The organism is Pseudomonas corni (genome assembly GCF_057128765.1).
On the sequence record NZ_JBSKHW010000016.1, the window covers coordinates 1 to 57,213 of the forward strand.

Consider the following 57,213-nt stretch of genomic DNA (forward strand, 5'->3'; position numbering starts at 1 on the left):
CGTGACTACCTCTCTACGTTTTTGAAAATCGGCACCATTGTGGCCCTGGCGATCGGCATCCTGATCCTCGCGCCTGAGCTGAGAATGCCTGCACTGACCCAATTCACCGACGGCACTGGCCCGGTGTGGAAGGGCGCGCTGTTCCCGTTCCTGTTCATCACCATCGCTTGCGGCGCAGTCTCCGGTTTCCACGCGCTGATTTCTTCGGGTACCACGCCCAAGTTGCTGGACAACGAAAAGAACGCCCGTTACATCGGTTACGGCGGCATGTTGATGGAGTCGTTCGTTGCCATCATGGCCATGGTCGCGGCTTCGGTGATCGATCCGGGCGTGTACTTCGCCATGAACAGCCCGGCCGCCGTGGTTGGCGGTGACGTGGTGACAGTGGCGCAAACCATTAGCAGTTGGGGTTTCGCCATCACGCCGGAAACCCTGACCGCTGTGGCCAAAGACATCGGCGAGAACACCGTACTGGCTCGCGCCGGCGGTGCGCCGACCCTGGCCGTCGGTATCGCGCAGATCCTGCATCAGGTGCTGCCGGGCCAGAACACCATGGCGTTCTGGTACCACTTCGCAATCCTGTTCGAAGCGCTGTTCATCCTGACAGCCGTCGATGCGGGCACCCGTGCCGGGCGTTTCATGCTGCAGGACTTGCTCGGCAGCTTCGTACCAGCCCTCAAGCGCACCGAATCCTGGACCGCCAACATCATCGGCACCGGCGGCTGCGTCGCGCTGTGGGGTTACTTGCTGTATCAGGGCGTGATCGATCCACTCGGCGGCATCAACACGCTGTGGCCGTTGTTCGGTATCTCCAACCAGATGTTGGCAGGTATTGCGCTGATGCTGGCAACCGTCGTGTTGATCAAAATGAAGCGCCAACAATACGTGTGGGTCACCATCCTGCCCGCTTCGTGGCTGCTGATCTGCACCGTGACCGCAGGCTTCATCAAGCTGTTCGACCCAAGCCCGGCCGTTGGCTTCCTGGCGCTGGCGAAAAAATACAGCACTGCCGCCGACGCCGGCCAGATCATCGCCCCGGCCAAGACGGTGGAGCAGATGCAGCACGTGATCTTCAACGCGTACACCAACGCCACGTTGACCATCCTGTTCCTGTTCGTGGTGCTGAGCATTCTGTTCTACGCGGTCAAAGTCGGTCGCGCCGCGTGGGTCAAGAAAGAACGCTCGGACAAGGAATCGCCGTTCCAGCCATTCCCCGAAACCCATTGATCGACCGGAGCGCTGCATATGTTCAATGACCTGAGCAAGCTGGGCAAATACCTCGGTCAGGCCGCGCGCCTGATGGTGGGGATGCCCGACTATGACAACTACGTTGAGCACATGCAGAAAACCCATCCGGACAAGCCGGTAATGAGCTACGAGATGTTCTTTCGGGAGCGTCAGGACGCGCGTTATGGCGGGAAGGCTGGGCCTAAATGCTGTTGACCGATAGATCGGTCTGAACGAAAACGCCACGCTGAGTCGTGGCGTTTTTGTTTCAGCTTTATTTAGGATAGTAATACGTCGGTCTTGCCAGTTGCCTGTTTCGATTACCGACTGCACGGTTAAACGCGCGAACAAATGGGTTGGTTCTAGCTGTAGTGAGTCTGTTGCCGAAACGATCCACTTTGGTCGATATTTGCAATGTCTTCATTGCTTGGGGATGGGCAGTTTCAACCACATGGTCGAACCCTGCAACGGGTCGCCGTATCGCATTGGCGACCTTTTGTGCGGCACCTGATCTACCACCCCAGCAGGCTGCAAGAATGATCGGCTGATTAGGTGATGGTGGGATCTGCATAGCTTCGATCCTCGGTCCTATTTCTCGAAGCGCAACTGTAGTTGCATCCTCCATTTTTCCTTCAAGGTTCATCAAGCGCCCAAAAAGGTCGCCATGCGTTTCGTAAGCCACCCGACCCTCACCTAGTAGGTTCTCATGAAATACAACGTCATGATCACCGGCGCTTTTCTCGAATAGTGTTTGGCCTTTCCTTTGTTTGCCAGGCTGCTGAATTTTTTTCGACCATCGCCCCCCGGACCTGGAAGCTCGTGCCCCTGCCTTGGTAGCGATCCCGGAGGCCAACCCCGTCACCGCCGACGCTACCCCCGTCCCCAACGAAACCCACCCCAGAATACCGGCCGCTTTTTCATCTCCTCCCGTTGCTTCCAGGGTCATCGCCGCCACGCCGGTAGCCAATGACACCGCCGCAAACCCTGCTGAGGTAATTGCCATTGCACCGCCAAGCGTCAAGGCGCCCATGCCCCCGGCCCATAACGCAGCGAGGGCAGGTGCAGCAGTGCCGAAAGAGGCGATCGTACCGGCGATCGCCAACGCGGTACCGACACCCGCCACCAGCCATTTCCACCACGCGTGACCATCCGGGTCGATATTGTTGATCGGGTCGCCCGCGCAATAGGCATAAGCGTTCAAACCACCCGCGCCAAAAGGGCTTTCACTGTCGGGGCTCAAGAAACTCATTAGCACCGGGTCATAGGGACGGTAACTGCCCGGCATGTACCAGCCGGTCAATTCGTCTTGCCGTTCTCCCGCAAAACCGGGCTGGCCCTGCATCGCATCGCCGCTTCTGAAGCCATGGGGCGAGTAAGTAGCCATGCGCGCAGAATCGTCGACCTCAAGGCGCACCGACCCTTGCGCGTCCGCACCCAGGAGCATGACGCTGGTGGTGGCCTTTACCGTTTCTGCGCGGTTGACAACGCCCTGATGTACCGCCTCGGAAAGCTTACTGATGGCCAACACCGTACGCCCCGCGCTCAGGTAACTGCGCCATCCCTCGGCGTCTCGCTCATTGGCAACCGTATCGGCCTGATAAAAAAGCCGCCGCTTTTTACTATCTAGAACGACTTCACCCAGTTGGCCGAGCGGGTCGTACCGATATTCAGCGGTACGAACACCTTCAGTCACACTCACCAGACGATCTTGTGCATCCCATGTCAGCTCCCGACCAAGGCCGTCGCGGGTCACATTCCCATGGGCGTCGTAGGAGGGCTCGATCAGTTTTGGCCAACTGGTATGGGTATGGGTGACTTGTTTTATCTGAGTGGGATCGGCATCGCTGTAGGTGAATACGGCGTCGTCTTGCGTCCCGTCGGTATAAACGCTGACGACCTTCTGGTAGCCGTCCAGGGCATTCAGCGTAAACGCCTGACTGCGCAGCACATTGCCGAAAGGGTCGGCACTCGAATTGGGTCCTTCAGTGGTGTATTCCAGCAGCCGGCGTCGGGTGTCGTAGGCGTAGGTTTCATGGCTGAGCAGCAGCGCCCCCACTCGCCATCTCCGAGATTGCACCTGATTGCGCGCCGTGTAGGTGAGTTCCTGCGTCCAGGCTTGGGCTGCCTCGGAGGAGCTTATCGTGCGAGTCATTTCCCGGCCCAACGCGTCGTAATCCAGCGTCTGGGTCAGGCTGCGGTTTTGCGTGAGATCACGCGTGACTATGCTCTGCAGCCGAGAAAAGCCGTCATAGGCAAACGTAACGGTTAGCGACTCAGACGATTGCCCGGCCAAGCGGCCAATGGCGTCATATTCCAGCGCGTAAACGACCCCCGAGACGTCGGTAAACGAGACTGGCAAACCCGACAGCGAGTGTTGCCAGTATGTGGTATGGGTTTCCTGGTCAACGGTCCACGTCTGTGACTCGGGCTTTCCGGCCGGGGTGTAGGTCCAGGCCATCTCACCTAATCCTCCGCTCGCCGTCAGCAACTGGGCATCATGCGGGGTGTAGGTGAAGTCAGACTGACCGGTTCTGTCGTTGATCCGGGTCAGCTGATTGTTCAGGTGTTTCTGGTACTGGTACGCGATTGAGTCTCCCCGTGCCGTGGTACTCGAAACGGGGGGCATTTGGCCTGCCGTGTACTGCTGAAGCTGCTGCCTGCCGCCAACCTCAACGCTGCGATCGCGTCCCAGCCCGTCATAGGTCTTTGTGCCAAGCAGAAATTTGATGCCCTGCGGCGTCACCACGTCAACGGACTCAAGATGATCGTCATCACTGTGAGCGGCATACGACCAGTTCACGACCGTGTTGTCAGGCAGGGTTTTACTGCTGATCCGCCCCTGCAAGTCGTAACGGGTGCGGGTGATGACAGGGTCGGCCAGCGGCACGTTGTCGGATTGAGTGATCACGCGATCCAGTCCGTCTCGGGAAATATCCTGCGCGAATACAACGCCGCCGTTGGGGTGGTGTTGCTCGGATCTTACGACACTGCCCAATCCGTTCAGAAAGGTAACGACTTCCACGCTCTTGATGTTATCCGCGCTCTGGGTCCATTGCCGGCCTTTGAGCGTGACTGGATCGTAAACACTGTATTGCCGGGTGCCATCGGGGCGATGAGTGATGGCGCGATTGCCCCAGCCGTCGTACTCGTAGCGGGTTGTCAGGCTTATCGGCTCGGCTTGACTCGGCAGCCAGTCTTGCGAGGTTTCCTGTTCGACTTGTCCCAAGGCGTTGTAACGCGTGCTGAGAATTTCCCGGAAGATGCCGGGAGCGTTATCCCGGTCTTCTACCTCGGTGCGCAATGTGCGCCCGTCGCCATCCAGGTGCAGGCGCTTGCGTACGCCATGGGCATCGGTTTCTTCGACCTGAACATCGAGCGCCCGTGTGCTGCCTGCTAATTGATAACGGCAAGTCATCGTCACTTCATAATCGGTATCGGGTGCCACCGTTTTGCTGACAATACGGCCAAGCACATCGTGTGTGTACTGCTCGACGACGCCATCATGGTCCTGCTCCATCACCGTCAGGCCGGTGAGCACAGAGCGAGCGGCGATTTCAGTGGCGGTGTTTTCTGCGTTGTTCTCGAAGCCGGCAACCGTCGTATGCATGACCAGTTGGTTGTTGACCAGCTCATAGCGATAACGCGTGGTGGTGCTGATGTTGTTGAGGGTCGTCACCGAGGTCAGGGGGCGCCCGTGATGCTCGCCGCCATCCTGAATGAAGGTCTGAGTCGTGGAGCCGATCGTCGCCAGCCCTGTCGGCGTGGCTTCGCTCATGAGTTCTTCGGCGACTACCACGTGTGCAGGAAAGTCAGGAATACGTGAGGGCAATAATGCATAACGATAAGTCGTAACCAGGGTAGCAGCCCCTCCCGTGGAGTTGTCTTGCAACAAGGCAGGTTCAACCCTGTATTCACGGGTCCAGCGAGTGAACTTCAACGGGTCGGCGGGGCATTCGGCGCCTGCGTAGTCAGCAGGGTAATACTCACGTTTCTCGACGATGCCGCTGGCATCCCGGAAATACACAATATTGCCAGCCTCGTCGTATCGGGTTTCGGTCTGTTCCCGCCTCGGCGGGACCGAAGGTTGCGATAGGTCTTCGTACTCGGTTGTGACTTTCCAGGGGAGCTGGCACCACGGCGGCTGTGCTCGCCAGGGCAGGTCCGGGTCTTCATCGTATACCGTGAAAACGCTGAGAACTTTGCCTTGATATGACGTGATCTCTGCCGTCTGCAGGTGAAAGCGGTTCCAGGTGCGCACGACAGTGCCGAGGTCCGTGCCGCTCTGATCGAACATCATTTCCTTTACACCATAGGAGTAACTGTTCGCGGCTTGATACAGGTTGTCTTTACCGTCCTCCCATCCGGCTGGAAGTTCTGCACCTCTTCCCAGAAAATTGTGATCACCTGACCACTCGTACCGTCGGGTCAGAAAGGGCAGCTCGTCATTGATGATGTGCCGCCACGCGGTCACTCGAGGCAAATACTGCAGCGGCGCACCTGGCGGCAGTCGATGGCCCTCGGCACCGGCTGCATAAAAAATGCTGTCGACGCTACCGAGTGGGTGCTGGACCTCTTCAGGGAACAGCAGGCCCTCCACCTCTTTGTAGCCGAAAACCCAATCACTTTGCGCCTCGTCGGGCAGGACCAATCGCCCCAATCGACCGTCGGTAATGACGAGTCTGATCGTTGAGGCTTCGCTGGAATCCGGATTGGACTCAAGCAGTATTTCGGTCGCGGATACCGGGCGGATCATCAACAGGGTTCTGCTTTCGTCTTTTATTTCAGAAAGTCTAGAAACGTTGGGGATGCCTGACGGACGCCACTCAAGGAACACACATCGGCCTTCTGGTGAGCAGATCTGCTCAGGCTTGGCGATGCCGGTTTGTTCCTGCATCCGCAGAATCTCGATAACGCCCGACTTGTACTCGATGTGGAAGTCATTCCCTCGACAGATGACCCTGAAACTGAGCAACTTTTGATCGAAAAACACCAACTCCCCGCCGTCGCTGAAGTCAGATCTGTCCATGTCTATTGCATATTGCGAACCGTCCGACAGGCGTAGGGACTTCCTGCCGCGGTCAAGTTCCGCCAGGGTCAGGCTCCAGCCGCGGCCAAACCCCTGGTTGGTCGAAGAAGCAAGCGGGCTGAACACTAGGCCGGCCGATATCAAGGGGCCCGCAAGATGGTTTCCAGCGGTCATAGGCAGCTCCACTGCAAGGGTGAACTGGCCGGTACGGACATCTACCCCAGTGGTGACATGGCTGAAAAAATTGCTGGCTTGCGAGTAAAGGCCGTTGCCGTTTTGTAATCGACTTAGGTCCGGGCGAAAGTCAGACATTCGGATGCCTCCTCTACGGACTTGCAAGGTTGGAGCGAATGTTAATGGTCGGCGAGGTAGAGTTCATTTCCGTCGTCTAGCGGTCTCACGTAAACGACTGATTCGTTGCCATACTGATCAACATAAGCCACTACGCCATTGCGGTCAGCGTCCATAACTCTGCTTGTATTTGACTCGGTTACGCGAGCTAATGAAACTCGTCCCTCTGTTGCAGCTCGGGTATTGGCTGGGAACTCCAGTAACTGGGTTGAGTCTCCGTGTTTGTAATGTCTCGCGATCGTAGTATCTACGAGAAAAATATAGTGATAATAGTTTTTGTGGTTCCCGACATAGTTGGCGTAAAACCACCCGCCCTCGCTAGAGCCTCCGCGGGGGATTACATATCTTATTAAGTAGTTTCTGTCCGCGAAACCCACGGTGTAGATATCAATATCGAAGTTTTGATCGGGCGACGAGATGTCCTCGCGGAAGATCGAAAATTCAGAAAGCTGGTGGGGTCTAGGGGGTTGCGGATGAATCGTCAGTGAACTGTTGAAAGCACCTCCTTGTGACCAACCCCCCGCTTCGACGTCAGGGCTACATGTATGAACTCGGTCACCGGCGGGGTAAGTTAATCGGGCGCCTATTCGTAAGGTTTCGTTATGAGTAGTCGTCAGCCAGAGTGAATATGTTTGTGCCGCGAATATTGTATCTTGTAACGTAGCGGGTGAGAGCTGCCATCCTTCAGGAACTCCTTCAGTTTGCACGGGGTCGGATTCTGCGCCATCTGTATCAGAAGGAGTGGCAACATGCGACTCAGAAAAAACAGTGCCCTCAGGATAGTATACGAATCTATTGTCTCTCGATCTTCTGATCCCAATCGTCGCAGGTAAAGCCTGTTGATTGTGGTACAGGATAAGTTCAATTTTAGCCAGGTCTGTATCGGGAATCAAAACGACTTCATTATTGTCATTTCTGCCTTCAATAACTATGACGACAGGTACTTGCTGTCTGCCGTTGATAAATACATTAGCCGTCGTATTGTCTGAGACGCGCTCCAGATATTGCACTTGAAATCTGCTGAGGTGAGTCCAGTTCGGCAGATCTTGTTGGGGGTGGGTAGCAGACGGCGACTCAATTTGTTTTTTCATGATGTTGTCTCCAGCAGAATGATTGAATCGTGAACAGTCGTGTTGTCCCTGGCTCGGGAGGAATATTGACTTGGCGCTGATTGGCTTGCGAGCTGCGACACAACCTAGTGCGATCAAGTGGTGGCTGCACATATCGCCTGAGTTCCTAAGCCTTCATCCAGGGTGAGATGTTCTGTCTACTGTGCGTCCTCAAGTTCCAGGTGTGTACGACCCTCGAAGCCTGAAGGGGCTGTAAACTTTATTTTTAACAAATGCTCATTACCCTGCGAGTCCGTCGCGGTAATCGTGCACGGGCCGTTTTGTGTATTAGCGCTGGTGCTGTGATAGGGGATGTGCAAAGACCCTTGCAGAAGTACGATAATCTTGTCGGTGTTCGGCGAACTAACGGTGTCGACTCGCTCGTTTGTGACGAAGTAATCTCCGGTAACGATGGCATCGTTGTGCTCAAAGTTGGATTCTTTAGGTCCCGCAAATGCCACGTACGATGCCTTCGTTTCCTCAGATGTTTTATCTTGCCATTGAATCATTCCAGTCGGAAACATTATGGCTGTTAGTAATTTCAACCCGAAGGGGAAGATAACCCATTCGTAAATGAACATGCCAGAAGACTCGCTGCCAGATATTAACGTCCGGTTCAATGAGTAATCCGTAGCCGCCGAATGTTGAGGAGGGGCCACTGCAATCAAAGTTACATCTGTTACAAATTCAAAATTTGTTACGTATATTTCCTCAGGGGTTTTGGTTATTTGTGCCCAGAGCTTTTTCGTTGTACCTCCGGATGCAGAGGTCATGGCGTAGAAACGTTTATTGAGCAAGTCGCTCTCGTGGAAGTGAGTGTTGTCAGTATGTGTATGAGTTGTGAGCTGTACGTCAGTGGACAAATCATTCTGGTTTAAGCCTGCGGGCTGAAAATAATCGTAAATATTTCTTTGATCGGTCACCCACCAATTGCCTGAGGTTGGCTCTGTGGGCAGAGGTACGAATTTGCCAGCGTCAGTTCTTTCAACGATGCACAGGCTCGCTAACTGAGCCTCCGTCACTAGCAACGATTCCCTGGCTTTTACGCTGAGTATAATCTCCACCTGTTGCTTGCCATTGGCGTAGTGCTGAGGGCTAGCCGAAGTGACATTGATTTCGAAAGTCGTCAGCCAATTAGTTGGGTAGGGGTCCGCCGCTTTGCTTGTCATAATTAGGCCTTCCTTGATTCGTCTCGGTATTGTGGGAAGAAAAGTCGCCGGAGTGCATATCTTCTTCGGCATTGGTTAATTTTAGATTAGCGACGGGGCTGTTAATAGCAACGTGACTGTTAGTTTTATTCGAAATAAACACTTCTATATTTAGCGCGATTCTCAGGTTTAAGCAGGTTTAGCTGTAACCACACGCGCTGATATTTCCGCGAGTTCGTTGCGGCTCTTAAGGACAGCCTGCTTCAACGTATCTACGCCGAAGCCTGTATAGGGGTTGGTGTTGATGGTTCGCCGGGCTAATCCCTGCGAACCTGTGCTTGCTAGCGGTGAGTCACATCATTTGCGGGCTGGGGCTTTACGTGGAAAAAGTTCGCCGGTGCCAAGCGAGGGGTCTCGCACCGTGTGCAGATTGTCTTGCCTCAAGTCGATCGGCCGCCGACCCCTAATTTGCTTCAAAGGCACAAAGTCATCGAAAACTACCCCAACAGATAATATCGAGCCGCGTATTTAGCTGGTTAGATACCCGCTCGAAATAGCCGACTCTCCCAATGACGAATGCCATTTGTGAGCGAACGATCCGTGGGCGCTGCTGGTGACGGCAGGCGATACAGACCCCCCAAAGGACAGCGTGAATAAAATGATAAATCTGGGTCAGACCTGTGTTTCCCTCGAACAAAGGGAGTTATTCAAGGACGGCGCGGCGCTGCGGGTGGGCGCTCGTGCGTTCGACATTCTTGAGTTACTGATCCGCTTTCAGGGACAACTGGTCACCAAGGACGAAATACTGCATTGCGTCTGGCCACAGACAGTGGTCGAGGAAAACAACCTGCAGGTGCATATTTCAGCGCTACGCAAAGCGCTTGGTGACGATCGTGACCTGATTCGCACCATCGCCGGGCGGGGATACGTCCTGCTGGGTGCTGGCGGTCCGGAACCTGAAGTCAGGTCTGAGCCCCACGTGGTCCGAAAATTACCAAAGGCCGAGCCGATGCTGCCCGTCAGCGTGCCGTTGATAGGACGAGAGGTCTTGTTCAATGAAGTCTGTCAGGCCCTCAGCGTCTGCCCGCTGGTCACGTTGACCGGCCCGGGTGGGATAGGCAAATCCGCGTTAGCCATTGAGGTCGCCCAGTCTTTTGCGAACACCGGATCGGCGTCGGTGTATTTCGTGTCCCTGGCGGAGTTGAACGGCCCCGTCCTGTTAATGGAGGCCATGGCCAGTGCCTTGGGCCTCGACGGCGCCGAGGCCGAACCGACGCCGCAAGCCCTTATTCACCAGCTGGCTGGCCAAACGTGCCTGATCATCCTGGACAACTGCGAGCACATGATTGAAGCGGTGGCCAACCTTGTTGAAGCATTGATGCATCAGTGCCCGAGCCTGACGGTGCTGGCCACCAGCCGCGAGCCGCTGCGCATCGCCCATGAGCGCAGCGTGCGTGTTGCACCTCTGGATGTGCCTGACGTTGACGCTGATCGTCAGTCAATCTTGACGTCGGCGTCGGTGCAGTTGTTGTCGATGCAGATGCGAGAGCTGGACGGCACATTTGCTCATAGGCGCCTCTGCCATGACGCTGATTCATCACTGGACACCCAAAGCGTCGAGCTGATGGGCGAGGTCTGTCGGCGACTGGAGGGTGTGCCGCTGGCGCTGCAGATGGCGGCATCTCGCGCTTGCGGGCTGGGCCTGTTTGAACTGATCGCAAGCCTGAATGACAACCTGCATCGGCTCAGCTCCGGTTTGCGTACCGCGCCTGCGCGTCATCAGACGCTGCAGGCATCGTTGATCTGGAGCCTGCGTCTGCTGGACGACGATGAGCTGGCGGTGCTTGAACGCCTTAGCCAGGTGCAGGGACGTTTCACCCTGGACCTTGCCTGTGACGCTGTTCAGGACCGGGATATTCCGCGCTCCCGTGTGCTTGATTGCATCATCGGGCTGGCGCTTAAATCGCTGCTCAACGTCACCGCCCAAGGGCCTTTCCGTTTCTACGCTGTACCTGAATCAACGCGCGCTTTCATCAAATGCACCCTTCAAAGCAGAGCGCAAATCCCTCCCCGGGCTGGTGACTCGCCGTTTGCGCAAAAGCATGCACCTGCGCTATCGATGGGGAACCTTCGCAACAGCACCTCTGGACCGACCGAACCTAACGGTTATCATGCGCGGCATCAAAGGATGCTGGCGGCCAGCCGGTAGCACGCCCAACGGAAGTTTCTATGAGTGCGACACCGATTGTTTATGTGGTGGATGATGATGCAGCCATACGGGTGGCGCTGGGCCGATTGCTGAGTTCGGCCGACATCGACTCCCAGGCGTTTGCCACTGCGGACGAGTTTTTGCAGAGCAATTTTGCCGAACGCCCGATGTGCCTGCTGCTGGACGTCAATCTGTGCGCAGGCAATGGTTTTGATCTGCAAAGCGAACTGCTGCGTCGCGGGCATAGTTTTCCGGTCATATTCATGACCGGTTTTGGCACCATTCCGATGTCGGTTCGCGCCATCAAAGCGGGTGCCCATGAATTTCTCACCAAACCCTTCGAGCCCGATACGCTGATTGATCTGGTGCGCCAGGCCTTGCAACAGGATCAAAGCCATTGGGCGGAACGAGCAATCACTCTCAGCGTTCGTCAGCGCTTCAATAGTCTGACGCCACGTGAGCGCGAAGTGCTGGGACTATTGATCACCGGCAAGATGAATAAACAAATAGCACTTGAACTTGGCACCAGCGAAGTGACGGCCAAAGTGCATAAACGCCACGTTATGACGAAGATGAACGCACGCACGGTTATCGAACTGCTGAAGATGCGCGAGCGTTTAGGCGTGCTGACCGATTAATCGGCAGCTCCATGCACACGTGTCATTTCAGTGGTCATTGAAATGTCGCCCGACATCCTCTTTTCGCTAACTATCACTGCCGCAAAGCAGGGCTTATGATCGTCCTCGTTTCTGTCTGTGACAGTACTCACCGCTCGTTCAATCCAGCGTTTGCCACACGTTTTTGCGCTGGTGTGTCGTCGGCATTGCCTTGGAATCGGCTTCGTGGAATGCAACTCAAGGGCTCTCATGAGCATCGTCAACGTACCTCCTGTTTCAGGACGCGCCGCTGCAGATCTCGATGGCCAGTGGCTGGAAAGCCTTGTCTGGGAGTTTTTGTACCTGGATGCGGAGCTGGCCCACTACCGGGTCAAAAACCCCGGCACCGGTGAAGCCTGGCGCATCGTGCGGCCGGCGCCATTGGCCAGCGCCAGTGCGTTGCATCGGCTGGAACACGAGTATTCGCTGAGGGAACTGCTTTTCCCTGGTTGGTCATTGCAGCCACTGGCGTTGCTGCAATCGCGCGACGGTTTGCTGCTTGTCTTGAACGACCCGGCAGGCACTTCGTTGCATCAGCAACCCGATGGCGGCCACACGCTTGAGGACTTTCTCACACTGGCTGAGGGCGCTGCTGCCGCGCTCGCTCAGGCCCATGATGCACATCTGCTGCACCGAGATATAAAGCCGTGCAACCTGGTTCAGGGGGCGGACGGGGTAGTGCGCCTGACCGGTTTCAGCTTGAGCATCGGGCTGGGTCAGGGCTATGGGGCCAGCGATAGCGACTCGATATGCGGGACGCTGGCGTACATGTCCCCCGAGCAGGCTCGTCGTGTCGAGCGCCAGGCCGATGAGCGCAGTGATCTTTATGCCTTGGGCATGACCTTCTACGAGTGGTTGACCGGCCAACTACCCTTTGACGCTGCCGATGCAGTGGAATGGGTGTACTGCCACGTCGCACGCCAGCCGCCACTGCTCAGTCAATTTCGTGGCGATATCCCGGCGCCTTTAGCCCGTTTGGTGCTCAAGCTCATCGCCAAGAATCCCGCCGACCGTTATCAAACCGCCCACGGCCTTGAAGCCGATCTGCGCCGATGTCGGGCGCAGTGGCGGCGGCTTCAGGACATTCCCGATTTCACCCCCGATCAAGGGGCTCTTGCTCCCAGTGCCGCGCCGCTGTCGCTGGCCGATGCCACGCCACGGGGCCGGCTGCCGCTACCGGGCGGACAATTGATTTCTGCCTCCCGGGCGTCGATCAGTATTGCGGGCGGCCAGGACACGCTCGACCTGGTGTCGGTGATGAAAGCCAATCAGGCGTTGTGCGAAGAAATGCTGCTGGACCGCCTGATCGAAATTCTGCTGACCAACACCATCCTGCACGCCGGTGCGCAACGGGCGTTGTTGTTGCTGGTCAAGGACGGCGCACCGGTCATCAGCGCAACCGGACAGAGTCAGGAAGGGGGGATCGTGATTACGTTGTCCAGCGCTGTGCCGGATAAAAATGACCTGCCGCTGTCGATTCTTTATCGCGTGATGCGCACCCGTCAGCGGCTGGTGTTCGATGATGTGGGCAACGATCCGTACTTTTCCGCCGACCAGTATCTGCTGCGCCACGACGTGCGTTCGGTGTTGTGCCTGCCACTGATCAAGCAGGGACAGGTGATCGGCGTGCTGTACCTGGAAAACAATCTGGCGAGCGGTGTGTTCACCTCCAGTCGCACCACGGTGCTTGAGTTGCTGGCCGGGCAGGCGGCGATTTCCCTGGAAACGGCGCGGCTGTACGCCGAACTGGTAGAAGAAAACGCCCGCCGCAAGGACACGGAAACTGCGCTGCGCAATGCCCGCGCCGAACTTGAGCGGGTATCCAAGGCTACGGTCATGGGCGAACTGGCCGCCTCGATTGCCCATGAGATCAACCAGCCGCTGGCGTCCATCGTATCCAATGCCGCGGCCAGCCTTCGTTGGCTCAACCGCGAAACACCTGCGGTGGAGGAGGCGATGTCCGGGTTGCGGGACATCCTCGATAGCGGCAGGCGCGCCGGGGAAATCGTCAGCGCGCTGCAGTCGCTGGCCCGGCAGGCTCCGCAAAATCGTCAGCGGTTGCAGATCAACGATGTCATCCGTCACGTCGTGGCGTTGACCACTAACGAGGTCGAGCAACAGCGGGTATTGCTGACCACCCACCTGACCCGGTCGCCGCTTCGGGTGTATGCCTCCAGCGTGCAGTTGCAGCAGGTGGTGCTGAATCTGATCCTCAACGCATTGGACGCCATGAGCGGCGGCGACCACGTGCTGCGCAGGTTGTCGATCACCAGTGAAGTGGTGGCCGATGAGTGCATCGTGGTCAGTGTCGAAGACAGCGGCGCAGGCGTTGCGCCCGAGAACATGGACAAGCTGTTCAACGCCTTCTTCAGCACCAAAGACAAAGGCATGGGCATGGGCTTGGCAATCTGCCGCTCAATCATCGAAGCCCACCTCGGTCGCCTGTACGCCATGCCCGCACGGTACGGCGGCACGACATTTGTGTTTGTGCTGCCCGTTGGCGCGGGCGGTGGTTGAGATCCCTGTTGGAGTCGAATTCAGATTTCAGCAGCGCCCAAGTCCACAGTAGGAGCGCGCTTGCCCGCGAATTCAATCTTGCATCCAGCATCTTCATGGCCTGACACACCGCTTTCGCGGGCAAGCGCGCTCCTACAGGATTTGTGCCAGGCCGAAACATCGGCAGCGCCTCAGATTCATTGTGGGAGCGAACCTGTTCGCGAAGGCTGGTTTCCAGACGCAAAAGATGTGGCGTAGGTACGGGCCTCTTCGCGGACAGGTCCGCTCCCGCGGGGTTTGCGTGCAGTCGCAATGGCGCATCGCGTGAGAATCACTGTAGGAGCGCGCTTGCCCGCGAATTCAATCTTGCATCCAGCATCTTCATGGCCTGACACACCGCTTTCGCGGGCAAGCGCGCTCCTACAGGATTTGTGCCAGGCCGAAACATCGGCAGCGCCTCAGATTCATTGTGGGAGCGAACCTGTTCGCGAAGGCTGGTTTCCAGACGCAAAAGATGTGGCGTAGGTACGGGCCTCTTCGCGGACAGGTCCGCTCCCACGGGGTTTACGGAGGGCTTGTCAAATTCAAATGCTGGTTAATACGGCCATTTAGACGCCATCAGCCGTTCGCAATAGTCCGCGCTTTTGAACCGGGGGTTACAAAACCGCAGCACATCAGCGTTGATCGTGCCGGAGGTACTTTGCGGGCGGTGGGTCTGGCCTCGGGCGAGGGTGTCGAGCAATTTGCTTTTGAATCCCGGTTCTCTAGGAAAGGCACCAAGAATCAGCGCCAACGCCTGGGGCCCCAGTGCCTGGCAATGGGTGCCCAACAGGTCGGTTTCGACGCCCGCCGCCAATAGCGCGGTGATGCCCGGTTTGTGTTCAGGGATACCTGGGGTGGAGTGCAGCGCAACCGCATCCCAGACCTGGGCGATGTCGTCACTGGACCGACCATACCCCCGCAGAAACTGCACCGCAGCGTCGGCACTGTCGACTTCAAAGCGCTGTTGCGAGCGACGATACAGCGCGGTCACGCCCACACGCAAAAACAGCGCGCTGACGTACAGCAAATCCGGGTCGAAGCGTACCTCGCGGCTCTGACCGATAAGCGATGCAAATAAAAACGCTCGCGATGCCGAGTCGAACAGCAGTCGTGATTGACTGTCACGCATCAGCGCGGCCGCCGCGCGTGCCATCGCGCTGTCGGGTAGCCGGACGCCTGCAACGTATCGGGTGTTCACATGCATCCCTCGCTGCGAACGAGCACATCATCTGATTGCAACATAGTCCTGCGCCGACGCCTCGTCCTTGGCCAGGGCCTGAAATGTTCTGAAGCGCACGCTATGGTTCGCTCTTCAGACGTCGTATCTCCCCCGGTTTTACGAAGGATCACCCGCATTCAGAACGTTTAATGCGGCAAAAAGGACTTTCAGGCCCCCTCATTCCAGAATTGCTCTGCGACCACTAACGGCATGCAGGAGAGTCTTGAATGAACGCAATCAACTCATCACTGACGCGCGAGGCTGGCTCGCTGATCACCGCCTGTGCCGTCCGCCTTGCGCACGCCCCGTCGTATTCGCACCGCCTCGCGCTGCACCCGCCTGAGCTTCCTGCTGATCGGGTGGCGCTTTCGCCGTGGCAGGAGCGCCGGGCCAAGGAGCTGATGCACAGCCATATGGATCAGGGGCTGTCGATTGCCCAAATCGCCAGCGAATGTTCGTTATCGCGCAGCCATTTTTCTCGCGCGTTCAAGAAAAACACCGGCGTCTCGCCCCGCGACTGGTTTCTCCAGGTGCGACTGGACAAGGCCAAGAACCTGCTCACCGGTTCTGATCTGACAATCTCGCAGATCAGCCTGGATTGCGGCTTTGCCGATCAATCGCATTTCACCCGGGTGTTCACCCGCATGTTGGGGGTTACCCCGTTTACCTGGCGAAGATCAGAACCCGTGAAGCCGATGCTTCGAGCGGGTTGATGGTCTGAGGCGCCCAATCAGCGATCGGTGCCGTCAAGATTACGCTGATCGGTGAGGTGAACAGGGGTCAGGCCTCAATGCGCAGTAGACAGCACATCCGTTCAAGCCGCAGCTTGACTCGTTGTGTTTAACTGGCACGGCAAACGGCCTTTCAGGCTTTCCCCATCGCTGATCACGGAAACGATCCATGAACCGAAATGACCTGCGCCGCGTCGACATGAACCTGCTGGTGATCTTCGAAGCCCTGATGTTCGAACGAAACCTGACCCGCGTCGCAGAGAAGTTGTTCATGGGCCAGCCCGCCATCAGCGCGGCGCTGGGGCGGTTGCGCGATCTGTTCGACGACCCGTTGCTGCTGCGCAACGGTCGGGCGATGGAGCCGACGGCCCGGGCGCTGGCGATTCTCAAAGAACTGCAGCCGGCGCTGGATACCATTTCCGGTGCGGTCAGTCGGGCCAAGGAATTCGATCCTTCCACCAGCTGTGATGTGTTCCGCATCGGGCTGTCGGACGATGCGGAATTTGGTCTGTTCCCTCCGCTGTTGACCCAACTGCGAGAGGAAGCGCCGGGGATCATCGTGGTGGTGCGCCGGGCAAATTTTCTGCTGATGCCTGCACTGCTGGCGTCTGGGGAAATCTCCGTTGGCATCAGCTACACCACCGATCTGCCAGCCAACTCCAAGCGCAAGAAGTTGCGCGATATCGGCGTCAAAGTGCTGCGTGGCGACAAGCGTCCCGGCGAACTGAAGCTGGATGATTACTGCGCGCGGCCCCATACGATGGTTTCGTTTTCCGGTGACTTGAGCGGCAATATCGACATCGATCTGGCAAAAGTTGGGCGAGCGAGAAGGGTGGTCGTCGCGGTGCCGCAGTTCAGTGGACTGCGCCAGTTGCTGGCCGGGACTGAACTGATCGCCACTGTGCCTGATTATGCCGCGTGCGCGCTGGTAGAAGGTTGCGCTTTGCGAGCTGAAGATCCGCCATTTCCCATCGAGCCTGCCGAGTTGTCGATGGTCTGGAGCGGCGTCCACGACAATGACCCCGCCGAGCGCTGGTTGCGTTCGCGCATTACCGAATTCATGTCCCAGGAAACCCGGCCCATGCCGTGAGGATGTGATCGCTCCAACAGGTATCGAGCCGCCATAAAAAATCATTCACGTCAGAGCACACCCGTTCAATAACTCGCCCACCCGCCACGTCATTATCGAGACCACTGCTTGCCGAGATGCAACCGCGGCAAGCGATTATTGAATGTGTTGGTGTGCGATGACTGACTCGATCCACAACGCCCAGGACATCGGTCTGCTGTTTCTCAGGAGCAGCGGCGCGTTATTTCTGCTGGGTGTTCACGGCCTGCCCAAGCTGCTGGATTTCAACGCGCAGTTAGCGAGCATCGAAGACCCGTTTCATCTCGGTGCCCAACTCACGTTATGCCTGTCGATCTTTGCCGAAGTAGCGTGCCCGCTGTTGATTCTGATCGGCGTACTGGCGCGTTTGGCGTCTCTGCCTATCCTCTTTCTGTTGCTGGTGGCGCTGTTGGCGGTTCATCCCGAATGGACGGTGCAAGAGGGGCAATTCGGTTGGTTGCTGCTGATCATCTTTACCAGCGTGCTGATCGCCGGGCCTGGCCGGTTGGCACTCAATGCCCGTTTTGCAGGAGCACTTCGTTATGCCTGATTCCCTCACCCGAGAAGTGGACGCCACGCCCACCTCGCGCCTGTCTGCCGACGAGATCGTTACCCTGGTGGTCAAGCATCGGGTCAAGCAAGGTCTGGAGGCGCAGTACGAAGCCTGGTTGCGGCGCACCGTCGCGATTGCCGCAGCCTATCCAGGGCATCTGGGCGTGGATGTCATTCGCGGAAAATCCGGCGGCCTGCACATGTTCACCTGTGTCCTGCGTTACAGCTCCACCGAGGTCATGCAGACCTGGCTTGATTCCGATCAGCGTCGCCAGTTGGTGAGTGAGGCCGCGCCGATGCTGGCCGATGGCGATGTGACCGAAATCGAACGCCACAACGAATTCTGGTTCGTCCCCGCCACCGATACGCCGCCCCCGCCGCGCTGGAAGCAGGCCGTGGTGACCTTCTTTGTTATCTGCCCGCTGACGCTAATGATCCCGCTGCTCTGGCAGCCGATCTTTGCGCTGCACGCGGTGTTCACCAATTACATCCTCAGCACTGCGCTGGTCACCGTGACCATCGTGTTGCTGGTGGTTTACCTGCTGATGCCGTTCGCCACTCGACTGGCTGCGCCATGGCTCAACGGCAGAAACGCCAGCGCGGCGCCCGGTGTGGACCATGAAGGATGACGACGCCGATCTTGCCCGCCGCCAGTTCGTGGCCAAAGGTTCTTTGCTCAGCGCAGCGGCTGCGGTCTTTTCGTCCTTGCCATTCTCCGGTTACGCCAGCGCCTCTCAAACTTCTCAATCCTCTGCCCAAGGAACTGCGATGAACGTTGATCTGATCCTCTTCAACGGAAACTTCCATACCGTTGATCAAGAAAAACCCACCGCCAGCGCCGTCGCTATCAGCGCCGGCAAATTCGTGGCCGTCGGCAGCGATGCCGAGGTCATGGGCATGCGCGGCAGTGCCACGCAAATCATCGACATGCACAAGCGCACAGTGATTCCGGGTCTCAACGACTCGCACTTGCACCTGATCCGTGGCGGTCTCAATTACAACCTCGAGCTGCGCTGGGAAGGCGTGCCGTCGCTGGCCGATGCATTGCGTATGCTCAAGGCCCAGGCTGATCGCACGCCGACCCCGCAATGGGTGCGCGTAGTAGGTGGCTGGAACGAATTCCAGTTCGCCGAAAAACGCATGCCGACTCTGGAAGAACTCAATCAGGCTGCGCCCGACACCCCGGTGTTCGTGCTGCACTTGTACGACCGTGCGCTGCTGAACCGCGCTGCGCTACGAGTGGCCGGCTACACCCGTGACACGCCGAACCCGCCAGGCGGCGAGATCGTGCGCGACAGCAATGGCGACCCCACCGGCATGCTGGTGGCCAAGCCCAACGCAATGATTCTGTACTCCACGTTGGCCAAAGGGCCGAAGCTGCCGCTGGAGTATCAAGTCAACTCCACACGGCAGTTCATGCGTGAGCTGAACCGTCTGGGCGTGACCAGCGCCATCGACGCCGGTGGCGGTTTCCAGAACTACCCCGACGATTACGCAGTGATCGAAGAGCTGGCAAAAGCCAAACAGTTGAGCGTGCGCATCGCCTACAACCTGTTTACCCAGAAGCCCAAAGAAGAACTGGCCGATTTCAAGAACTGGACCAGCAGCGTGACCCTGCACCAGGGCGACGACTTCCTGCGCCACAACGGCGCGGGCGAGATGCTGACCTTCTCGGCAGCTGACTTCGAGGACTTCCTCGAACCGCGTCCCGACCTGCCACCGGGCATGGAACAGGACCTTGAGCCGGTTGTGCGTCACCTGGTCGAACACCGCTGGCCGTTCCGTCTGCACGCGACTTACGACGAGTCGATCTCGCGCATGCTGGACGTGTTCGAGAAGGTCAACCGCGAAATCCCGTTCAACGGAATTCCATGGTTTTTCGATCACTGCGAAACCATCACCCCGAAAAACATCGAGCGCGTGAAAGCGCTCGGCGGCGGCATCGCGATTCAGGATCGCATGGCGTTTCAGGGTGAGTACTTCGTCGAGCGTTACGGCGCCAAGGCCGGTGAGCACACGCCGCCGATCAAACGCATGCTGGCCGAAGGCGTGCCGGTGGGCGCTGGCACCGATGCCACCCGCGTGTCGAGCTACAACCCTTGGACCTCACTGTACTGGATGGTCAGCGGTCGTACCGTTGGCGGTCTGGAGCTGTATCCGGAAGGTTTGTCCCGCGCCACGGCCCTTGAGCTTTACACCCGTGGCAGCGCCTGGTTCTCGTCCGAGCAGGGCAAGAAAGGCCAGATCAAGGTCGGACAACTGGCGGACGTGGTCGCGCTGTCGGCGGATTTCTTCAGCGTTGAAGAAGAAGCCATCAAATGGATCGAGTCGGTGCTGACCGTGGTTGACGGCAAAGTGGTGTACGGCACCGCCGAGTTCGACGACCTTTCGCCACCGACCTTGCCGGTGCTGCCGGACTGGTCGCCTGTGGCGATGGTCCCTGGGCACTGGCGGCCGAACGCGCCGATGGCAGCGAGTGTTCACCAGTGCGCCGGGGCTTGCACCGTGCATTCCCACAGCCATGAAAAGGCGCGTTTTTCCAGTGTGCCAGTCAGCGATTTCCAGGGTTTCTGGGGCGCGTTTGGCTGTTCGTGTTTCGCGTTCTGAATCGAGCAACCTTGCCTCGCCAGCATTAGCGGCGGGGCGATTGGCCGGTGCAGACCACCGGCTTTCACACGACATCATTCTTACCCTCGAAGGAGTCAACCATGAGCACCCCCTACAAGCGTTTGAACAAAGATGACGCCGTTGTTTTGCTGGTCGATCACCAGACCGGCCTGATCTCGCTGGTGCAGGATTTCTCGCCCAACGAATTCAAGAACAACGTGCTGGCACTGGCGGACGTGGCGAAGTTTTTCAAGCTGCCGACCATCCTCACCACCAGCTTCGACAAAGGCCCCAATGGCCCGCTGGTGCCGGAACTCAAAGAGCTGTTCCCCGACGCGCCGTTCATTCAGCGCCCTGGTCAGATCAATGCCTGGGACAACGCTGATTTCGTCAAAGCGATCAAGGACACCGGCCGAAAGCAAATCATCATCGCCGGTGTGGTGACAGACGTCTGCGTGGCGTTCCCGACTCTGTGCGCGCTGGAAGAAGGTTATGAAGTGTTCGTGGTCACCGATGCGTCCGGCACGTTCAACGAAACCGTGCAGCAAGCGGCCTGGGCACGCATGACCGCTGCCGGCGCGCAGTTGACCAACTGGTTCTCGGTGGCGTGCGAGCTGCAAGTGGACTGGCGCAACGACATGGAAGGCCTCGCCAACCTGCTGTCGCCACGCATCCCCAACTACCGCAACCTGATGAACAGCTACTCGGCGTTGACCGCCAAGTAAGCGCCGACGCGCGGATTCTGTAGGAGCGCCTCAAATCCTGTGGTGGGTTCCAATCCTTGTAGGAGCGCGCTTGCCCGCGATTGCGTTTGTCCTGTCGCCAATGCATGCACTGACGCATCGCAATCGCGGGCAAGCGCGCTCCTACATGGTCTCGGGGTTTGTTTGGGCGAGGGCAGGGCTTTCGCCATTCAGCAGCACTTCCTTGGCCATCGCTACCAGCGGCCGCAGATTGATGCGATGCCATGCGGCCCACACAGGTGTGGTGTATTGCATCCACGGCACTTCGCGCAAAACCACATTGGCCGGGGCGCTGGCACGCAGATTTTTCTGCAGCATGGCGATGCCCAGGCCAGCACTCACCAGACGCAATGCCGTCATCGGTTCGGTGACTTCCAGATGAATATCCGGCGAAAACCCGGCCTTCATGCACGCCGCCACAAACCCTTCTTCATGGACCGCAACGCGCTGAGTAACCAGGCCGCTGGCCACTGAAATCCACTGTGCGGCCTGCAAATCCTCGGGGCGCAGCACATCTTTTTGCGCCAGCGGGTGATGCTCGGGCATCGCCAGCAGCATCACGTCATCCAGCACCAGAGCACTGTCCAGATCAGCATCATCATCGGCCGGCGGTTCGCTGACCAGAGCGATGTCCAGACTGCGCTGGCGCAATCCTTCCAGCTGCTCGGCAGAGGTCTGGCTGTATAGCGCGATATGCAGATCGTGCCGGGCCGTGCGCAGGATTTTCAACGCATCGGGCAACACTGATGTGTGCATGGCGTTCTCGATATAGCCGATACACAAACCGCCTTCTTCGCCACGGCCCAAGCGTTTGCCGAGGGATTCCAGGCGTTTGGCGTGGGTCAGCAACGCCTTGGTTTCGGCCAGAAACGTGCGCCCGTCCACCGTCAGACGAATGCGCTGTTGAGTCCGCTCGAACAGGTTTAGCCCGAGAAATTCTTCCAGCTGAGCGATCTGTCGGCTCAAGGGGGATTGCGAAATGTGCAGCCGTTCAGCAGCGCGTCCAACGTGCTCCTCTTCGGCTACTGCCACGAAGTAACGAAGCTGGCGTAGATCGATCATGGAGTTCAGACCTGTCAGGACTCAAGTTAGGTAAATTATGTCTTGGACGGTCTTTTGCGGTCAACTTAACCTTTGGCTCATGTCGTTGGCATCAACAGCCATCTTGAATGAATCAAAGAGGACTCGTTATGAGCTTGAAAGACAAATTGCCAGGCGTACTGGGCTTCGGTACTGCGCCGTTGGGCAACATGTTCCGCGCCATCCCTGAAGAAGAAGCGCTGGCCACTGTGCATGGCGCTTGGGAGGCGGGCGTGCGCTATTTCGACACGGCGCCGTTCTATGGCTCCGGGCTGTCGGAGATCCGTCTGGGCGAGGCGCTCAAGCAATACGACCGCGATCAATACGTGCTGAGCTCCAAGGTCGGGCGTCTGGTGCTGGACGAAGTGGAAGACGTATCCGCCCGGGATCTGGGTGAAAAGGCCGGTGTGTTCGATCACGGTCGTCCCAACAAACTGGTGAACGATTACAGCGCCGACGCCACGCTGCGTTCGATTGAGGACAGCCTCAAGCGGCTTCAGACCGATCGACTGGATATTGTCTGGGTTCACGATATCGCTCAGGATTTTTACGGCGATGAGTGGCTGGAGTATTTCAACATCGCTCGCAAAGGCGCCTTCAAGGTACTGACCCGCTTGCGCGAAGAAGGTGTGATCCGCGCCTGGGGCCTGGGTGTCAACCGCGTCGAACCTTGCGAACTGACCCTCGATCTGGAAGAAGCCAAGCCGGACGGTTTTCTGCTGGCGGGGCGATACACGCTGCTTGACCACGACCGTGCGTTGCAAAGGCTGATGACATCGGCCCATGAGCAGAACGTCGATATCGTCGTGGGCGGCCCTTACAGTTCAGGCATTCTGGCCGGTGGCGAACATTTCGAATACCAGAAAGCCAAACCGCAGATCGTCGCCAAAGTTGAAGCCATGCGCCAGATCGCCCAGCGATTCGACGTCGACCTCAAAGCCGCTGCGCTACAGTTCTCACTGGCCAATCCTGCAGTGGCTGCGGTCATTCCCGGTTCCAGTCGTCCGGGTCGCATCGAGCAGGACGTCGCTGCGTTGACCCAGCGCATCCCCGTTGAGTTCTGGCAGGCGCTGGTCGCCGCCGAGCTGATTTCGCCTTTGGCACCATTGCCTCGGGCCTGACTGTGTGCCCCGTCGTCTGGCTTAACCTGGGGCGGGGCTCGTACACCTTAGAGCGAGAGAGCACATGAAAATCGATTTGAGTGGAAAGCTTGCCGTTGTGAGCGGTTCGACGGCGGGCATCGGCTTGGGTATCAGCAAAGCACTGGCGCTGTGTGGCGCAACGGTGGTTGTAGTCGGTCGCGTCGAGGCCAAAGTCGAGGAGGCAATTGCGGCGATAAAGCGCGAGGTGCCAGACGCGCTATTACGCGGTTGCGTGGCTGACCTCGGCACGGCGCAAGGCGCGCGCATTTTGTTTGACGCCGAGCCGGTCGCCGACATTCTGGTGAACAATCTGGGTGTCTTCAACGAAGTCGATTTTTTTGAAACCCCGGACGATGAATGGGAGCGGTTCTATCAGGTCAATGTCATCTCGGGCGTGCGCCTTGCGCGGCACTATGTCAACGCAATGGTGGCGCGCCAATGGGGCAGGGTGATCTTTGTCTCGTCCGAATCGGGTATTGCGATTCCGGCGAACATGATCAACTACGGCACCACCAAGGCAGCGAACCTGGCGGTTTCCCATGGTCTGGCTAAACGACTGGCGGGCACTGGCGTGACCGTCAATGCGATTCTGCCGGGACCTACCTTCACCGATGGCGTTGAGGAAATGCTCAAGGACGCGATGGCGGCTTCCGGCCGCAGCGCCCGCGATGAAGCTGATCATTTCGTGCGTAGGGCGCGTCCGTCATCGATCATTCAGCGGGCCGCGCAAGTAGATGAAGTCGCCAACCTGGTGGCGTATCTTGCTTCTGCGTTGTCATCGGCAACCACGGGCGCAGCCTTGCGTGTCGATGGCGGGGTCGTTGACAGCATGGCTATCTGATCAGCCCCACCGAAAATTTCTGGAGAATTTCCATGGCAACTGCTTCTGCATCTTTGAACCTGCCGGTGTCCGCCGACAAAGTCTGGCAACTGGTTGGCGGCTTTCTTTCGCTCCCGGACTGGCTGCCCTTCATTGCCAGCAGCGAGCCTGCCGAAGGCGGGCGCATTCGCAAACTGACTACCGAGGATGGCGCGTCGATCACCGAACGCCTGCAAACCTTCGACGATCAGGCGCGCACCTACAGCTACTCGATCACTGAAGGGCCGTTCCCGGTCACCGATTACCTGGCGACGTTGCAGGTGACCGATGTTGGCGACAACCAGACGCAAGTTGTCTGGTCCGGCCGTTTCACTCCTAACGGCACCACCGATGCCGAGGCGTCTGCCTTGTTTCAAGGCATCTACGAAGGCGGGCTGGAAGCGCTGAAAGCGAATTTCTGAAACCTTTTCCGTGAAAGAAACACGGGTCCTGTGGGAGGGGACCTGTCCGCGAAGAGACCGGTATGATCAATAGAATCGGTCGCCTGGTCAGCAGTCTTCGCGGACAGGTCCGCTCCCACGTTCCCCCGTCAAGGCAATGATTTGAGCGTTTGTCTTCCAAAAAAATAACCGTACACCCTTACAACCCATGGCATGGCATTTGCGACTAACGTAGAAAGATCTTTCGCGCGAGTGTCCGCCATGCACCTGAACACACCCGGGCCCGCCCGCACCCTGAGCCGACAAAGCGGCTTCTGGCTGTTGGCCGTGGTGCTGGTGGCAATACTGGTCGGGGTCTGGCACTTGCCGCGTCACACCAAGGCTGAAAGCAGTAAACGCTGGCAGCTACGATTGCCCAATGTGCACAAGCCGTTGCGCCGGATGTTTCTGGTGTCGGTGACGGCGGTGCTCAGCGCCTATTCGGTGGGGGCGACGATGCTGTCGCTGGGCTCGCAGATTGCCCATGATCTGATCGGCTCCAGCAACGCACTGGTCAACGGCAGTGCGATTTCGCTGTTCGCGGTTGCGGTCGGTGTGACCGGGATCATTGGCCGCCGTTTTACGCCTGACTTGTCGATCATTCTCGGCGCAGGCTTTGCTGCAGGGCGAGGTCGCGATGTTGCTGGGGAGGGCGGCTACTGCGTGGCGTTGGCGTTGTTGAGCCCGGTGGCAATCTTGCTGGTGTTTTTCGTGCCGAAGACCGAAGTGTCGAAATCTCTGTAACGCTTTGGTCGACGCTCTGTAGGAGCGAACTTGTTCGCGAGGCGTCCTGACTGACACACCCAGCCGGCCGCTTCGCCAACAAGTTGGCTCCTACAGAGGGGGGGTTGCCTTTTATATTTCCGAAACGGCCTGTAATACAATACGATTGCTGAGCGCGTTGCCGATCTTGATGCTTCGCCGCAATGAAATGTACAGGTCTTAGGGAATACAACATGAAAGTACTACGCCAGGCGTCTTCCTTGCGGCATCAGGTGCAGGATGCACTGCGCAATGAAATCATCTCCGGTCGTTTCAAACCTGGCGATCGACTGGTGGAGCAGCAGCTCTATACCGCCCTGGACGTCAGCCGCACTTCATTACGTGAGGCGCTGCGCCAGCTGGAAGCCGAAGGCCTGGTGGAACAGGTTCCCCATCGTGGGGCTTACGTGGCCTCGGTGGATGCCGATGATGCGGTTCAGATTTACGACGTGCGAGGTGCCCTGGAGGTGCTCGCCGTGCGCAATTTTGTGCGCTATGCCAGCGACGAAGACGTGGCCGAACTGGCGGAAGTTTTCGACGAATTCGAACAGCAATCGCGCACCTCGAAAGCCGATGGCACGACGTTGCTGGACATCAAACGGCGCTTTTATAACGTGCTGCTGGACATCGACCAAAGCCGCGTAGTCGGCGGCATGCTGGAGCAACTGAACAATCGCGTGAGCCTGCTGCGCGCGCTGTCGTTGGGGCGCGAGGGGCGGATGGTTCACACCCTGGCCGAATTGAAAGAAATCGTGCGCATGATCAAGCTGCGCGATGAAGCCGGCGCCTGTGCCGCTGCGCTGCTCCACGTCGAAAATGCGTCGAAAAATGTGTTGGAGTTGTTGGCGTTGAACGATGTACACGCCACGCAGTAGCGCCATTTCCGATCACTGTAGGCGCGCTTCGACCATCTGTAGGAGCGAACTTGTTCGCGAGGCGTCTGGCTTGGCACACCGCTTAAACCCCCTCGCCAACAAGTTGGCTCCTACGGGTTCTGCGATTGCCAGTCATCCTGCGGCCATCTGTAGGAGCGAACTTGTTCGCGAGGCGTCTGGCCTGGCACACCGCATAAACCGCCTCGCCAACACGTTGGCGCCTACAGGGCTATTTCAGCGCAATGCTGAGTAAGCCGTCGGCGTCAGGAACTGGTTTTCAATGCGTTGCACGATGATCGCCTGAGCTTCGCTGGCGGCGCGTTTGGCGATCCAGTCGGGGTCGCTCTGGAAGGCGTTCCACTTGGTTTCACGGTCCGCCAGGCTGTCCCACTTCACCAGATACGTCAGCGTCTGATTGCTGTCGCCGGTGAGCGACGTCCAGAAACCGATTTGCTCGATTCCGTATTTTTCGAAAAAACCCAAAGTGGTCGTGGTGAAGCGCTCGTGCAGGGCGGGCAGGCGGCCCGGTGCGCAGTGGTAAATGCGTAACTCAACGATCATGTTCAGCCCCTCAAGTGATTACCGATCAGGATATAGGCAAATTAGCCTATTGACCGATTGTATGACAGTCCTATAGTTTTGTTACAACTGCTGACGCATACCGGGCAGAAAAAAGTCGTTCGGTGTCGTCGTTCACCCGCTCAAGAAAAACAATAGGGCACGAAAATGAATCAACCACAACGGATCGGCTTCATCGGCCTGGGCATGATGGGCCTGCCGATGACCACCTGCCTGAGCAAAGCCGGGTTCGAGTTGTTCCTCGCGGACGCCGACGCCGGGCGTCTGCGCGACATTCAAACCACCCTCGGCGCCTCCGCGCTCACCCCGGAAAACGCCCAGTCCCTCGACGTTTTGATCACCATGCTGCCTAACTCCAACATCGTTGAAAGCGTATTGCTGGGCGCGGACGGCAAATCCGGCTGGGCTGCCTCACTGTCACCCCAAGCCGTAGTGATCGACATGAGCTCCTCGGAGCCAGCACGTTCCCGTGACCTGGGCCAAAAGCTCAACGGCCTCGGCCTGGCCTATCTGGATGCGCCCGTGTCCGGCGGCGTCAAGCGCGCCGTCGATGGCAGTCTGGCGATTCTGGTCGGCGGTGATCCTTCCATCATGGCGCGTTGTCAGGCGGTACTTGAGGCCATGGGCAAAAACATCCTGCACATCGGCGAAGCCGGTTCCGGTCACGCGGCCAAGGCGCTGAACAACTTCGTGTCTGCTGCGGGCCTGATGGCGACGGTTGAAGCGCTGCATGTAGCCAAGCGTTTCGGCATCGACCCAGGTGTGATGGTTGATGTACTCAACGCCTCCAGCGGCGGCAGCAACACGTCGTTGAACAAGGCCAAGCAATTCATGCTCAGTGGCACCTTCGGCGCCGGGTTTTCCATGCAGCTCATGAACAAGGACCTGAAGATCGCCAAGGGCCTGGCCGACGGTCTGGATTACCCGCTGACCTTCGGCCAGCGTGCGATCAAGGTCTGGGACGAGGTGGCGCAGGATTCTACGCCCACCACCGACCACACCGAGATGTATCGCATGCTGGCTAAAGAAGGCGAGTAACTCTGCCCCACTTCTCGATTTTCAACGGAGCACATCACATGTCCCGTGCCGCCAGTTTTTACATCGATGGACAGTGGGTCGAGCCACACGCGCCGACTTGGTTTGATGTCATTGATCCTGCCACTGAGAACGTGATCGACCGCCTGGCCCTGGGCGATAGCACCGACGTCGACCGGGCCGTCGCCGCCGCCCGCAAAGCCTTGCTGGCGTACGCGCAAACCAGCATCCAGCAACGCATCGATTTGCTGCGCCGGATCGTCGCGATCTACGAACGCCGGCAGGAAGAGTTCGCACAGGCCATGCGCCTGGAAATGGGCTCGCCGATCAGCGCATCGCGCAATTTCCAAGTGCCGCGGGGCTGGCTGCATCTGAATCAGCTGATTGAAGTGCTGGAACGTTTCGAATTCGAACAGCGCCAGGGCAGCACGGTATTGCGCTACGAACCGGTGGGTGTCTGCGGGCTGATCACGCCGTGGAACTGGCCGATCAATCAGATCGTGGTCAAGGTCGGTCCGGCACTGGCTGCCGGTTGCACCATGGTCCTCAAACCCAGCGAGTACTCGCCGCTCAGCAGCCTGTTGTTCGCCGAAGTGCTGGACGAGGCGGGTGTGCCAGCCGGCGTTTTCAATCTGGTCAATGGCGATGGCCCGGTTGTCGGCGCTGCGCTGTCGGCGCATCCAGACATCGATATGGTCTCGTTCACCGGCTCCACCCGAGCGGGCGTGCAAGTGGCCAAATCCGCTGCCGCCACGGTCAAGCGCGTGGCCCAGGAGTTGGGCGGCAAGTCCGCCAATATTCTGCTGGACGACGTGAATCTGCAGGACGCCGTCACCCGTGGTGTAGCCGCGTGCTTCACCAACAGTGGCCAGTCATGCTCGATCCCGACAAGGATGTTGATCCCGCGCAGCCTGATGGGCGATGCCATGCAGATCGCCAAGGGAGCGGCCGAGGCGTTCAAAGTCGGCGCGACGGACGACGCATCAACCCAGCTCGGGCCATTGGTCAATCGCGCGCAGTTTCGTCGCGTGCAGGCGCTGATCCAGCAGGGCATCGACGAGGGCGCGGAACTGGTGACCGGTGGCATCGGCAAGCCCGATGGGCTGAGCCGGGGCTACTTCGTCAAACCCACGGTATTCGCCAACGTCACACCAACGATGAGCATCGCCCAAGAAGAAATTTTCGGCCCGGTGCTGTCGATGATTCCCTACGACAGCGAAGCTGAGGCAATTCAGATTGCCAACGGCACCCACTACGGCCTTGCCGCTTATGTGCAATCGGCCGATCAGCAGCGTGCGCGCAATGTTGCCCGCGCGTTGCAGGCCGGCAGTGTGCATTTGAACTACCCGCCCGCTGATTTCGCCGCGCCGTTCGGTGGCTACAAGCGCTCCGGCAACGGTCGTGAGTGGGGCGAATTCGGGTTGCGCGAGTATCTGGAAGTGAAATCCATGGTGGGTTACGGCGACTGAATCATCGATATCACGGCAGGGCGTAACACAAAAAAATTTGCTGGTTTTGACTGTATGACAATCAGTCGATCTTACGAAAAGTGGAGATGAAGATGGACGACAACGAACGCTTCAATCAGGGCTTTAACAATCGCAAGGAAGTGCTTGGCGACCGCCACGTAGAAAAATCCTGGGCGGCGGCGGATGACTTCAACCGCCCGATCCAAAAACTGGTCACTGAAGTGTGTTGGGGTGAAATCTGGGGCGACGCCACGTTGCCGTTCAAGACCCGCAGCATCATCAACCTGGCGATGCTCACAGCGCTCAGTCAGCACCACGAACTGGGCGTGCATGTGCGCGGCGCCTTGCGTAATGGCGTCACCAAAGACGAGATTCGCGCGGTGCTGATGCAGGCCTCGGTGTACTGCGGCGTGCCGCTGGGCCTGGCGGCTTTCCGTGTGGCATCGGAAGCGATCAAGGCCTACGAGGCGGAAGTCGCCGCAGGATGAAAGCGTAAAAACACTCACTTGCCGCACAAACCGCTTGCCGTCCAACAATAATTATAAGGAACCGTCATGAGCACTATTGCCCAGGCCAGACCACTGGCCGAGACCGATCAGTCGATCGAGAAGAAAAGAAGAAACGCAATCAAGGGCGCGTTCTTCTCCGAATACATCGATATGTTCGACATTTACCTGCCGGTCGTCGTGCTGTCCCCGGTGTTGTTCTTCTTCCAGCCTGCCCAGCTGTCTCCGGGCATGGCGGCCATTCTTGCTTCACTGGTGTTCATCACCACGCTGCTGGGGCGGCCCATCGGCGCATTGTTGTTCGGCATGATCGCCGACAAGACCGGGCGGCGCATGGCGTCGATCTATTCGGTGTCGGGGTTCGGTGTGGTGACGCTGCTGATCGCCTTGCTGCCCGGCTACGAAACCATTGGCATCGCGTCGTACTGGGCACTGGTGATCCTGCGCTTCGTTGACGGGATCTTCCTCGGCGGCGGCTACACCGGCGCCATGCCCCTGGCGATCGAATACTCGAAAAAGCATCAGCGTGGCTTCGTCGGCGGGCTGATCATCGCCGGGTTTCCGTTGGCCTACGTGAGCATCAATCTGGTGGCGATGCTGATGTTCATGTTGTTCCCGCTGGCAGGGCCCGATTCGCCCTATGTGCAATGGGGCTGGCGGATTCCGTTCGTGATCGGTGCGCTATTGGCTGGCGTGCTGGCGCTGTACTACGTGTACGCCGTTTCGGAATCGGAAATCTGGGAAGAAGACGCCGAGAAAAAACCACGGGAAAAATTGCCGCTCACTGACCTGCTCAAGGGCAAAAGCGGTCGTAACCTGCTGCAAGTGCTGTTGATGATGACCGGCTTCTGGCTGACCCAAAACATCATCACCATCTTCCTGCCTACCGGTTTGCTGGTGAACATCCTGCACTTGTCCGGCCTGCAAGTGACCGGCACGTTGTTGATGTGCTACTCGGTACTGTTCTTTACCTACATCGCTTCGGGAATGATCGGCCAGAAGATCGGCCGGCGGCGTTTCTTCCTCATCCTGGGGCCGATCATCGCCACGGTGGGCGCGGGCGTGATGTACGTGCTCGCCAACGTGCCGGGGCTGTCGCTGCCGGTGATCATGGCGCTGGTGTGCGTGATGTCGGTGTTGGTGACTTCGCCCTGGGGCGTAATCGTGACCTACATCAACGAGCGCTTTGTGACTGACGTGCGCGCCACCGGCTTCGGCGTCGGCTTCAGCCTGTCGGTGATCATCCCCTCGTTCTACGCCTTCTACATGGCCTGGCTCGGTCAGATCATCCCGTTCAGCGTGACCCCGGCGGTGCTACTGGTGGTCGGTGGCGTGATCGCGACCATTGGCGCGTACATGGGCCCGGAAACCAAAGACGTGGATTTCTAACGGCTGTTGTCAGTGCCCGTTTCGAACAGGAGAACCGTTGTGAACGTAGCGAATAACAAAACCATTGGCTTCATTGGCCTGGGCAACATGGGCGGCCGCATGACCCGCTGCCTGGTGGATGCAGGCCTGAATGTGCTGGGTTACGACACCGATGTCCAGCGAGTGAAAACAGCTGGCGCGCAGGTGGCCCAATCCATCGCCGCTGTGGCGGCCGAGTCCGGCGTGATTCTGCTTTCGCTGCCCGACAGCAAGGTGGTCGAGGCGGTGGTGGAGGGCGCCGAAGGCTTGCTGCGTCATTGCCGTGAAGGCCAGATCGTTGTCGATTTGAGCACCGCAGCGGCCAGTTCAACCGTGCGTTTGCATGGGCTGTTCGCCGAACGCGGTGTGCAGTACGTCGATGCCGGTATTTCTGGTGGGGCTGCAGCGGCCGAGAAGGGCGCGTTGACGCTGATGGTCGGAGGTAACGAAGCCACGGTCACGGCGTTGGAATGGGTGTTTGCGCCCATTGCCAGCAAGGTGTTTCGCATGGGCGAAAGCGGCGCTGGGCATACCACCAAGACGCTGAATAATTTTCTCAACGCGGTGAGCCTGGCAGCGACGGCCGAGGTCATGGTGGCGGGCAAGAAAGCCGGGCTGGATCTGCACCAGTTGCTCGATGTGCTCAACAGCAGCAGCGGGGTGAATTTCGCCACGCAGAAGCGTTTCCCGTTCATCGTCGATGGCGACTATCTGGAAGGCGGCCTGACCGGCAAGCTGATGAACAAAGATGTGGTGCTGTATATCGATCGCCTGCGCGAACTAGGTGTCGCCTCGCTGAATGCGTCAGGCCCGCTGGCCAGTTTCGGCCTGCAGGTGGCGCTGGGTTACGGCGACCAGATCAGCAACAAAGTCGTGGACGCCATCGGCGATATGTCAGGCGGTGTACGGCTTCACGAACCTTTTACAGGAGACAAAAAATGAAAGTCATTCACGGCAGCGTCGAAGGTGCGATTTCCGAGCAGCGCGGCGCGACGTTCAGCGGTGTGGTCTGGGCCGATCCAGTGATGCCGACCACCGATGGCGTGACCATCAACAACGTCTCTTTCAATCCCGGCGCACGCACGTTCTGGCATTTCCATGAGTTCGGTCAGGTGCTGTACGTCACGGCGGGGAGCGGCTGGATTTGTCTGGAAGGTCAGGAGCCGCAAGTGATCCGGCAGGGCGACACGGTGTGGATCGGCCCAAACGAACGGCACTGGCATGGCGCCAACACCGAGAATTTCATGGTCCACACCGCGACGTCCATCGGCAAAACCGTGTGGCAGGAAGCCGTGGCCGAACACGACTATTTGCGCGCTGTGCGCTGAACACCCTGAGCGGACACGGACCTGTAGGAGCTGACGAGCTGCCGAAGGCTGCGATTGCATTCTGCCTGACACACCGCATCGCAGCCTCGCGCTGCTCGTCAGCTCCTACAGGGAATCATGGCCGCAAATATTCGGTTAAGGGGTAAAAACGAATGAGCCTTACACCCGCACAACAACGCGCCAAACAGGCGTTGGAACTCAGCAGCCCCTGGAGCCCGGCATGGGACAGCCTGCTGCGGCTCGACCCCGGGTTTGTCGAATCCTACGCCGGTTTCGCCGCCGTGCCGTGGCTGAAGAATCATCTGGAAAACAAGGTCAAGGCCTTTATCGGCATTGCGGCCAGTGCAGCAGCGACCCATCTGTATCAGCCGGGTATTGGGGAGCATCTGCGTATCGCCATCGCTCACGGTGCTACCCGTGAAGAGTTGACGGAAGTACTGGAATTGATCAGCACCGTCGGCATCCACGCCTCCAATGTCGGCGTGCCGGTGTTGCTGGAAGTGCTGGAAGAAGAGGGCATGCGCGACGGCCCGGAACCGCTGGACGCAAGGCGTGAAGCCCTGAAAGCCAGCTTCATCGACAACCGCGGCTACTGGCATTCGTCATGGGAAGGCCTGCTGGAACTAGACCCGGAGCTGTTCGAGGCCTACGTGGAATTCTCGTCAGTGCCATGGCGCACTGGCGTGCTGTCGCCGCTGGTCAAGGAGTTGATGTATTGCGCCTTCGACGCTGCTGCCACGCACCTGTATGTGCCGGGCTTGAAGCTGCACATGCGCAATGCCCTGCGCTACGGCGGGACGAAAGAACAACTGATGGAAATGCTCGAAATCGTCAGCGTGATCGGCATTCACGGAGCGCTGGTAGCGGCGCCGATGCTGGAACAGGCGCTGGCCGAAACGGGCGCTCACTCATAAGCAATCGGAGTCGATATGAACAACAACAATCCGACGGCCGCAGCAAAACCGGACTGGAGCAATCCCGAGGTGATCGTCGTGCGCTACGGCACTAGGCAGACCACCAAAAGCGAGTGCTATTACAACTTCCGGGCGTACCGGGAACCGGACGCCGAAATCACCATGGATTACTTCTTCTGGATCTTTCGCAACGACGAACAGGTGATCGTCATCGACACCGGGTTCAGCCCGGAAGCGGCCATCGCGCGCAAGCGTCAACCGGTGGTCAAACCCGCCGATGCACTGGCGCGGCTGGGTATCGACCCGGCCAAAGTCAAGCTGCTGGTGCTGACCCACGCGCACTACGATCACGCGGGTAATCTCGGCTTGTATCCCAATGCTGAGATCGTCATGTCCCGGCGCGAATTCGAGTTCTGGGGCACTGACATGGGCAAGCGTCCGCAGTACGCCCATCACATCGATCCGCTGGACATCGAACGCATCCAGGCGCTGGCCGATGCCGGGCGTATCACCTTCCTCGACGGGCCGCGCAACACGCTGATCCCCGGCATCGAGCTGCACGAGCTTGGCGGTCATACGCCGGGGCAACTGGCGCTGGTGGTGGAGATGCCCGAGGGCCCGGTGATCCTGGCGTCCGACGCTGTGCACTACTACGACGAATTCGAGCAGGATCGTCCGTTCGCCGTGCTCGACAGCCTGGCTGATATGTACAAGGGCTACGAGCAGATTCGCGAATGGTTGCAGCGCCCGGGCGCGTTGATGATTCCCGGGCATGACCCGGATGTGATGAACCGCTTTGCGCCGGTGGATAAGGCTGATCCTTCGTTTGCCGTGCGCATTGATTCATCGGGAGCAGGGATATGAAGGGCAAGCGCGCGCTGATCACCGGATCGTCCAACGGGCTTGGCCTGGCGATGGCGTCAGGCTTGGCAGCGGCGGGATGTGACGTGGTGCTGCACGGGCTTGAATCGCCGGGCGACATGCGTGAGACCTGCGGTAATCTGGCTCGGGAGTTCGGTGTTGAAGTCGGCTACGTGAAAGCCGACCTTTCTCAACACGCAGGCGTTGAGGCAATGATGGAGGCGGCGGGCGCGATTGATGTGCTGATCAACAATGCGGTAGTACGGCACTTTTCACCGATTGAAGATTTTCCGGCCGAGCGCTGGGATCAGGCGCTGGCGGTGAATCTCACGGCAGCCTTTCGTGCGGTGCAGTTGAGCTTGCCCGGCATGCGCGCGCGGGGCTGGGGGCGGATTTTCAATCTGTCCTCGGCGTATGGCTCGCGGGCGATTGCCAACCGCATCGATTACGTCACCACCAAGACCGCATTGCTCGGTTTCACCCGTGCTGTCGCTATCGAAACCCAGGGGCAGGGGATCACCTGCAACGCGGTGTGTCCGGGGTCAGTGTTGACGCCGAATATCGAGCAGCGGCTGACCGAACTGATGACCCGCAAGCAACTGGATCGCGAGACAGCAACGCGCGAGTTTCTGGTGGGCAAGCAGGGCACAGGGCGGTTTGTCGATGCACACCATGTGGCGGATCTGATTGTGTTTCTGTGCAGCGATTCCGGAGCCTCCATCACCGGCGCAACTTTGCCGGTGGATGATGGGTGGTTGGCGGGGTGAGCCTGACGCTGTCTGTCTGTAGGAGCCAACTTGCTGGCGAGGCCCTAATACGGTCCATCAGTGAAGCCGCCTCGCGAACAAGTTCGCTCCTACAGCGATCTGGGGCGTTCGGAGAGTCGTCGTCAAACACGCGCCGCATAACAATAACGGAGACACCATGAAGTCACCCGCTGTCACTCGCCCGCTGTGCGAATTCATTGAACGCACGACCTGGGCTGACATCCCGCCGGATGTGCGCCATGAAGCCAATCGCGCGCTGGTCAATTATTTCGCTGTGGCGCTGGCCGGTTGCAGCGACCCGGACGTGGACAAAGCGCTCACGCTATTCCAGCGCTTCAACGCCGGCGGTGCGGCCCACGTCATTGGCCGAGCGGAGGCCATGGACATGCTCAACGCCGCGTCGCTCAACGCCATGAGTGCCAACGTCTTCGACTTTGACGACACCCACATCCCGACCATCATTCACCCCACAGCTCTGGTGGCTGCCGCGTTGTTCGCCCTGGCCGAAACTCAACCCATGACCGGGGAACAACTGCTGCTGGCGTTCGTGCTGGGGGTCGAGGTCGAGTGCCGTCTGGGCATGGCCATCTCACCTGAACACTATCGACGCGGCTGGCACATCACCTCGACCTGTGGCGTATTCGGCGCCGCAGCGGCCGTCGGCAAAGCGCTGAAACTGGATGCTCAAGGGCTGGCGTGGGCGATGGGCAATGCCAGCGCGCAATCCTGCGGCCTGGTGGAGACCCTGGGTAGCGCTTCAAAAAGCCTCGGTGTCGGCAATGCCGCGCGCAATGGACTGCTGTCGGCGTTATTGGCGCAGGACGGTTTCAGCGGCCCCGAATACCCGCTTGAGGGCGAGCGTGGCTTTCTCAACGTCATGGGCGAAAGTCCGAAATATGCCGACATCATCGAAGGGCTGGGCGAACGCTGGGCGCTGAACGCCAACACCTACAAACCCTATCCGTGCGGGGTGGTGCTTAATCCGGTGATCGAAGCGTGCCTGGAGTTGGCGCGGGACCGCCGCTGGACGCTTGAAGACATCACCCGCATCGAACTCACCGGCCATGCGTTGCTGCGACAACGCACCGACCGGCCGGATATTCAATCCGGGCGCGAATCTCAGGTCAGCGCGCAACATGCCGTCGCAGTTGCGCTGGCCACCGGTAGGGCGGGGCTGACCGAGTTCAGCGACGCGTCTGTTGCCGACCAGCGCTTACGGGCGCTGTATCCCTTACTCCACTTTATCGACGACGCCGGTTACGCGGTGGAGTCGGCGCAGGTACGGCTGTTTTTCAAGTCCAGCGAAACCCTCACGCAAACCATTGACGTATCGCTGGGCAGTCTGGCCGCGCCACTCAGCGACCAGTTTCTGGAAAACAAGCTGCGTGAGCTCGTCGAATTCGGCGGCTCAGGCTGTGCGCCTGGGCCGCTGATCGAGGCGTTGTGGTCGCTGGAAGGCGCACCTGATGCCAGCCGCGTGATGCAGCTCGCTCGCGGCTAACCCTTCCACGTATTCAGGAACCATGTCATGACTGAGAAACAACTGGGTTTCATCGGCACCGGAGTCATGGGCCGTCCAATGGCCAGAAGGCTGTTGGAGCAGGGCCACTCGCTGGTGATTTTTGACAAGGACCCCACCGCGCTGGCCGAGCTTTCCGGCCTGGGCGCGCGGGTCGCCGACAGCGTGCGGGAAGTGGCAGACAGCGCGGAAATCATCTTTACCAGCCTGCCAAGTCCGGCGATTTTCAAGGCGGTTGCGCTGGGTGCTGACGGCATTGCCGAGGGCAGCGCGGTGCGGATTCTGGTGGACTTGTCGACCGTGGGCTCCCGCGCCGAGCAAGAGGTCGCGGCAGGCTTGCTCAAGCGCGGCATTGAAACGGTGGATGCGCCGGTCAGTGGTGGTGCGTCCGGGGCCAGCAAAGGCACGCTGGCGCTGATGGTCGCTGGCAAACCCGAAGCGGTGGCTCAGGTGCGCCCATTGTTCGACGTGTTCGGCAAAGTGTTCATCGTCGGCGAGCAGGCCGGGCAGGGGCAACTGCTCAAGCTGCTGAACAACATGCTTTCGACCACAGCGTTCGCGATCACTTCGGAAGCCTTCGTCGCGGGCGTCAAAGGCGGGCTCGATCCCCAAGTGATGATGGACGTGATCAACGCCGGCAGTGGCAAGAATGGCGCCACCCTGGACAAGTTTCCCAAACATGTTTTGCCAGGCACCTTCGACTTTGGATTCCCGGTCTCCAGCGTGTGCAAGGACATCGGACTGGCAATTGAAGAATGTCAGGCCCTCGGCGTGCCGATGTGGCTGGGCCAGGCTGCGCGGCAATTGTGGAATGTTGCCGCGCAGCAGGATGGTGGGGGACGGGACCTGACCGAGTTGGTGCGCACAGTGGAGGGTTGGTCAGAAGCGAAAACGCCTCTGTAGGCAGCAACGTGTCGGTTAGAAACGTACGCCGGATCTGGCCGACCGCCTCGCGAACAAGTTCGCTTCGCTCCTACAGGGATGGTGATTGCCGCTCAGGAGATCATCAGGCACGCCCGGGTCGACTCCAGCAACCGGTACGATCTGAATGGCCCTTCGATAGTGATCATCAGCAGTGATTTCTGCGTCAGGCCGACCACGCAATCGATCGCCTGGGCGCGTTCGATACCTTCCGGTTCTGCCGCGTTGCACAGCCTCTCAAGGGTCAGCTTGCCTTCCAGTCGCGCGATGCGCTTGAGCACTTTTTGCTCGTTGGCATCAAGCAGACGATAGCTCCATTGCAACGATGCCTGCAGCGATTGATGGCGCGGCGCAGTGGTGCGCAGGCCTGCCGCCAAGGATGCGAGATCATCTTGAAGGCTCAGGGCCAGTTCAAACAGCCCGAGCGTTGCAGCGCGGGTCGCCGCCATTTCCAGCGCCAGCGGAACGCCCTCTGTCCGGCGGCAGACCTCGGCGATCAGCTCGACGCTTTGGTCATCCAGTTGCGTGTCGCACGTGTCAGCGCAGCAGCTGTTCTGCTGCCTCGCATGCCGCATGAAAAGCTGCGCCGACGGGTTGATCAAGATCTGATCGCGGCTTGCGTCACAGGCAGGCACGCACAGTGGCGGGACCCGCAAGCCATGCTCGCCGTTCACGCGCAGCGGCTCCCGGCTGGTGGCGAGCACTTTCAGCCCCGGGCACTGACGCACCAGTTCTTCCACCAGATGAGCGGCTGCCGCCACCAGGTGCTCGCAGTTATCAAGCACGATCAGCTGCGACGATCGCTCAAGGTCCAGATGGGCGATCAGGGCGTGAATCAGGCTGTGCTCCTCGGCTCCGGCGATGACTTCCAAGCCTAACGCTTGAGCCAGCGCCCCAGCGACCTGCCGGGGATCGGTCATGTCAGCAAGTGCCACGAATGTCGCGTGGGTTGAGCGGCTCTCGGCAAAATGCCGGGCAACCGTAATCGCCAGTGCGGTTTTGCCAATGCCGCCAGCACCCGTCAACGTCAGGATCGGGGTGGCGTTCAACGCCTTGCAGGCGTGATCGATCAAGCAGTCGCGGCCGATAAGCGTGGTCACGGCCGGCAACTGACTGACGCGTCTGGCAGGGTGGTGGTGAGCCGTGGGCGGGGCGTCTTCAACGTCACTTGGGGTCAGGCTGATTTCCGACCGTTCATTCACCAGCAAATAGCCTCGGCCGGCCAGGGTTCGGATCAGGTTCCGGTCGTTGCCCAGCGCCTTGCGCAACGCCGAGATATGCACCTGCAAGTTGTTTTCGACCACGATGCTGTCGGGCCAGACCTGGGTCAGGATCTGCTCCTTGGTGACCAATGTCCCCCGACTGCTAATTAGCAGTTGGAGAATGTCAAAGGCGCGTTCGCCAATCGGCACCGCCTGCCCATGCCTGAGCAAGACCCTGCGCTCAAGAGATACTTCGGTTTCGCCCAACGCTGTCATGTCGTTCACGCTGTCTATAGTGGGCTCGCTCCTGCCGTCACCCGTCACGGCTGAATCTGCGAATCTGGGGCGCAGGAGAACAGGACACAGAACTTTATAGTGGCAGGGAAGGGCATCCCGATGAGGTGAGCGAGGGGAACGAATCGGCCATCAAAGTGCCGAGGACGGACATAGACAGCGCTGTCCGGATTGTTAGCCGAATTGCTGTCGATATTGCGATGGGGTCAGCCCGAGGCGGTCATCGAACAGCACACGCATATGCCGCACGCTGCCGAAGCCGCTGCGAAAGGCCACGGTCTTGAGCGGCAGGTCGCTGTTTTCCAGCAGCTCTCGGGCACGGTCAATGCGGGCGTTCTGGATGAACTCCATGGGCGTCATGCCTACATTGCGGGCGAACACGCGTGCGAAGTGACGGGCGCTCATGTTCGCAAGACAGGCCATGCCTTCGACCGTGAACGTTTCGTCCAGGTGCGCCAGTACGTGGTTCTGGACTCGAGTGATGGGTGAGTCTTCGGCAGACACGGCCGCCATCATCGGACTGAATTGCGCCTGGCCGCCCTGGCGCTTCATCACCACCAACAGGACTTTGGCTACGTCGACTGCGACTTTCTTGCCGTGATCCTGCGCCACCACTGCCAACGCCATGTCGATGCCTGCGGTCACGCCGCCGGAAGTCAGCAGACGCCGGTCTTGGATGTAGATCTGATCGGTGCTGACGCGGGCCTTGGGAAAACGTTTGGTCAGACGCTCGATGTAATTCCAGTGAGTGGTGACGTGGTGCTCATCAAGCAGTCCGGCCTGGCCCAGGATGAACGCGCCTGTGCAGATAGAGCCGTATTGAGTGGACTGCCGGGCCGCTTCGCTCAACCACGACAGCAGGCGCGAGTGGCGAATGTTGTAGGCGCCCGGCCCACCGGGGACCAACAGCAGGTCGAAGTCGTGACGGGCGTCGGCTATGCAGGTGTTCGGCAGCACATTGACCCCGCTGGAGGCCCGGATGGCGGAAGGTTCGGTGCCGATGGTAGTTATCTGATAGCTGTCATCCTGAGTCAGGAAGCGGTTGGCAATCGAGAAGACTTCGATGGGGCCTGCCATGTCCAGCAGGAGAAAATCGGGGAAGAGCACGATCGCAACGGTTTTCATGACGCGGGCATCGCTGAATTCACAATGGGCGACATTATGCCGCCGTTTGATCCAGAGCGGGGCAATGTATCGGCTCATTCGAGGACAGGTCCGCTTGTGTCTTGTTCTGGTAATAAACCCTGAGGTGAGAGGGGTGGTAATAAATTGAAATGCCGGCCCCATCGCACATTCATTAATGGAATTGGTAAACATCGCCGCCAAAATCTAGTCTATGCAGCATGACAATCCCCGCAAGGAACCTTCATGACTTGGTCTGCCAAACAATATTCGACGTTCGAACACGAGAGGACTCGCCCGGTTCGTGATCTGGTGGCGGCCATCGCCACGCCAGATGTTCAGTTGGCAATAGATCTGGGATGCGGACCCGGCAACTCGACCGAGGTACTGGCAGAGCGCTTCCCCCAGGCCAACGTCACCGGCATGGACAGCTCGGACGACATGCTGGTCAACGCTCGCAAACGCCTGCCCGCGCTGAACTTTGCACTGGCGCAAATCGAATCGTGGAATCCGGACCAGACCTTCGACGTGATCCTGGCCAACGCTTCACTGCAATGGGTGCCGGACCACGACACGCTGTACCCGCGGCTGGTGAGTAAGCTCAACGCCGGTGGCAGCCTGGCCGTGCAGACGCCGGACAACATGGAAGAGCCGTCCCACCGCCTGGCCCGTGAAGTGGCAGCGCAAGGCCCGTGGGCGAGCAAGATCTCTGCGGTACGCCATCCACCGCGCCATAACGCGACGTTTTATTACGAGTTGCTGCAACCGCTGTGCAGCTCGGTGGATGTCTGGCGCACCACTTACCATCACCCGTTGAAAGGCGGGCATCAGGCAGTTGTCGACTGGTTCGAGAGTTCGGCATTGCGGCCCTATCTGGCGCCGCTGGATGAAGCGCAAAAGACCGCGTTTCTTGAGCGCTATCTGCAGGCGATCAGCGAGGCGTATCCCGCACTGCCCGATGGAACGGTCCTGCTGCCATTCCCCCGGCTGTTTGTTGTGGCTCGTCGCTGAAGGCGGGCAGGGCACCGGCTGAACCGAGCAAGTAGTCACGGGCCACCTGCAGAATGTCTTCCGAGAGCGGGCTGCTAGGTGCCGCCCGCGCCAGTGTCACGGCGCCCACCATCAGCGAATACTGCAACAGCGCCCTGTTCTTCAGCGCGGCGTCGTCTGCGTTGCCGTCGGGGTTTTCCAGGGTTTGCATGTGGGTCTGGATCAGCGACACAAGGCCGTTGGCGTAGGTTTGACGGATCGGCGAGTCGGCAGGCTCCTGAGCGACCTCTGCGGAAAACGCCACCAAGGGACAGGTGTGTTCGCCGAGGTCGGTGCGGCCGCTGCGCAGATATTCGGTAACGATGGACCAATGCGCCGAGCGTTTGCAGCGTTGGGCAACAATGCGCTGTTGCCAGAAGTTGATTGCCTGATCGAATGCGCGGGTACAGGCCTCATTGGCCAGTGCTTCCCGGGATTCAAAATGACCGTAGAAACCGCCAAGCGTCAGGCCTGAGGTGGCCATGACTTCTGACAGCGCAATACTGCGCAAGCCGCGCTTGAGGAACAACCGCGCGGCGTTCTCGACGATGGTGGCGCGGTTGAGGCGCGCCTGCTTGAGGGACACTCTGGGCATGGGAAACTCCATCGGGTTGCCTGGTTAAATGGCAATCGCCATACCTGAACCAGTCTCGCCGATGTGTCGCCATCCGGTGAAATCCAAAGATTTTGGTTCTGTCATCCATCAAACGGATAGCGGTTCAATCCTCAACCGCTTTTTTGCTTTTGCGGAAGTTGCGACGCTTGGCTTCGCGCTCGGCTTCGAATCTGGCGCTCATGGTGCCCTCGAGCATATCCAGCGAAAACGGCCATGCGTCCTGGGGGATCTTCCAGTGTTCGTCGACCACTTCACCGGTGGGTTTGTAGGTCAGCGCCACGGCCGGCTCCTCGCCCGGTGAGCAATATTGCATGCCCCAGGCGCGCAGCAGGAGCAGGATCGGGTCCAGCGCCAGGCCCTTTTCGGTGGCGTGGTACTCATATCGCTCGGGTTTTTCGTTGTACAGACGCCGTTCGATGATGCCGTCCTTTTCCAGGCGCTTTAACCGCGTGGACAGCAAGTAGGAGGAGGCGCCGAGTTGCGCCTGAATATCGTCAAACCGGCGTGTGCCCAGACTCAACTCGCGCATGATCATCAAGGTCCAGCGGTCGCCGACGGCGGCAAGTGATTTTGCAACCGGGCACACGGTAGAACCCACTTCATCCCAGCCCATTATGTGTCTCCTGAGTGCATGGTCGACTGATCGCTGAACCGTCATGGCGCAGCGTACGGAGCCAGTCGGTCTGAATTCGGCGAATATACATTACTGACTTCATCTATTGAAGCCTTGACCGCCCAAGGGTTTGCTTTATATTTTAAAGCCGAACGCAGATACCTCGGCATGCAACCTGTGAAAGCAGCGTCCTTGCCCCTCGCGGCCTGTTTATGGGCGTCCCGCGGACGCCGTTTCATTACCCGGAGTTCCCATGGCTCATACCCCCTATACCGCCGATCGAACGGCTCTGCTGCTCGTCGATCCCTACAACGACTTTTTCAGCGAAGGCGGGAAACTCTACGACCTGATCAAGGAGACCGCCGAGCAGGTTGATCTGTTCACTAACCTTCGAGCCATTCTGACCGCCGTGCGCAGCGCCGGGATTCAAGTGTTCATCGTGCCCCATCACCGCTATCGCGAAGGTGATTACGAACAGTGGCAGCACTTGTCGCCGATGCAACAGGCGGCCAAGGACGCCAAGGCTTTCGCCGCCGACACCTGGGGCGGCGAGTGGCACCCCGAGTTCGGTCCTCAGCCTGGCGACGTGATCGTCAAGGAACATTGGGGGCAGAGCGGTTTTGCCAATACTGACCTTGATGAACAACTCAAGCAGCACGGCATCCAGAAACTGATTCTGGTGGGCATGACCGCCAACACTTGCATCGAATCCACTGCGCGCTTCGGCATGGAACTGGGCTACCACGTGACCCTGGTGCGCGACGCTACGGCCGCGTTCAGCGTTGAGGCGCTGCACGTCGCCCACGACGTGAACGCCTCGATGTTCGCCCACGCCGTGCTCACCACCTCCGAAGTCATTGAACAGCTGCCGCGCTGAAACCGCCGGCGTTCGACAAACCCTTTGCATCGAGACCTTTCCATGACCTCACATTACTATCCCGCCGACCGCACCGCGCTGCTGGTCGTTGACCCGTACAACGACTTCATGTCCGAGGGCGGCAAGCTGTATGAAGCGATCAAGCCCACCGCTGACGAGTCAGGCCTCTTCGACAACCTGCGGCGGATCATCCCCACGGTGCGTTCCCTGGGGGTTCAGATTTTCGTGTTGCCGCATCATCGCTCCCACCACGGCGATTTCGACGGCTGGCAGCACATGACCCCGTTCCAGAAAAACGGCGTGCCGTTGCAGGCCTTCGCGGTCGGGACATGGGGTGGCGAGTTCAACCCTGAGTTCGGCCCGCAACAGGGCGATGTAGTGGTGCATGAGCACTGGGCGCAAAGCGGATTCGCCAACACCGACCTGGACCTGCAACTCAAGCAGCACAACATCCAGCGCGTCATTCTGGTAGGCGTGATTGCCAACAGCTGCATCGAATCCACCGGGCGTTTCGCCATGGAGCTCGGCTATCACGTAACCCTGGTGCGCGATGCCGCCGCTGCGTTCAGCGCCGAAGGTATGCACGCTGCCTTTAACGTCAACGGACCTACCTACGCGCACGCGATCCTCACGACCGCCGAGTTGCTAGAGCAACTGTCGGCCTGATCTGCCTCAAGGATGCGCGGGGCCTGCGCGTCGCGCATTCAGGGGATTCGCGCGCTCCGGCACTTATTCGTTTCTTCCGACCCGCCAACTGCCGACTATATTTGCTGAGCGCCTTGCCAGGACGCAGGGCTCTGGATCTCCGGCAACCTTCCACTGACAGGCCTTCCCGATGAGCTTGAACGATTCCCGTCGCGACCAGATGTTCCCCATCCTCAGCCCTGTGCAGATCGAAGACGCCCTCCGATTCGCCGGCCAGCCCCCGCAATCCTTCGAGCCGCTGCACACGGTATTTGACGTGGGCGCGCGCGGGGTTGCGATCTGGCTGATTCTGGAGGGCACCATTGATGTCATCCGCCGTGACGGCCTGGGCCGTGAAGCCATCATCGGCAGCGGCGGCCGCGGCCATTTCACGGGCGAAGCCGGCCTGCTGGGCGAACGCGCGGCGCTGGCTCGCGGCAAAGCGGGGGAGCAGGGCTGCATCGCTGTGCCGTTCGATGCTGCGCATCTGCGCGCGTTGATCATTGGTTCGGCCGAGCTGGGCGAAGTGATTGTCCGGGCATTGATCCTGCGACGCATGAGCATGATCCAGTCCGATCGCGTGGGCTCGGTGATCGTCGGGCACCCGGGCGAGGCGCAGATGATCCGGCTGCAGGGGTTCCTGACCCGCAACGGTTATCCGCACTCGGTGCTGGACATCGCCGAACTCAATGACGAGGTACGGGTGCTGGTGGAAAGGTTGGGCGTGTTCGATGCCCAGGACCTGCCGCTGATGATCTGCCCCAACGGCACGGTGCTGAAACAACCGAGTAACGCGCAGGCGGGGATATTTCTCGGAATCACCCCTGACATCGATCCGGACAAGGTCTACGACATTGCCGTGGTGGGTGCCGGTCCCGCCGGGCTGGCGACGGCGGTATATGCTGCGTCCGAGGGGCTTGAAGTGATCGTGCTCGATCAGCGTGCTTATGGTGGCCAGGCCGGTGCCTCGGCGCGAATCGAAAATTACCTGGGATTCCCTACCGGCATTTCCGGGCAGGCGCTGGCCAGTCGCGCCTTTGTTCAGGCGCAGAAGTTCGGCGCAAAAATGGGCATACCGCTGGAAGTCGAAAAGCTGGACTGCAATGATCCCGCAAGGCCATTGCGCTTGCAGCTCACGACCGGAGATTCGATTCAGGCCAAAGCCGTGGTTATCGCCACCGGTGTGCGCTACCGGCAACTGGCGATTGATTCGCTGGCGCGGTTCGAAGGCACCGGCGTGTCTTACTGGGCATCGCCGATTGAAGCGGGGGTTTGCACCGGCAAGGCGGTGGCGTTGATCGGCGCCGGCAACTCCGCCGGCCAGGCTGCCGTGTATCTGGCGCCGAAGGTCAAGCACTTGCACCTGGTGGTGCGGGGAGAGGGGCTGGAAGCGTCGATGTCGAAATACCTGATCGAGCGCATTTCGGCGCTGCCCAACGTGACCTTGCACACCCACACAGAAGTCATCGAACTGACCGGCGAAGACCCCGGCGGGCTGCAAGGCGCCACACTGCGTGATCGCGTCAGCGGCGCTGAACGGCAACTGGAAATCGGTCATCTGTTTTTGTTCATCGGCGCTGATCCCAACACCACCTGGCTGGGCAACTGTGCGCAGATCGATGGCGCAGGGTTTGTCCTCACCGGTGCTGCTCTCGATCCAGATCCCGCCCGCGCCTACACGCCGCTGCCGCTGGAGACCAGCCTCAAAGGTGTCTTCGCCATTGGCGACGTGCGGGCGCACTCCACCAAGCGCGTTGCAGCGGCGGTGGGGGAAGGCGCCGCGGTGGTCGCGCAGATTTTCGAGGCGTTCAACCGCCGCCAGTCTTGATGCCAGTGCTCGATACTTTCAACGCATCGGGCCGCGTTCACCAGGGCGGATGACGCGCTTGCGAAACCAGTGCATCAGCCCGCTCGGCGCAATCTCGGTGGGGCGATGCTGCAGCACGGTTTCGCGGACCTGGGCGCGCAGTCGCTGCAATCCGGCCAGGGCTGCGTACAGCTCGCTGTGCTCGTCGAAGCGCGGTCCCAGGTCTGAGCGATCAATGCGGTACACCACACAATCGGTCATCGCCATGAAACGCACCACAGTGGGCGAGCCGTCGACGATCCCGCCTTCGCCCATCAGCTCGCCGGGCCCCATCCGGCCAAGTTCATAAGCGCCGTCGATTCGCTCGATGGAAACCGTCACCACGCCCGATTCCACGATCAACAGCGCATCGGGCACTACATCCAGCGGCAGTATCGTTGCGCCTGCTGGATACGAACTCAGGCGCATGTTCTGCTCCAGTTCGGCCCTGTCGTCTTCGCCGAGCATGCGCAACACGCTGACGCTATTGAGCGCAGCAGACTGGCGTGTGGCCGGGGCGCCCTGGGTCAGGTTCTGGCGCAGAGAATCGGACGCCGACAATTGCCGATAAATCAGGTCGTGCAGTTGGTTGCGCACAGAGTTGCGGCGCTCGCGGGTAGTCACGTAACCGGTCACTTCGTACTCGACACTGCGCAAGCCGGACTTTTTCACCACCGCGCTGCCTTCGGGCTCGGCCAACAATTCGCGGCAGCCCTTGAGCGCCTTGTGCAGCGAGTCCAGTACCAGCGCCGGGCGCATGCGGATTGGCAGTTCCACGGTCAGGACGACGGGGTAGTGGTGATTGGGGCGGCTCAGATTGACGATGCGTGTCTTCGCCGCGAGGGCGTTGGGGATCACTACCAGGCTGCCGGCGGAGGTCAGCAGATAGGTGGAGCGCCAGTCGATCTCGACCACTTTGCCCTCGATCCCGTCGATGCCGATCATGTCGTCCACGCGGAAGGGCTTGGTCGCGTTGAGCACGATCCCGGAAAACACATCAGCCAGCGTGCTTTGTATCGCCAGCGCCAGAATGATCGCCACCGCGCCGGAGGTCGCCAGCAGCCCTTTGACTGGAAGATCGAGTACGTAACCGGCTGCGCCAACCATGGCGACCAGGAAAATCCCCGCGCCCATAAGGTCTTGCAGCAAATGTCCTTTGGTGCCGATTCGAGGCTCCAGCACCACGGTCAGAATCACCGTCAGGGTCCGCGCGCCGAACAGCCACCAGGCAATCCCCAAAGCGGTGGCGAACGTGTGTTGCGCGGCGCTGAAGGTGTCGGGGATCAGGGTCAGCGGTGTGAGTCCGCCGCTCAGCAGCGCAAGACTGAACAGAGTAAACAGCACAGCACGCAAAACGGTTTTCCAGTGTGAATAACGCCCGCTGATCCATTGCCATGCCGCGATGTCGACGATCAGAAAAACCATCGCGCAGGTAAGGGGATAGGCAAACCGGACAAGCTCCATCAACAGACTCCAGGCGAGATTGGAAAAAAGCACGAAAACGGGGTCGCGGTTTCCGGGGTTTTGAGTATAGACTTTAATTTGTGAAGCCTGAAATCTCGTCAATCCCATACTGCCGCTTAACAGGAATGCCGATCATGAATGCAACTGGATATTCAGCCTGGACCGGCCCGTGGAAAACAGGCTCCGGTACCCTTTCCACCCACGGCGATACGCTCAAGCAGACGCCATACAGTTACGCGAGCCGCTTCGAGGATGCTCCGGGTGCAAGTCCCGAAGAGTTGCTCGCTGCAGCCCATGCCGGTTGTTTCAACCAGGCACTGGCGAACAACTTCGGCATGATCGAATTTGTCGCCGAGAGCATCAGTACTTCGGTCACCATCGAGCTGGGCACAGGCGCCGATGGGCACCCTGCGATCAAAGGCGTGCACGTCATTACCAAAGCCAGGGTGCCGGGCATCACTGAGGAGCGCTTCAACTATTGCGCGGAGCGCGCGCGGACAAACTGCACGCTGGCCAAGCTCTTCAAACTGGATGTCACGATGCAGGCAACCCTGCTGGACGCATGAAGGGCGGCGCAAACTGTTCGGCCGGTCAGTGTTTCGAACAGAAATCTGCTACTTGCTCGCGCAACCACATTCGCGCCGGGTGGCTGTGGGTGCGGTCGTGCCAGACCATGGCAATCCGGAAGCCTGCGACCGGCACCGGCGGTTCGAAGGTGTCGACGCGGTCTGCGTAACGGGCTGCGAGGCGCTTCGGTGCAAGGGCGAGCATGTCGCACTGGGAAACCGCTTCGATCATGAACAGGAAGGACGACACGGCAAACGTCACTTCGCGCTTGAGGCCGATGGCCGCCAGCGCTGTGTCGGTCGGCCCGGTAAAGCCCTCGGCGCGCGGCGAGACGATGATGTGCCGGGCGCTGATGAAGCGATCCATCGGCATCGTGTTTTTCTTGATCGTGCCTTTGCGCGCGATACCGATGTACTCCTCGTGGAGCACGGTTTGCTGGCGCAGTTCGGTGCCTGCAACCGCCTCTGGCTGCAGGAATGCGATGTCCACCGATCCGCGCTCCAGATCGGTCCGCACCTGCTGGATATTTTGCAGCAGCCGCACCATGACTTTGATTCTGGGCGCGGTGAGGTGCATCTGCATCAGGAAGGGCATGAGTATCGCAATCTGCATGTAGTCACTGGAGCAGATCGCCAGGGTGAGGTCCGCCGTCGACGGATCGAAGGTGCGGGCGCTGCTGATCAGACCGCGCATCTGGTCGAGGGTGTGGCGCAACGGCTCCTGCAGTTGGAGGGCCATTGCTGTGGGTAAAACGCCTCTCGATGTCGGGATGAACAACTCATCACCGAACAGCGTACGCAGCCGCGAAAGCTGGGCGCTCAAGGCCGGCTGGCTGAGGCTAAGGAGTCGGGCTGCACGCGTCACATTCAGCTCGGCGAGCAGCGCTTCAAAGGCCAGAAGTAGATTCAGATCGAGTTTTTTGTCATCCATGCTGTGGATGACAGCACCAATGACTTTGAATTTCAACTGATAACGGATTTGCGCAACACTGGCCATGCTCCTGCTCCAGCACCACCCCCGAAATGCTGGAGCCTTTCCCCACAGACGTGTCTGTAAGACCTCTCTAACCTGCTCGACCGGAGTACCTCGCCATGACCCACTCATATTCAACCAGCAACACCGGCTTGTTGCTGGTCGACGTGCTTAACGACTTTCTCGACGACAACGGCAAGATGGCCAGCGCCATCGGCCCGATGGTTGAGAAGACCAATCTGAAGCCCAACCTGCATCGCCTGCTTGAAGGCGCTCGGGCGGCAGGGGTCAAAGTGTTTTACGTACCCCACGGATTCCACGAACACAGCTTCGATGGCGTCAAACACATCTTGCCACGCTGGCAAGGCGCGCTGGACAACAAGGTGTTCTGGATTGGCGAGTGGGGCGCTGATTTCTACCAGCCGCTGCGCCCACTGGAAGGTGAAACGATCATCAGCCGTCATCGCAGTTTCAATGCCTTCGTCGGTACCGATCTGCATGAGCAACTGCGTGCTGCCAGCATCGAAAACGTGGTGATGGCCGGCTTGACCTCTAACACCTGCATTCAGGTCACCGGCACTCAAGCGCTCGAGTCCGGGTTTCACGTCACCTACCTGAAAGATGCAGTGGCCGAGTTTAGCGAAGAGGTGCACAAGGTCGCCCTAGAGGTTTCATACCCGGCGTTCGGGCACGAAGTGCTGTCCATCGATGAATTCCTCGACGCGGTTGTGCCTGCCAACCACTGATTCAATCCGGAGGTGCCAGCGGTGTTCAACACCGCCTGCACTCAATCCCATTCACCGCCGTTCGGGAGAACGTCATGCCTCATATCAACCCTCGCGCGTTGATCACCGGCGCTTCATCCGGTATTGGAAAAGTCTACGCGGAACAATTGGCTCAACGGGGTTACGACCTGGTATTGGTGGCGCGTCGGCATATATTGCTCGAGCAGCTCGGCACGACGCTCGCTCGGGAGCACGGCGTTGAGGTCGAGGTTTTGGCAGCCGATCTCAGCGCGCCGGACGAGTTGGCGAAGGTCTGCGCGCGGATCGAAAACGGCTCGCCCATCGATCTGTTGGTCAACAACGCAGGGTATGCCGCCAGAGGCAAGGTCGCTGAACTCGACCCTGCCGCGCTGGCGAGCATGCTCAGCGTCAACGTCGTCGCAATGGGGCAACTGGCGCACAGCGCTCTGGCGCAGATGCTCAAAGTCGGGCGCGGCGAAATCATCAATATCGGTTCTGCTACGGCGTTCATTTTCATTCCGGGAAATGCCGGCTACGCCGCCTCCAAAAGCTACGTCACTTCATTCACCCGGCACATGCAACTGGAGACGACGGGCACTGCCGTTCACGTTCAATTACTGGTGCCCGGTGTTGTCTCGACCGATTTCCACCGGCTGGCAGGTGCCGACCTGTTGCAGTTTCCGGCTGATCGGGTGATGTCCGCGTCGGATCTGGTACAGGCTTCTTTGCAGGCCTTGGTAATGCGTGAGCTGGTGTGTATCCCCTCGATGCCCGACGTCAAGGATTGGAATGCCTATCTCGCGGCAGAACAGTTACTGGCCACCAACGTTTCCCGTGACCGCATAGCGGCGCGTTACGGGTCATTGGCACCCGCCTCGTAACCACCTTCGGTAGATCAGTTCAGGCCCAACGGATCAGGGCGCCCCTTAGCTGCTGTGGTTATAGTCATGAACGAAGCGATCAAACCTCCTCAAGAAGCCAGTCCAACCCCTGTGGCGCTAACGACGCCCGCCTCATGGCACTGGGCGCTTATTGCCCGCATTGCGGTCGTGGTGCTGGCCGTGGCGACGGTCTGGATTTTCGCTGAGCGCTGGAATGTCTGGAGTGGCGCCGCGACGCTGCAGAGCACCGACGATGCGTACCTGGAAAGTGATGTGATCCCGCTGTCTGCTCGGGTCTCGGGACTGGTCAGTGAGGTGCCGGTGCAGGACTATCAAACCGTGCACCGCAATGACGTGCTGGTGCAGCTGTTCGACGGCGATTATCAGGCTCAGGTGGCGCAGGCGAGGGCGGCGCTGGACAAAAGTCTGGCGCAGGTCTCGGTGCTGGAAAAACAGCGGGCGCAACAGGAAGCGACCATCAACGCGACAGCGGCGGGCGTGACGGCGGCCGCTGCGGGTGCGCAGTTGCGACGGCTTGAGGCTGGGCGTCAGCACGACCTGTTGGCTCGTGGCAATTTCGCCTCCCAGCAAGCGGTGGATCAGGCCGACGCCAGCGACAAACAGGCCGCCGCTGGCCACACCCAGCAGCAGGCGCAACTGGTGGCCACGCGACGAGTGCTCGACACCCTCGACTCCCAGGTCGCGGTTGCGCAGGCTGATGTTGCCAGTCAGCGCGCCGCGTTGAGCCTCAGTCTGATCAATCTGGAATACACCCGAATCCGTGCGCCCATTGACGGTGTCGTCGGTGCGCGGCAGGTGCGCGCAGGGCAGTACCTCGGAGTCGGTGCACAGGTCATCACGCTGGTCGGGCTGCCGAACATCTGGGTTATCGCCAACTTCAAGGAAACCCAGATGACTCATGTGCGCCGGCTGCAAAAAGTCAGCGTCGAAATCGATGCGTTTCCAGGCACGATATTTCGCGGTCATGTCGACAGTTGGGCGCCCGGTTCTGGCTCGCGCTTCGCGTTGCTGCCGCCGGACAATGCCACCGGTAACTTCACCAAGGTCATCCAGCGGGTCGCGGTCAAACTTTTGCTCGATGACCTGTCCAGTGAGCAAACGGCAGCGCTGTTGCGTCCGGGGCTGTCGGTGGTGGCCACTATAGACACCTCGACCCTCGCAGCAGAAGGCGGACGTTGAGATGGGCCTGTCAGGGCGCGATGCCGCTGCGCACGGGCTGCACTTGTCGCCGATACCACGGGTGGAATCGACCCGCCCGTGGGTGGGTATTCTGGCCGTCATGCTCGCTGCGTTCGTCTCCACACTGTCCAGCCGGCTGACCAACTTCGGGGTGGCAGACATCGGTGGGGCCATCGGCGCGAGTTTTGATGAACGCGCCTGGATCACCACCTCGTTCAGCGCCGCACAAATGTTGATGGGCCCGATTTCGGTGTGGCTGGGCATGGTTTACGGCCCTCGGCGAACGCTGATGGCCGGTGCGGTGGTGTTCGGGTTCGCCGAGCTTTTACTGCCGCTGTCCCGAGGGCTCGACTCGTTCTTGCTGCTGCACTTCATCGCAGGTCTGGGATCGGGGACGTTCGTGCCGCTGGCCATTGGCGTGGTCGTGCGCAACCTGCCCAAGGCCTATTGGCCGATCGGTATCAGCGTCTACGCCATGAACCTTGAGCTGTCGCTGAACATCGCGGCGACGCTGGAGGGCTGGCACCTGGATCACGGCGGCTGGCAGTGGATCTTCTGGCAGAACCTGCCACTGACCCTGGCACTGATCGCTTGCATTTATGCCGGCATCCCCCGCGAGCCGATCAAGCACGAGGTGAGGCTCAAGGGCGATTACTGGGGCATGCTCTTCGCAGGACTTGGTTTTGCGCTGCTCTATGCGGGGCTCGATCAGGGCAATCGTCTGGACTGGACCTCATCGGGGCTGGTCATGGGGCTGCTATCGGGCGCGGCGTTGCTGATCGTTGCGTTTGTCGTGCACGGGCATCGCAATCCGGATGCGTTCATCGATTTCAACTTCATGGCCCAGCGCAACATCGCGCCAATGATGCTGCTGTTGGTCATTGGCCGGTTGCTGGTGCTGAGCAGCAACTTCATCGTTCCGCAATTTCTGACTCAAGTGGCTGGCTTCCGGCCGCAGCAGGTGGGGCAGATTCTGCTGTGGGTGGCGTTACCGCAATTCATCATCGGGCCGGTTGTGGGGCTGACGCTACGCTACGTCGATGCGCGCATTATGCTGATCATCGGCATGAGCCTGATTCTGGCGGCGTGCCTTCAGGCCAGCCAGCTGACTTCTGCTTGGTCGGAAAACGACTTCGTCCCTTCAATGCTAATGCAGGCGCTGGGGCAGACCATGCTCCTGACGTCCCTCATTTACTTCACAGTCCGCCATCTGAACCCGGTACAGGTGATCACTTTCGGCGCGGTGGTGCAGACCTTTCGGTTGTTGGGCGGTGAGCTGGCGAGCGCCCTGGTCCAGACCTGCACAAGGGTCTGGACCCAAGTGCATTCCAATCTGTTGGGCATTCACGTCATGGCTGGAGATAACGCAGTGGCGGGGCGTCTTTCGGGACTCACCCACGGTGCGCTGAACCGCTTTGGCCTGCTCGATCCGGCAAACGCTCCTCGAGGCCTGGCGCTCCTCGCCAATCAGGTCAGGCAACAGGCCGCGACGCTGGCCTATGCCGACGCCTTCATGCTGTCAGCGGGCACTGCCGTACTGGGCATCTTGATCATCACGCTGCTGCGTAAACCGCCGGATTGAGCCTTTTGCGCAGGCGATCTGCTGCATTAGCACTTGACGCTAAAAATTGGCGGTTCAATAATTGAAGTGTAAAAAAATGTTGCGAGTCTGTTGCGGTCCCAAGGCTCTTTTACAGGGTTATCCAGGGGTACGTCGATTCGCACTTGCCCCCATCAAGGATGTAGAAATGTTGGCATCGCTCCTCGCAGGTTCATTGTCTCGTCGCAAGATTCACTACAGCTGGGTCGTGGCGTCGGTGACGTTTCTTACGATGCTGGTGATGGCCGGTGCGGTAGGTGCGCCGGGCGTATTCATTATTCCGCTGCAAATGGAATTCGGCTGGCAGACCGCAGACATTTCCTCGGCGCTGGCCATTCGTTTCGCGTTGTTTGGGTTGATGGGGCCGTTCGCGGCGGCCTTCATGAATTACTTCGGCATGCGCAAGGTCATGGTCACCGCCATCGTGGTGGTGATGATCGGTTTTGGCTCGTCGCTGTTGTTCATGACACAGTTTTGGCAACTGGTGTTTTTCTGGGGTGTACTGGTGGGCTTTGGCACGGGACTGACCGCGATGGTGCTGGGCGCGACCGTTGCCACCCGCTGGTTCTCCGCCCGGCGCGGCTTGATCATCGGCCTGCTGGCGGCCAGCTCTGCCACAGGGCAATTGGTGTTTTTGCCCCTGCTCGCCAGGCTGACTGAACACTTCGGCTGGCGCAGCGCCCTTGGCTTCATTTGCGTGATGCTGGTAGTGGCGGTAATCGCGGTCATCGCTTTGATGCGCGACCATCCGGCGGACCTGGGCTTGCCTCTGTATGGCGACACCGAACCGCAAGCGCCTACTCCCAAGGCAGGCAGTTTGGCTCAGATGCTGCTGATGCCGTTGTCGGTGCTGCGCGATGTATCTGGCTCGATGACGTTCTGGATCCTGTTCGCGACGTTCTTTATCTGTGGTGCCAGCACTTCGGGCTTGATCCAGACTCATTTCGTGACCATGTGCGGCGACTTCGGACTGGTGGCGACCAGTGCCGCCGGGTTGCTCGCGATGATGGGCATCTTCGACTTTATCGGCACCGTGGGCTCGGGATGGCTGTCTGATCGCTACGACAATCGCTGGCTGTTGTTCATGTATTACGGGCTGCGCGGCGTGGCACTGATCATTCTGCCGTTCACCGATTTCAACGTGTTCGGGCTGTCGATCTTCGCGGTCATGTACGGCCTGGACTGGATCGCTACCGTGCCACCCACCATCAAACTGACCGCCGCGACCTTTGGCGTACAGCGCGCCAACATTGTGTTCGGCTGGATCTTCGCCGGCCATCAATTGGGTGCTGCGTTTGCCGCGTATGGCGCCGGTCTGATTCGCACGGTGCTGGCAACCTACATGCCGTCGTTTTTCATCGCCGGACTGTTGTGCTTCATCGCCGCGCTGGTGGCACTGGCGATTGCCAGGCCAGCGGTTGTGACCGGGAGCGTGCGATGACTTCTTTGCGCCAACGGTCCGCCAGGGTTGAGGCCAAGTGATGAGAATGCTGTGGTCGGTGATCGATCACGGGTGCGCGCAGTTGCCGTTGCCGGCCAAGCGGGCCGGGGCGATTCTGCTGGCGGGTGGGATCTTCCTGATCGACAGCCTGAGTTCGCTGGATGTCGCCATTGCGGTGTTGTACATCATGGTCATCCTGATTTCCGTCGAGCTGTTTTCGCGTCGGGGTCTGCTGCGCGTCGCTTATTTGTGCATCGGACTGACGCTGATCGCGTTTTTTGTTTCCCACGGGCTGGATTGGGATGACGAGTCATGCGGGCGCGGCTTGATCAGCCTGGCGGCGATTTTCATCGCTGCATTGCTGGCACTCAAAAGCAGCACCGCCAAGAGCAACCTGCAGGAACAAGTGTTGCTGCTTAACCGCAGCGAAGCGTTTTTGTCTGGCGCGCAACGTCTGAGCCTCACCGGCAGCATCGGCTTTCTGGTGCCATGTGCGCAGATGTACTGGTCCGAGCAGGCGTGTCATATCTTCGAGTTCGACAGCGCCACCACGCCGACGCTGGAACAGATGGTCAGCCGGATTCATCCTAATGATCGCGACCGTTTCAGGGCTGCTTTTCAAGATGTTTGCGCCAGCCGTTTGCCGTTGGAGGTCGAGTTCCGGCTGGTCCTACCCGCAGGGCGCAGCAAAAACCTGCGCATGCTCGCTCAGCAATACGAGGACGCCGGCAGGCAAAGCGAGTTTGTCGGTGCGCTGATGGACGTGACCGCCACCCGGTTGGCAGAGGAGGCGCTGCATCGAAGTCAGACCGAACTGGCGCACATCACCCGCGTCACCACCCTTGGTGAACTGGCGGCATCGATCGCACACGAGGTCAATCAGCCACTGGCCGCAGTGATCACCGACGCCGAATCCGGGTTGCGCTGGCTGAACCGGCCTGAGCCGGATTATCACGAAGTCCGGAAGGTGATCGAGCGCGTAGTGATCCAGGCGCAACGGGCAGGTGAAGTGGTGAAAAAAGTCCGGGCGCTGTCTCGCAAAACGGCGAGTGAGAAAGATGAGCTCAATCTGCGTGAAGTGGTTGAAGAATCAGTCTCGTTGCTCAGGCGCGAGATCGAGCGACACCGGGTCGAGCTGCAGGTTGAAATGCAGGATGTGCTCCCTTCAGTCAGCGGCGATCGGGTGCAGCTGCAACAGGTGATCATCAACTTGCTGGTTAACGCGATGCAATCGATGGCAAACCAAACGGCTAAGGAGAAAGCGCTGCACCTGTGGCTTTCGACATTGCCAAGCGGTGACGTGTCGATGGCCATCCGCGACAGTGGGCCTGGCATTTCAATGGCAAATTTGCCAAATCTGTTCGAGCCCTTTTTCACCACCAAGCCCAATGGCATGGGAATGGGCATGTCCATCTGTCGCTCGATTATCGAGGCTCACGGCGGACGGATCTGGGCCAGCAGCGAAGCGGGCAAGGGCGCAATCTTCAATGTCAGCCTCCCAGCTTCGACGCAATTGATTGAATTAAATGAAGTTCCTGCCAGCAGTTTGATTCCCGTGAACTAAGCAGCGACTGTTAGGCCTATTGAGCGGCTTTATGGAGTAACTTCATTTGCAACTTTTTGTGGGCCAAATTGGTGCAGAAAACTGCGTTTTAATTGTTTGAACCGTACAACTTTAATGCTTATACCCACGTATGATGCGCCAACAGTTAATATTGTTTTATTGTATGAATCACAATGGCGGTTTCCATGAATTGTGTCGCCGCTGTAGCGCTCGTCGCCACGACACGTCTGCACCGCCGCAGAGGCGTCGAACCCGTGATCGGCTATGCTCAGCAGGCTTGATTCGTCGTCTGACTGCACTGATCTGGGCATCACGCTCACATCATCGAAATGGACACTTGGAGCAATCGGTTATGAAAAGGCAATTAATGTGGAGCCTGGCGCTTTCCGTGCTTACGCTCAGTGTGTCGGCTGCCTACGCCGCCGATGATGTAAGCGACTGCAAGCCTGTCGCTGAAAATGGATCTGACCATGTAGGTGTCAACCGAACGGCTTCCGACGGCACCGACCATGTAGGCGCCAATAAAGTTGCTGCTGATGGCGCGGATAAAGTGGGAGCAAATCGTGTGGCTGCCGATGGTGCCGATAAGGTCGGAGCCAACCGTGTTGCTTCGGATGGTTCGGATAAAGTCGGCGCTAATCGTGTGGCTGCAGACGGTGCAGATAAAGTAGGCGCTAATCGCGTTGCTTCTGACGGTTCTGACAAAGTAGGCGCAAACCGCGTTGCTTCGGACGGTTCTGACAAAGTAGGCGCAAACCGCGTTGCTTCCGACGGTTCGGACAAAGTCGGCGCCAACCGCGTTGCTTC

51 protein-coding genes are annotated in these 57,213 nt (G+C 59.2%); 39 read left to right on the forward strand and 12 right to left on the reverse strand.

Annotated elements, in window-relative coordinates:
• Together ACWKV9_RS21950 and ACWKV9_RS21955 are read left to right on the forward strand one after the other, a co-directional pair.
• The coding region (locus ACWKV9_RS21950; RefSeq protein WP_483838202.1) for a carbon starvation CstA family protein at nucleotides 1-1,227 on the forward strand (1,227 nt) is incomplete at its 5' end.
• Nucleotides 1,228-1,245: 18 nt separating this feature from the next.
• On the forward strand, nucleotides 1,246-1,443 hold the full coding sequence (locus ACWKV9_RS21955; RefSeq protein ID WP_483838203.1) for a YbdD/YjiX family protein: 198 nt from the start codon (nucleotides 1,246-1,248) through the stop codon (nucleotides 1,441-1,443).
• A gap of 58 nt (nucleotides 1,444-1,501) precedes the next feature.
• On the opposite strand, the gene ACWKV9_RS21960 is transcribed toward ACWKV9_RS21955, so the two are convergent.
• From ACWKV9_RS21960 to ACWKV9_RS21970, 3 genes are all read right to left on the reverse strand, one after another.
• Entirely contained in the window at nucleotides 1,502-6,565 is a 5,064-nt protein-coding gene (locus ACWKV9_RS21960; protein WP_483838204.1) for an RHS repeat domain-containing protein, read from the reverse strand.
• Nucleotides 6,566-6,606: 41 nt separating this feature from the next.
• Complete coding sequence (locus ACWKV9_RS21965) at nucleotides 6,607-7,695, reverse strand: hypothetical protein (protein WP_483838205.1); 1,089 nt, start codon at nucleotides 7,693-7,695, stop codon at nucleotides 6,607-6,609.
• Nucleotides 7,696-7,871: 176 nt separating this feature from the next.
• Nucleotides 7,872-8,882 (reverse strand): hypothetical protein, encoded by a 1,011-nt coding sequence (locus tag ACWKV9_RS21970; RefSeq protein WP_483838206.1) that lies wholly within the window; start codon nucleotides 8,880-8,882, stop codon nucleotides 7,872-7,874.
• Between the two features lie 637 nt (nucleotides 8,883-9,519).
• Here ACWKV9_RS21970 and ACWKV9_RS21975 point away from each other — a divergent pair.
• The 3 genes from ACWKV9_RS21975 (at nucleotide 9,520) to ACWKV9_RS21985 (ending at nucleotide 14,243) form a co-directional block, all read left to right on the forward strand.
• Nucleotides 9,520-11,070, forward strand: a complete 1,551-nt coding sequence (locus ACWKV9_RS21975; protein WP_483838344.1) for an ATP-binding protein — start codon at nucleotides 9,520-9,522, stop codon at nucleotides 11,068-11,070.
• Between the two features lie 20 nt (nucleotides 11,071-11,090).
• A complete protein-coding gene (locus tag ACWKV9_RS21980; RefSeq protein ID WP_483838207.1) occupies nucleotides 11,091-11,708 on the forward strand; it encodes a response regulator transcription factor in 618 nt (205 codons plus the stop codon).
• A gap of 228 nt (nucleotides 11,709-11,936) precedes the next feature.
• Nucleotides 11,937-14,243 (forward strand): ATP-binding protein, encoded by a 2,307-nt coding sequence (locus ACWKV9_RS21985; protein WP_483838208.1) that lies wholly within the window; start codon nucleotides 11,937-11,939, stop codon nucleotides 14,241-14,243.
• 574 nt (nucleotides 14,244-14,817) lie between these two features.
• Here ACWKV9_RS21985 and ACWKV9_RS21990 read toward each other — a convergent pair.
• The gene (locus ACWKV9_RS21990; RefSeq protein ID WP_483838209.1) at nucleotides 14,818-15,468 is read right to left on the reverse strand and encodes a phosphohydrolase; all 651 of its coding nucleotides are present in this window, start codon (nucleotides 15,466-15,468) and stop codon (nucleotides 14,818-14,820) included.
• Nucleotides 15,469-15,710: 242 nt separating this feature from the next.
• On the opposite strand from ACWKV9_RS21990, the gene ACWKV9_RS21995 reads away from it, so the two are divergent.
• The 6 genes from ACWKV9_RS21995 to ycaC all read left to right on the forward strand — a co-directional run bounded on the left by ACWKV9_RS21995 (nucleotide 15,711) and on the right by ycaC (nucleotide 21,206).
• Entirely contained in the window at nucleotides 15,711-16,196 is a 486-nt protein-coding gene (locus ACWKV9_RS21995) for a helix-turn-helix domain-containing protein (protein WP_483838210.1), read from the forward strand.
• A 187-nt stretch (nucleotides 16,197-16,383) separates the two neighbouring features.
• Complete coding sequence (locus tag ACWKV9_RS22000; protein WP_483838211.1) at nucleotides 16,384-17,304, forward strand: LysR family transcriptional regulator; 921 nt, start codon at nucleotides 16,384-16,386, stop codon at nucleotides 17,302-17,304.
• 157 nt (nucleotides 17,305-17,461) lie between these two features.
• Complete coding sequence (locus ACWKV9_RS22005; RefSeq protein WP_483838212.1) at nucleotides 17,462-17,872, forward strand: DoxX family protein; 411 nt, start codon at nucleotides 17,462-17,464, stop codon at nucleotides 17,870-17,872.
• The gene (locus ACWKV9_RS22010; protein WP_483838213.1) at nucleotides 17,865-18,503 is read left to right on the forward strand and encodes an antibiotic biosynthesis monooxygenase; all 639 of its coding nucleotides are present in this window, start codon (nucleotides 17,865-17,867) and stop codon (nucleotides 18,501-18,503) included. The genes ACWKV9_RS22005 and ACWKV9_RS22010 overlap by 8 nt, the downstream gene beginning before the upstream one ends.
• 139 nt (nucleotides 18,504-18,642) lie before the next feature.
• Nucleotides 18,643-20,481: an amidohydrolase gene (locus ACWKV9_RS22015; protein WP_483838345.1), complete on the forward strand. Its 1,839-nt coding sequence runs from the start codon at nucleotides 18,643-18,645 to the stop codon at nucleotides 20,479-20,481.
• A 101-nt stretch (nucleotides 20,482-20,582) separates the two neighbouring features.
• Nucleotides 20,583-21,206: an isochorismate family cysteine hydrolase YcaC gene (gene ycaC, locus ACWKV9_RS22020; protein WP_483838214.1), complete on the forward strand. Its 624-nt coding sequence runs from the start codon at nucleotides 20,583-20,585 to the stop codon at nucleotides 21,204-21,206.
• A 141-nt stretch (nucleotides 21,207-21,347) separates the two neighbouring features.
• Here the strand turns inward: ycaC and ACWKV9_RS22025 are convergent, their stop codons facing one another.
• On the reverse strand, nucleotides 21,348-22,286 hold the full coding sequence (locus tag ACWKV9_RS22025; RefSeq protein WP_483838215.1) for a LysR substrate-binding domain-containing protein: 939 nt from the start codon (nucleotides 22,284-22,286) through the stop codon (nucleotides 21,348-21,350).
• Between the two features lie 128 nt (nucleotides 22,287-22,414).
• Between ACWKV9_RS22025 and ACWKV9_RS22030 the strand changes: the two genes are divergently transcribed.
• The 5 genes from ACWKV9_RS22030 (at nucleotide 22,415) to ACWKV9_RS22050 (ending at nucleotide 26,382) form a co-directional block, all read left to right on the forward strand.
• Nucleotides 22,415-23,425 carry an aldo/keto reductase gene (locus tag ACWKV9_RS22030; protein ID WP_483838216.1) on the forward strand — a complete coding sequence of 337 codons (1,011 nt, stop codon included), beginning with the start codon at nucleotides 22,415-22,417 and terminating at the stop codon, nucleotides 23,423-23,425.
• Nucleotides 23,426-23,489: 64 nt separating this feature from the next.
• Nucleotides 23,490-24,287, forward strand: coding sequence for an SDR family NAD(P)-dependent oxidoreductase (locus ACWKV9_RS22035; protein ID WP_483838217.1), 798 nt, complete (start codon nucleotides 23,490-23,492; stop codon nucleotides 24,285-24,287).
• Nucleotides 24,288-24,319: 32 nt separating this feature from the next.
• Nucleotides 24,320-24,727: an SRPBCC family protein gene (locus tag ACWKV9_RS22040; protein WP_483838218.1), complete on the forward strand. Its 408-nt coding sequence runs from the start codon at nucleotides 24,320-24,322 to the stop codon at nucleotides 24,725-24,727.
• 240 nt (nucleotides 24,728-24,967) lie between these two features.
• Nucleotides 24,968-25,489: a hypothetical protein gene (locus ACWKV9_RS22045; RefSeq protein ID WP_483838219.1), complete on the forward strand. Its 522-nt coding sequence runs from the start codon at nucleotides 24,968-24,970 to the stop codon at nucleotides 25,487-25,489.
• A gap of 212 nt (nucleotides 25,490-25,701) precedes the next feature.
• A complete protein-coding gene (locus ACWKV9_RS22050; RefSeq protein WP_483838220.1) occupies nucleotides 25,702-26,382 on the forward strand; it encodes a GntR family transcriptional regulator in 681 nt (226 codons plus the stop codon).
• Nucleotides 26,383-26,616: 234 nt separating this feature from the next.
• Here the strand turns inward: ACWKV9_RS22050 and ACWKV9_RS22055 are convergent, their stop codons facing one another.
• A complete protein-coding gene (locus ACWKV9_RS22055) occupies nucleotides 26,617-26,943 on the reverse strand; it encodes an NIPSNAP family protein (RefSeq protein WP_483838221.1) in 327 nt (108 codons plus the stop codon).
• Nucleotides 26,944-27,108: 165 nt separating this feature from the next.
• Here ACWKV9_RS22055 and ACWKV9_RS22060 point away from each other — a divergent pair, with 165 nt between their 5' ends.
• From ACWKV9_RS22060 to ACWKV9_RS22110, 11 genes are all read left to right on the forward strand, one after another.
• Nucleotides 27,109-27,999: an NAD(P)-dependent oxidoreductase gene (locus ACWKV9_RS22060; RefSeq protein ID WP_483838222.1), complete on the forward strand. Its 891-nt coding sequence runs from the start codon at nucleotides 27,109-27,111 to the stop codon at nucleotides 27,997-27,999.
• Between the two features lie 38 nt (nucleotides 28,000-28,037).
• Nucleotides 28,038-29,465: an aldehyde dehydrogenase family protein gene (locus tag ACWKV9_RS22065; protein ID WP_483838223.1), complete on the forward strand. Its 1,428-nt coding sequence runs from the start codon at nucleotides 28,038-28,040 to the stop codon at nucleotides 29,463-29,465.
• A gap of 92 nt (nucleotides 29,466-29,557) precedes the next feature.
• Nucleotides 29,558-29,953: a carboxymuconolactone decarboxylase family protein gene (locus tag ACWKV9_RS22070; protein ID WP_483838224.1), complete on the forward strand. Its 396-nt coding sequence runs from the start codon at nucleotides 29,558-29,560 to the stop codon at nucleotides 29,951-29,953.
• 66 nt (nucleotides 29,954-30,019) lie between these two features.
• On the forward strand, nucleotides 30,020-31,360 hold the full coding sequence (locus tag ACWKV9_RS22075; RefSeq protein WP_483838225.1) for an MFS transporter: 1,341 nt from the start codon (nucleotides 30,020-30,022) through the stop codon (nucleotides 31,358-31,360).
• Between the two features lie 39 nt (nucleotides 31,361-31,399).
• A complete protein-coding gene (locus tag ACWKV9_RS22080) occupies nucleotides 31,400-32,320 on the forward strand; it encodes an NAD(P)-dependent oxidoreductase (RefSeq protein WP_483838226.1) in 921 nt (306 codons plus the stop codon).
• Nucleotides 32,317-32,706, forward strand: a complete 390-nt coding sequence (locus tag ACWKV9_RS22085; protein WP_483838227.1) for a cupin domain-containing protein — start codon at nucleotides 32,317-32,319, stop codon at nucleotides 32,704-32,706. Before ACWKV9_RS22080 ends, ACWKV9_RS22085 begins: the two co-directional genes overlap by 4 nt.
• Before the next feature lie 152 nt (nucleotides 32,707-32,858).
• Nucleotides 32,859-33,620: a carboxymuconolactone decarboxylase family protein gene (locus ACWKV9_RS22090; protein WP_483838228.1), complete on the forward strand. Its 762-nt coding sequence runs from the start codon at nucleotides 32,859-32,861 to the stop codon at nucleotides 33,618-33,620.
• Nucleotides 33,621-33,635: 15 nt separating this feature from the next.
• On the forward strand, nucleotides 33,636-34,484 hold the full coding sequence (locus tag ACWKV9_RS22095; RefSeq protein WP_483838229.1) for an N-acyl homoserine lactonase family protein: 849 nt from the start codon (nucleotides 33,636-33,638) through the stop codon (nucleotides 34,482-34,484).
• The gene (locus tag ACWKV9_RS22100; protein WP_483838230.1) at nucleotides 34,481-35,248 is read left to right on the forward strand and encodes an SDR family oxidoreductase; all 768 of its coding nucleotides are present in this window, start codon (nucleotides 34,481-34,483) and stop codon (nucleotides 35,246-35,248) included. Before ACWKV9_RS22095 ends, ACWKV9_RS22100 begins: the two co-directional genes overlap by 4 nt.
• Before the next feature lie 157 nt (nucleotides 35,249-35,405).
• Nucleotides 35,406-36,749 carry an MmgE/PrpD family protein gene (locus ACWKV9_RS22105; protein ID WP_483838231.1) on the forward strand — a complete coding sequence of 448 codons (1,344 nt, stop codon included), beginning with the start codon at nucleotides 35,406-35,408 and terminating at the stop codon, nucleotides 36,747-36,749.
• A gap of 27 nt (nucleotides 36,750-36,776) precedes the next feature.
• Nucleotides 36,777-37,670 carry an NAD(P)-dependent oxidoreductase gene (locus ACWKV9_RS22110; protein ID WP_483838232.1) on the forward strand — a complete coding sequence of 298 codons (894 nt, stop codon included), beginning with the start codon at nucleotides 36,777-36,779 and terminating at the stop codon, nucleotides 37,668-37,670.
• 92 nt (nucleotides 37,671-37,762) lie between these two features.
• Here the strand turns inward: ACWKV9_RS22110 and ACWKV9_RS22115 are convergent, their stop codons facing one another.
• A complete protein-coding gene (locus ACWKV9_RS22115) occupies nucleotides 37,763-39,166 on the reverse strand; it encodes an ATP-binding protein (RefSeq protein WP_483838233.1) in 1,404 nt (467 codons plus the stop codon).
• A gap of 192 nt (nucleotides 39,167-39,358) precedes the next feature.
• The gene (locus ACWKV9_RS22120; protein WP_483838234.1) at nucleotides 39,359-40,309 is read right to left on the reverse strand and encodes a GlxA family transcriptional regulator; all 951 of its coding nucleotides are present in this window, start codon (nucleotides 40,307-40,309) and stop codon (nucleotides 39,359-39,361) included.
• 243 nt (nucleotides 40,310-40,552) lie between these two features.
• On the opposite strand from ACWKV9_RS22120, the gene tam reads away from it, so the two are divergent.
• Nucleotides 40,553-41,317, forward strand: a complete 765-nt coding sequence (gene tam, locus ACWKV9_RS22125) for a trans-aconitate 2-methyltransferase (RefSeq protein WP_483838235.1) — start codon at nucleotides 40,553-40,555, stop codon at nucleotides 41,315-41,317.
• On the opposite strand, the gene ACWKV9_RS22130 is transcribed toward tam, so the two are convergent.
• Together ACWKV9_RS22130 and ACWKV9_RS22135 are read right to left on the reverse strand one after the other, a co-directional pair.
• The gene (locus ACWKV9_RS22130) at nucleotides 41,238-41,930 is read right to left on the reverse strand and encodes a TetR/AcrR family transcriptional regulator (RefSeq protein ID WP_483838236.1); all 693 of its coding nucleotides are present in this window, start codon (nucleotides 41,928-41,930) and stop codon (nucleotides 41,238-41,240) included. The two genes, tam and ACWKV9_RS22130, sit on opposite strands and share 80 nt — an antisense overlap.
• A 124-nt stretch (nucleotides 41,931-42,054) precedes the next feature.
• Entirely contained in the window at nucleotides 42,055-42,564 is a 510-nt protein-coding gene (locus tag ACWKV9_RS22135; RefSeq protein ID WP_483838237.1) for a winged helix-turn-helix transcriptional regulator, read from the reverse strand.
• Between the two features lie 253 nt (nucleotides 42,565-42,817).
• On the opposite strand from ACWKV9_RS22135, the gene ACWKV9_RS22140 reads away from it, so the two are divergent.
• From ACWKV9_RS22140 to ACWKV9_RS22150, 3 genes are all read left to right on the forward strand, one after another.
• On the forward strand, nucleotides 42,818-43,441 hold the full coding sequence (locus ACWKV9_RS22140; RefSeq protein WP_483838238.1) for a cysteine hydrolase family protein: 624 nt from the start codon (nucleotides 42,818-42,820) through the stop codon (nucleotides 43,439-43,441).
• Nucleotides 43,442-43,483: 42 nt separating this feature from the next.
• Nucleotides 43,484-44,107, forward strand: coding sequence for a cysteine hydrolase family protein (locus tag ACWKV9_RS22145; RefSeq protein ID WP_483838239.1), 624 nt, complete (start codon nucleotides 43,484-43,486; stop codon nucleotides 44,105-44,107).
• Nucleotides 44,108-44,276: 169 nt separating this feature from the next.
• Nucleotides 44,277-45,953 (forward strand): FAD-dependent oxidoreductase, encoded by a 1,677-nt coding sequence (locus ACWKV9_RS22150; RefSeq protein WP_483838240.1) that lies wholly within the window; start codon nucleotides 44,277-44,279, stop codon nucleotides 45,951-45,953.
• 18 nt (nucleotides 45,954-45,971) lie between these two features.
• Here the strand turns inward: ACWKV9_RS22150 and ACWKV9_RS22155 are convergent, their stop codons facing one another.
• The gene (locus ACWKV9_RS22155; RefSeq protein ID WP_483838241.1) at nucleotides 45,972-47,435 is read right to left on the reverse strand and encodes a mechanosensitive ion channel domain-containing protein; all 1,464 of its coding nucleotides are present in this window, start codon (nucleotides 47,433-47,435) and stop codon (nucleotides 45,972-45,974) included.
• 134 nt (nucleotides 47,436-47,569) lie between these two features.
• Between ACWKV9_RS22155 and ACWKV9_RS22160 the strand changes: the two genes are divergently transcribed.
• Nucleotides 47,570-48,001 (forward strand): OsmC family peroxiredoxin, encoded by a 432-nt coding sequence (locus ACWKV9_RS22160; RefSeq protein ID WP_483838242.1) that lies wholly within the window; start codon nucleotides 47,570-47,572, stop codon nucleotides 47,999-48,001.
• A 25-nt stretch (nucleotides 48,002-48,026) separates the two neighbouring features.
• Here the strand turns inward: ACWKV9_RS22160 and ACWKV9_RS22165 are convergent, their stop codons facing one another.
• Nucleotides 48,027-48,998, reverse strand: a complete 972-nt coding sequence (locus ACWKV9_RS22165) for a LysR family transcriptional regulator (RefSeq protein ID WP_483838243.1) — start codon at nucleotides 48,996-48,998, stop codon at nucleotides 48,027-48,029.
• 95 nt (nucleotides 48,999-49,093) lie between these two features.
• On the opposite strand from ACWKV9_RS22165, the gene ACWKV9_RS22170 reads away from it, so the two are divergent.
• The 7 genes from ACWKV9_RS22170 to ACWKV9_RS22200 form a co-directional block, all read left to right on the forward strand.
• Nucleotides 49,094-49,720, forward strand: a complete 627-nt coding sequence (locus ACWKV9_RS22170) for a cysteine hydrolase family protein (RefSeq protein WP_483838244.1) — start codon at nucleotides 49,094-49,096, stop codon at nucleotides 49,718-49,720.
• Between the two features lie 74 nt (nucleotides 49,721-49,794).
• Nucleotides 49,795-50,601: an SDR family NAD(P)-dependent oxidoreductase gene (locus tag ACWKV9_RS22175; RefSeq protein ID WP_483838245.1), complete on the forward strand. Its 807-nt coding sequence runs from the start codon at nucleotides 49,795-49,797 to the stop codon at nucleotides 50,599-50,601.
• A gap of 66 nt (nucleotides 50,602-50,667) precedes the next feature.
• The gene (locus ACWKV9_RS22180; RefSeq protein ID WP_483838246.1) at nucleotides 50,668-51,801 is read left to right on the forward strand and encodes an HlyD family secretion protein; all 1,134 of its coding nucleotides are present in this window, start codon (nucleotides 50,668-50,670) and stop codon (nucleotides 51,799-51,801) included.
• Nucleotide 51,802: 1 nt separating this feature from the next.
• Nucleotides 51,803-53,383: an MFS transporter gene (locus ACWKV9_RS22185; protein ID WP_483838247.1), complete on the forward strand. Its 1,581-nt coding sequence runs from the start codon at nucleotides 51,803-51,805 to the stop codon at nucleotides 53,381-53,383.
• Between the two features lie 166 nt (nucleotides 53,384-53,549).
• Nucleotides 53,550-54,842 carry an MFS transporter gene (locus ACWKV9_RS22190; protein WP_483838248.1) on the forward strand — a complete coding sequence of 431 codons (1,293 nt, stop codon included), beginning with the start codon at nucleotides 53,550-53,552 and terminating at the stop codon, nucleotides 54,840-54,842.
• A gap of 40 nt (nucleotides 54,843-54,882) precedes the next feature.
• A complete protein-coding gene (locus tag ACWKV9_RS22195; RefSeq protein WP_483838249.1) occupies nucleotides 54,883-56,406 on the forward strand; it encodes an ATP-binding protein in 1,524 nt (507 codons plus the stop codon).
• Between the two features lie 352 nt (nucleotides 56,407-56,758).
• Nucleotides 56,759-57,213 (forward strand): phage infection protein (locus ACWKV9_RS22200; protein WP_483838250.1); only part of this gene is annotated, 455 nt, incomplete at its 3' end.

Coding starts and splice junctions, on each gene's coding strand:
- ACWKV9_RS22070 (WP_483838224.1), top strand. CDS start 29,558: ATGGACGACAACGAACGCTTCAATCAGGGCTTTAACAATCGCAAGGAA.
- ACWKV9_RS22085 (WP_483838227.1), top strand. CDS start 32,317: ATGAAAGTCATTCACGGCAGCGTCGAAGGTGCGATTTCCGAGCAGCGC.
- ACWKV9_RS22000 (WP_483838211.1), top strand. CDS start 16,384: ATGAACCGAAATGACCTGCGCCGCGTCGACATGAACCTGCTGGTGATC.
- ACWKV9_RS22145 (WP_483838239.1), top strand. CDS start 43,484: ATGACCTCACATTACTATCCCGCCGACCGCACCGCGCTGCTGGTCGTT.
- ACWKV9_RS21990 (WP_483838209.1), bottom strand. CDS start 15,468: ATGCATGTGAACACCCGATACGTTGCAGGCGTCCGGCTACCCGACAGC.
- ACWKV9_RS22110 (WP_483838232.1), top strand. CDS start 36,777: ATGACTGAGAAACAACTGGGTTTCATCGGCACCGGAGTCATGGGCCGT.
- ACWKV9_RS22060 (WP_483838222.1), top strand. CDS start 27,109: ATGAATCAACCACAACGGATCGGCTTCATCGGCCTGGGCATGATGGGC.
- ACWKV9_RS22095 (WP_483838229.1), top strand. CDS start 33,636: ATGAACAACAACAATCCGACGGCCGCAGCAAAACCGGACTGGAGCAAT.
- ACWKV9_RS21965 (WP_483838205.1), bottom strand. CDS start 7,695: ATGAAAAAACAAATTGAGTCGCCGTCTGCTACCCACCCCCAACAAGAT.
- ycaC (WP_483838214.1), top strand. CDS start 20,583: ATGAGCACCCCCTACAAGCGTTTGAACAAAGATGACGCCGTTGTTTTG.
- ACWKV9_RS21975 (WP_483838344.1), top strand. CDS start 9,520: ATGATAAATCTGGGTCAGACCTGTGTTTCCCTCGAACAAAGGGAGTTA.
- ACWKV9_RS22160 (WP_483838242.1), top strand. CDS start 47,570: ATGAATGCAACTGGATATTCAGCCTGGACCGGCCCGTGGAAAACAGGC.
- ACWKV9_RS22010 (WP_483838213.1), top strand. CDS start 17,865: ATGCCTGATTCCCTCACCCGAGAAGTGGACGCCACGCCCACCTCGCGC.
- ACWKV9_RS21960 (WP_483838204.1), bottom strand. CDS start 6,565: ATGTCTGACTTTCGCCCGGACCTAAGTCGATTACAAAACGGCAACGGC.
- ACWKV9_RS22065 (WP_483838223.1), top strand. CDS start 28,038: ATGTCCCGTGCCGCCAGTTTTTACATCGATGGACAGTGGGTCGAGCCA.
- ACWKV9_RS22100 (WP_483838230.1), top strand. CDS start 34,481: ATGAAGGGCAAGCGCGCGCTGATCACCGGATCGTCCAACGGGCTTGGC.
- ACWKV9_RS22105 (WP_483838231.1), top strand. CDS start 35,406: ATGAAGTCACCCGCTGTCACTCGCCCGCTGTGCGAATTCATTGAACGC.
- ACWKV9_RS22175 (WP_483838245.1), top strand. CDS start 49,795: ATGCCTCATATCAACCCTCGCGCGTTGATCACCGGCGCTTCATCCGGT.
- ACWKV9_RS22120 (WP_483838234.1), bottom strand. CDS start 40,309: ATGAAAACCGTTGCGATCGTGCTCTTCCCCGATTTTCTCCTGCTGGAC.
- ACWKV9_RS22015 (WP_483838345.1), top strand. CDS start 18,643: ATGAACGTTGATCTGATCCTCTTCAACGGAAACTTCCATACCGTTGAT.
- ACWKV9_RS22140 (WP_483838238.1), top strand. CDS start 42,818: ATGGCTCATACCCCCTATACCGCCGATCGAACGGCTCTGCTGCTCGTC.
- ACWKV9_RS22045 (WP_483838219.1), top strand. CDS start 24,968: ATGCACCTGAACACACCCGGGCCCGCCCGCACCCTGAGCCGACAAAGC.
- ACWKV9_RS22040 (WP_483838218.1), top strand. CDS start 24,320: ATGGCAACTGCTTCTGCATCTTTGAACCTGCCGGTGTCCGCCGACAAA.
- ACWKV9_RS22115 (WP_483838233.1), bottom strand. CDS start 39,166: ATGACAGCGTTGGGCGAAACCGAAGTATCTCTTGAGCGCAGGGTCTTG.
- ACWKV9_RS22195 (WP_483838249.1), top strand. CDS start 54,883: ATGAGAATGCTGTGGTCGGTGATCGATCACGGGTGCGCGCAGTTGCCG.
- ACWKV9_RS22130 (WP_483838236.1), bottom strand. CDS start 41,930: ATGCCCAGAGTGTCCCTCAAGCAGGCGCGCCTCAACCGCGCCACCATC.
- ACWKV9_RS21970 (WP_483838206.1), bottom strand. CDS start 8,882: ATGACAAGCAAAGCGGCGGACCCCTACCCAACTAATTGGCTGACGACT.
- ACWKV9_RS22150 (WP_483838240.1), top strand. CDS start 44,277: ATGAGCTTGAACGATTCCCGTCGCGACCAGATGTTCCCCATCCTCAGC.
- ACWKV9_RS22180 (WP_483838246.1), top strand. CDS start 50,668: ATGAACGAAGCGATCAAACCTCCTCAAGAAGCCAGTCCAACCCCTGTG.
- ACWKV9_RS22185 (WP_483838247.1), top strand. CDS start 51,803: ATGGGCCTGTCAGGGCGCGATGCCGCTGCGCACGGGCTGCACTTGTCG.
- ACWKV9_RS22090 (WP_483838228.1), top strand. CDS start 32,859: ATGAGCCTTACACCCGCACAACAACGCGCCAAACAGGCGTTGGAACTC.
- ACWKV9_RS22135 (WP_483838237.1), bottom strand. CDS start 42,564: ATGGGCTGGGATGAAGTGGGTTCTACCGTGTGCCCGGTTGCAAAATCA.
- ACWKV9_RS22005 (WP_483838212.1), top strand. CDS start 17,462: ATGACTGACTCGATCCACAACGCCCAGGACATCGGTCTGCTGTTTCTC.
- ACWKV9_RS22035 (WP_483838217.1), top strand. CDS start 23,490: ATGAAAATCGATTTGAGTGGAAAGCTTGCCGTTGTGAGCGGTTCGACG.
- ACWKV9_RS22075 (WP_483838225.1), top strand. CDS start 30,020: ATGAGCACTATTGCCCAGGCCAGACCACTGGCCGAGACCGATCAGTCG.
- tam (WP_483838235.1), top strand. CDS start 40,553: ATGACTTGGTCTGCCAAACAATATTCGACGTTCGAACACGAGAGGACT.
- ACWKV9_RS22030 (WP_483838216.1), top strand. CDS start 22,415: ATGAGCTTGAAAGACAAATTGCCAGGCGTACTGGGCTTCGGTACTGCG.
- ACWKV9_RS21955 (WP_483838203.1), top strand. CDS start 1,246: ATGTTCAATGACCTGAGCAAGCTGGGCAAATACCTCGGTCAGGCCGCG.
- ACWKV9_RS22025 (WP_483838215.1), bottom strand. CDS start 22,286: ATGATCGATCTACGCCAGCTTCGTTACTTCGTGGCAGTAGCCGAAGAG.
- ACWKV9_RS21995 (WP_483838210.1), top strand. CDS start 15,711: ATGAACGCAATCAACTCATCACTGACGCGCGAGGCTGGCTCGCTGATC.
- ACWKV9_RS22170 (WP_483838244.1), top strand. CDS start 49,094: ATGACCCACTCATATTCAACCAGCAACACCGGCTTGTTGCTGGTCGAC.
- ACWKV9_RS22050 (WP_483838220.1), top strand. CDS start 25,702: ATGAAAGTACTACGCCAGGCGTCTTCCTTGCGGCATCAGGTGCAGGAT.
- ACWKV9_RS22165 (WP_483838243.1), bottom strand. CDS start 48,998: ATGGCCAGTGTTGCGCAAATCCGTTATCAGTTGAAATTCAAAGTCATT.
- ACWKV9_RS22190 (WP_483838248.1), top strand. CDS start 53,550: ATGTTGGCATCGCTCCTCGCAGGTTCATTGTCTCGTCGCAAGATTCAC.
- ACWKV9_RS22155 (WP_483838241.1), bottom strand. CDS start 47,435: ATGGAGCTTGTCCGGTTTGCCTATCCCCTTACCTGCGCGATGGTTTTT.
- ACWKV9_RS21985 (WP_483838208.1), top strand. CDS start 11,937: ATGAGCATCGTCAACGTACCTCCTGTTTCAGGACGCGCCGCTGCAGAT.
- ACWKV9_RS22055 (WP_483838221.1), bottom strand. CDS start 26,943: ATGATCGTTGAGTTACGCATTTACCACTGCGCACCGGGCCGCCTGCCC.
- ACWKV9_RS21980 (WP_483838207.1), top strand. CDS start 11,091: ATGAGTGCGACACCGATTGTTTATGTGGTGGATGATGATGCAGCCATA.